Origin of the sequence: Rhodobacter sp. 24-YEA-8, assembly GCF_900105075.1 — a bacterium.
In the GTDB taxonomy this organism is placed as follows: domain Bacteria; phylum Pseudomonadota; class Alphaproteobacteria; order Rhodobacterales; family Rhodobacteraceae; genus Pseudogemmobacter.
In genome coordinates, this window is sequence record NZ_FNSK01000002.1 from 405,001 (window position 1) to 462,671 (window position 57,671).

General features: G+C 63.9%; 49 protein-coding genes, 1 pseudogene and 1 riboswitch (2 of these 51 only partly in view). Of the genes and pseudogenes, 16 read left to right on the forward strand and 34 right to left on the reverse strand.

The annotated features are described in order from the left end of the window. Together BLW25_RS18435 and BLW25_RS18440 are read right to left on the reverse strand one after the other, a co-directional pair. On the reverse strand, positions 1–547 hold the 5' end (the start) of the coding sequence (locus BLW25_RS18435) for a trimethylamine methyltransferase family protein (protein ID WP_092902842.1). The gene continues 986 nt to the left of window position 1, outside the view; only the first 547 of its 1,533 coding nucleotides appear in the window; it begins with the start codon at positions 545–547; the stop codon falls past the left edge of the window. After that, positions 544–2,658 carry an oxidoreductase gene (locus BLW25_RS18440; RefSeq protein ID WP_092903118.1) on the reverse strand — a complete coding sequence of 705 codons (2,115 nt, stop codon included), beginning with the start codon at positions 2,656–2,658 and terminating at the stop codon, positions 544–546. The genes BLW25_RS18435 and BLW25_RS18440 overlap by 4 nt, the downstream gene beginning before the upstream one ends. 184 nt (positions 2,659–2,842) lie before the next feature. Here BLW25_RS18440 and BLW25_RS18445 point away from each other — a divergent pair, with 184 nt between their 5' ends. The 7 genes from BLW25_RS18445 (at position 2,843) to BLW25_RS18475 (ending at position 11,035) form a co-directional block, all read left to right on the forward strand. Further along, positions 2,843–4,870 (forward strand): CocE/NonD family hydrolase, encoded by a 2,028-nt coding sequence (locus BLW25_RS18445; RefSeq protein WP_092902844.1) that lies wholly within the window; start codon positions 2,843–2,845, stop codon positions 4,868–4,870. Between the two features lie 102 nt (positions 4,871–4,972). Then, entirely contained in the window at positions 4,973–5,923 is a 951-nt protein-coding gene (locus BLW25_RS18450; protein ID WP_092902846.1) for an ABC transporter permease, read from the forward strand. After that, on the forward strand, positions 5,907–6,797 hold the full coding sequence (locus BLW25_RS18455; RefSeq protein ID WP_092902848.1) for an ABC transporter permease: 891 nt from the start codon (positions 5,907–5,909) through the stop codon (positions 6,795–6,797). The genes BLW25_RS18450 and BLW25_RS18455 overlap by 17 nt, the downstream gene beginning before the upstream one ends. Further along, positions 6,794–7,741, forward strand: coding sequence for an ABC transporter ATP-binding protein (locus tag BLW25_RS18460; RefSeq protein WP_092902850.1), 948 nt, complete (start codon positions 6,794–6,796; stop codon positions 7,739–7,741). Before BLW25_RS18455 ends, BLW25_RS18460 begins: the two co-directional genes overlap by 4 nt. Continuing rightward, positions 7,738–8,739, forward strand: coding sequence for an ABC transporter ATP-binding protein (locus tag BLW25_RS18465; RefSeq protein ID WP_092902852.1), 1,002 nt, complete (start codon positions 7,738–7,740; stop codon positions 8,737–8,739). The genes BLW25_RS18460 and BLW25_RS18465 overlap by 4 nt, the downstream gene beginning before the upstream one ends. 26 nt (positions 8,740–8,765) lie before the next feature. Then, on the forward strand, positions 8,766–10,319 hold the full coding sequence (locus tag BLW25_RS18470) for an ABC transporter substrate-binding protein (RefSeq protein ID WP_216279417.1): 1,554 nt from the start codon (positions 8,766–8,768) through the stop codon (positions 10,317–10,319). 56 nt (positions 10,320–10,375) lie between these two features. Beyond that, the gene (locus BLW25_RS18475; RefSeq protein WP_092902856.1) at positions 10,376–11,035 is read left to right on the forward strand and encodes a TetR family transcriptional regulator C-terminal domain-containing protein; all 660 of its coding nucleotides are present in this window, start codon (positions 10,376–10,378) and stop codon (positions 11,033–11,035) included. A 66-nt stretch (positions 11,036–11,101) separates the two neighbouring features. On the opposite strand, the gene BLW25_RS18480 is transcribed toward BLW25_RS18475, so the two are convergent. From BLW25_RS18480 to BLW25_RS18505, 6 genes are all read right to left on the reverse strand, one after another. Continuing rightward, on the reverse strand, positions 11,102–11,977 hold the full coding sequence (locus BLW25_RS18480) for an ATP-binding cassette domain-containing protein (protein ID WP_092902858.1): 876 nt from the start codon (positions 11,975–11,977) through the stop codon (positions 11,102–11,104). Beyond that, the gene (locus BLW25_RS18485) at positions 11,974–12,798 is read right to left on the reverse strand and encodes an ABC transporter ATP-binding protein (RefSeq protein WP_092902860.1); all 825 of its coding nucleotides are present in this window, start codon (positions 12,796–12,798) and stop codon (positions 11,974–11,976) included. Before BLW25_RS18485 ends, BLW25_RS18480 begins: the two co-directional genes overlap by 4 nt. Further along, positions 12,795–13,643, reverse strand: a complete 849-nt coding sequence (locus BLW25_RS18490; protein WP_092902862.1) for an ABC transporter permease — start codon at positions 13,641–13,643, stop codon at positions 12,795–12,797. Before BLW25_RS18490 ends, BLW25_RS18485 begins: the two co-directional genes overlap by 4 nt. Next, positions 13,640–14,566 carry an ABC transporter permease gene (locus BLW25_RS18495; protein WP_092902864.1) on the reverse strand — a complete coding sequence of 309 codons (927 nt, stop codon included), beginning with the start codon at positions 14,564–14,566 and terminating at the stop codon, positions 13,640–13,642. Before BLW25_RS18495 ends, BLW25_RS18490 begins: the two co-directional genes overlap by 4 nt. 94 nt (positions 14,567–14,660) lie before the next feature. Then, the gene (locus BLW25_RS18500) at positions 14,661–16,211 is read right to left on the reverse strand and encodes an ABC transporter substrate-binding protein (RefSeq protein WP_092902866.1); all 1,551 of its coding nucleotides are present in this window, start codon (positions 16,209–16,211) and stop codon (positions 14,661–14,663) included. A 28-nt stretch (positions 16,212–16,239) separates the two neighbouring features. Beyond that, entirely contained in the window at positions 16,240–17,661 is a 1,422-nt protein-coding gene (locus tag BLW25_RS18505; RefSeq protein ID WP_092902868.1) for an amidase, read from the reverse strand. Between the two features lie 145 nt (positions 17,662–17,806). Here BLW25_RS18505 and BLW25_RS18510 point away from each other — a divergent pair, with 145 nt between their 5' ends. After that, entirely contained in the window at positions 17,807–20,458 is a 2,652-nt protein-coding gene (locus BLW25_RS18510; RefSeq protein ID WP_171909638.1) for a winged helix-turn-helix domain-containing protein, read from the forward strand. A gap of 423 nt (positions 20,459–20,881) precedes the next feature. Here the strand turns inward: BLW25_RS18510 and BLW25_RS18515 are convergent, their stop codons facing one another. From BLW25_RS18515 to BLW25_RS18525, 3 genes are all read right to left on the reverse strand, one after another. Then, a complete protein-coding gene (locus tag BLW25_RS18515) occupies positions 20,882–21,133 on the reverse strand; it encodes a hypothetical protein (protein WP_092902872.1) in 252 nt (83 codons plus the stop codon). Further along, positions 21,087–22,049, reverse strand: coding sequence for a helix-turn-helix domain-containing protein (locus BLW25_RS18520; RefSeq protein ID WP_216279418.1), 963 nt, complete (start codon positions 22,047–22,049; stop codon positions 21,087–21,089). The genes BLW25_RS18515 and BLW25_RS18520 overlap by 47 nt, the downstream gene beginning before the upstream one ends. A gap of 245 nt (positions 22,050–22,294) precedes the next feature. Next, positions 22,295–22,630, reverse strand: coding sequence for an ArsR/SmtB family transcription factor (locus BLW25_RS18525; RefSeq protein ID WP_092902876.1), 336 nt, complete (start codon positions 22,628–22,630; stop codon positions 22,295–22,297). Positions 22,631–22,744: 114 nt separating this feature from the next. On the opposite strand from BLW25_RS18525, the gene BLW25_RS18530 reads away from it, so the two are divergent. Further along, positions 22,745–23,950, forward strand: a complete 1,206-nt coding sequence (locus tag BLW25_RS18530) for an MFS transporter (protein ID WP_092902878.1) — start codon at positions 22,745–22,747, stop codon at positions 23,948–23,950. Between the two features lie 84 nt (positions 23,951–24,034). Here BLW25_RS18530 and BLW25_RS18535 read toward each other — a convergent pair whose 3' ends face one another. The 3 genes from BLW25_RS18535 to BLW25_RS18545 form a co-directional block, all read right to left on the reverse strand. Next, complete coding sequence (locus BLW25_RS18535; protein WP_092902879.1) at positions 24,035–25,990, reverse strand: ABC transporter permease; 1,956 nt, start codon at positions 25,988–25,990, stop codon at positions 24,035–24,037. Next, positions 25,987–27,021 carry a quaternary amine ABC transporter ATP-binding protein gene (locus BLW25_RS18540; protein WP_092902881.1) on the reverse strand — a complete coding sequence of 345 codons (1,035 nt, stop codon included), beginning with the start codon at positions 27,019–27,021 and terminating at the stop codon, positions 25,987–25,989. The genes BLW25_RS18535 and BLW25_RS18540 overlap by 4 nt, the downstream gene beginning before the upstream one ends. An 89-nt stretch (positions 27,022–27,110) precedes the next feature. Next, the gene (locus BLW25_RS18545; RefSeq protein WP_092902883.1) at positions 27,111–28,076 is read right to left on the reverse strand and encodes an ABC transporter substrate-binding protein; all 966 of its coding nucleotides are present in this window, start codon (positions 28,074–28,076) and stop codon (positions 27,111–27,113) included. Between the two features lie 190 nt (positions 28,077–28,266). Between BLW25_RS18545 and BLW25_RS18550 the strand changes: the two genes are divergently transcribed. After that, entirely contained in the window at positions 28,267–29,004 is a 738-nt protein-coding gene (locus BLW25_RS18550) for a response regulator (protein WP_092902885.1), read from the forward strand. On the opposite strand, the gene BLW25_RS18555 is transcribed toward BLW25_RS18550, so the two are convergent. After that, entirely contained in the window at positions 28,977–31,886 is a 2,910-nt protein-coding gene (locus tag BLW25_RS18555) for an ATP-binding protein (protein ID WP_171909640.1), read from the reverse strand. The two genes, BLW25_RS18550 and BLW25_RS18555, sit on opposite strands and share 28 nt — an antisense overlap. An 81-nt stretch (positions 31,887–31,967) precedes the next feature. Here BLW25_RS18555 and torT point away from each other — a divergent pair, with 81 nt between their 5' ends. From torT to BLW25_RS18570, 3 genes are all read left to right on the forward strand, one after another. Continuing rightward, positions 31,968–33,053 carry a TMAO reductase system periplasmic protein TorT gene (gene torT, locus BLW25_RS18560; protein ID WP_253188585.1) on the forward strand — a complete coding sequence of 362 codons (1,086 nt, stop codon included), beginning with the start codon at positions 31,968–31,970 and terminating at the stop codon, positions 33,051–33,053. A 112-nt stretch (positions 33,054–33,165) separates the two neighbouring features. Further along, positions 33,166–34,470 carry an ABC transporter substrate-binding protein gene (locus BLW25_RS18565; protein ID WP_092902889.1) on the forward strand — a complete coding sequence of 435 codons (1,305 nt, stop codon included), beginning with the start codon at positions 33,166–33,168 and terminating at the stop codon, positions 34,468–34,470. A gap of 294 nt (positions 34,471–34,764) precedes the next feature. After that, entirely contained in the window at positions 34,765–35,175 is a 411-nt protein-coding gene (locus BLW25_RS18570) for a DUF983 domain-containing protein (protein ID WP_092902891.1), read from the forward strand. Positions 35,176–35,230: 55 nt separating this feature from the next. Here the strand turns inward: BLW25_RS18570 and cpsB are convergent. After that, a pseudogene (gene cpsB / locus BLW25_RS25045) lies at positions 35,231–35,430 on the reverse strand (mannose-1-phosphate guanylyltransferase/mannose-6-phosphate isomerase); the annotation flags it as partial. Positions 35,431–35,837: 407 nt separating this feature from the next. Between cpsB and nanR the strand changes: the two are divergent. Next, positions 35,838–36,617 (forward strand): transcriptional regulator NanR, encoded by a 780-nt coding sequence (gene nanR, locus BLW25_RS18585; RefSeq protein ID WP_253188586.1) that lies wholly within the window; start codon positions 35,838–35,840, stop codon positions 36,615–36,617. A gap of 11 nt (positions 36,618–36,628) precedes the next feature. On the opposite strand, the gene BLW25_RS18590 is transcribed toward nanR, so the two are convergent. From BLW25_RS18590 to BLW25_RS18650, 13 genes are all read right to left on the reverse strand, one after another. Then, entirely contained in the window at positions 36,629–37,396 is a 768-nt protein-coding gene (locus BLW25_RS18590; RefSeq protein WP_092902895.1) for a class I SAM-dependent methyltransferase, read from the reverse strand. Further along, positions 37,393–37,812: a pseudoazurin gene (locus BLW25_RS18595; protein WP_092902897.1), complete on the reverse strand. Its 420-nt coding sequence runs from the start codon at positions 37,810–37,812 to the stop codon at positions 37,393–37,395. The genes BLW25_RS18590 and BLW25_RS18595 overlap by 4 nt, the downstream gene beginning before the upstream one ends. Next, entirely contained in the window at positions 37,809–38,582 is a 774-nt protein-coding gene (locus tag BLW25_RS18600; protein WP_092902899.1) for an ABC transporter ATP-binding protein, read from the reverse strand. Before BLW25_RS18600 ends, BLW25_RS18595 begins: the two co-directional genes overlap by 4 nt. Next, the gene (locus BLW25_RS18605; protein WP_092903124.1) at positions 38,579–39,565 is read right to left on the reverse strand and encodes a FecCD family ABC transporter permease; all 987 of its coding nucleotides are present in this window, start codon (positions 39,563–39,565) and stop codon (positions 38,579–38,581) included. Before BLW25_RS18605 ends, BLW25_RS18600 begins: the two co-directional genes overlap by 4 nt. 64 nt (positions 39,566–39,629) lie before the next feature. Continuing rightward, positions 39,630–40,589, reverse strand: coding sequence for an ABC transporter substrate-binding protein (locus BLW25_RS18610; RefSeq protein WP_253188591.1), 960 nt, complete (start codon positions 40,587–40,589; stop codon positions 39,630–39,632). Between the two features lie 227 nt (positions 40,590–40,816). After that, positions 40,817–41,020: riboswitch (cobalamin riboswitch) on the reverse strand. A 59-nt stretch (positions 41,021–41,079) separates the two neighbouring features. Next, entirely contained in the window at positions 41,080–42,108 is a 1,029-nt protein-coding gene (locus BLW25_RS18615) for a trans-3-hydroxy-L-proline dehydratase (RefSeq protein ID WP_092902903.1), read from the reverse strand. 8 nt (positions 42,109–42,116) lie between these two features. Beyond that, complete coding sequence (locus tag BLW25_RS18620) at positions 42,117–43,781, reverse strand: cis-3-hydroxy-L-proline dehydratase (protein ID WP_216279419.1); 1,665 nt, start codon at positions 43,779–43,781, stop codon at positions 42,117–42,119. Next, positions 43,781–44,785 carry a 4-hydroxyproline epimerase gene (locus BLW25_RS18625; RefSeq protein ID WP_092902907.1) on the reverse strand — a complete coding sequence of 335 codons (1,005 nt, stop codon included), beginning with the start codon at positions 44,783–44,785 and terminating at the stop codon, positions 43,781–43,783. Before BLW25_RS18625 ends, BLW25_RS18620 begins: the two co-directional genes overlap by 1 nt. Before the next feature lie 8 nt (positions 44,786–44,793). Further along, positions 44,794–46,035 (reverse strand): NAD(P)/FAD-dependent oxidoreductase, encoded by a 1,242-nt coding sequence (locus BLW25_RS18630; protein WP_092902909.1) that lies wholly within the window; start codon positions 46,033–46,035, stop codon positions 44,794–44,796. A 12-nt stretch (positions 46,036–46,047) separates the two neighbouring features. Next, on the reverse strand, positions 46,048–46,770 hold the full coding sequence (locus tag BLW25_RS18635) for an amino acid ABC transporter ATP-binding protein (protein ID WP_092902911.1): 723 nt from the start codon (positions 46,768–46,770) through the stop codon (positions 46,048–46,050). Next, entirely contained in the window at positions 46,763–47,416 is a 654-nt protein-coding gene (locus tag BLW25_RS18640; protein ID WP_092902913.1) for an amino acid ABC transporter permease, read from the reverse strand. The genes BLW25_RS18635 and BLW25_RS18640 overlap by 8 nt, the downstream gene beginning before the upstream one ends. Before the next feature lie 12 nt (positions 47,417–47,428). Continuing rightward, positions 47,429–48,142: an amino acid ABC transporter permease gene (locus tag BLW25_RS18645; RefSeq protein ID WP_092902915.1), complete on the reverse strand. Its 714-nt coding sequence runs from the start codon at positions 48,140–48,142 to the stop codon at positions 47,429–47,431. Positions 48,143–48,229: 87 nt separating this feature from the next. Further along, complete coding sequence (locus BLW25_RS18650) at positions 48,230–49,039, reverse strand: transporter substrate-binding domain-containing protein (protein WP_092902917.1); 810 nt, start codon at positions 49,037–49,039, stop codon at positions 48,230–48,232. A 348-nt stretch (positions 49,040–49,387) separates the two neighbouring features. On the opposite strand from BLW25_RS18650, the gene BLW25_RS18655 reads away from it, so the two are divergent. Both BLW25_RS18655 and purU read left to right on the forward strand, forming a co-directional pair. Continuing rightward, positions 49,388–50,419 (forward strand): Ldh family oxidoreductase, encoded by a 1,032-nt coding sequence (locus BLW25_RS18655; protein WP_092902919.1) that lies wholly within the window; start codon positions 49,388–49,390, stop codon positions 50,417–50,419. 277 nt (positions 50,420–50,696) lie between these two features. After that, on the forward strand, positions 50,697–51,581 hold the full coding sequence (purU, locus tag BLW25_RS18660; protein ID WP_092902921.1) for a formyltetrahydrofolate deformylase: 885 nt from the start codon (positions 50,697–50,699) through the stop codon (positions 51,579–51,581). Between the two features lie 119 nt (positions 51,582–51,700). On the opposite strand, the gene BLW25_RS18665 is transcribed toward purU, so the two are convergent. The 5 genes from BLW25_RS18665 to BLW25_RS18685 form a co-directional block, all read right to left on the reverse strand. Next, a complete protein-coding gene (locus BLW25_RS18665; RefSeq protein WP_092902923.1) occupies positions 51,701–52,657 on the reverse strand; it encodes a dihydrodipicolinate synthase family protein in 957 nt (318 codons plus the stop codon). A gap of 147 nt (positions 52,658–52,804) precedes the next feature. Beyond that, on the reverse strand, positions 52,805–53,512 hold the full coding sequence (locus BLW25_RS18670) for a GntR family transcriptional regulator (protein ID WP_092902925.1): 708 nt from the start codon (positions 53,510–53,512) through the stop codon (positions 52,805–52,807). Positions 53,513–53,594: 82 nt separating this feature from the next. Further along, positions 53,595–55,298, reverse strand: a complete 1,704-nt coding sequence (locus BLW25_RS18675) for an ABC transporter ATP-binding protein (protein WP_092902927.1) — start codon at positions 55,296–55,298, stop codon at positions 53,595–53,597. Between the two features lie 68 nt (positions 55,299–55,366). Continuing rightward, the gene (locus BLW25_RS18680; RefSeq protein WP_092902929.1) at positions 55,367–56,380 is read right to left on the reverse strand and encodes an ABC transporter ATP-binding protein; all 1,014 of its coding nucleotides are present in this window, start codon (positions 56,378–56,380) and stop codon (positions 55,367–55,369) included. Next, positions 56,377–57,671: the 3' portion of an ABC transporter permease gene (locus BLW25_RS18685; protein WP_253188587.1), read on the reverse strand. The gene runs 235 nt beyond the window's last position; 1,295 of the gene's 1,530 nt are visible here — the last part of the coding sequence; its start codon lies beyond the right edge, outside the window — the gene reads right to left on this strand; it ends in the stop codon at positions 56,377–56,379. The genes BLW25_RS18680 and BLW25_RS18685 overlap by 4 nt, the downstream gene beginning before the upstream one ends.

Sequence of the window (57,671 nt, forward strand, 5' to 3'; positions counted from 1 at the left end):
CGAGGCAGATATCGAGGTGTCGAGTATGGGCGGGCAGGTCCAGCGGCTCGAACGGGCCGCCGCCCTCCTGGTGCAGGACATTGATCTGCTGCACGAGTTTGAGGAAATCACACATCTCGGCAAATGTGCCGTCGCGCCGGCCGCGGTCATTGTCCATCACATAGGCCGGCCCGCCGACCGAGGCGAAGATATGATCGCCGCCGCCAAGCCGCAGATTGCGCGCGGGGTTGCGGGCGCGCAGCGTGAAATGCGCGGGCACGGTTTTCAGGGTCTCTTCGATCAGGCCGGGCGGAAAGCGCACTGTCTCATCTTCGATCAGGGCACCGGCCTGGCGGAACCGCTCACGCGCGCCGGGCTCCAGCACCCGCATGCCGATATCGCGCAGGACGCTCAGCGCGGCCTCATGGATCTGTGCGACCTGGTCGTCGGATATCACCCGGACCGGATCATAGGTCCGGGGCTGCTGGCCGAAGGGCGGCTGGTCAAGCGCTCCGATCTGGCGGGCGGCGCGGCGCGTACGGCGGGGGGAGGGGGTGGCGTCCGTCATTCGGCAGCCTCCGCCAGAAAATCGCGCGGGGCAAAGGGTGCGTCGCGGCCAACATTGATCTGATGCGCCTCAAGGCCCAGCTCGCGCGCGGTGCGATGTCCCTGATATGTCGCATGGGCAATCGCGCCCGGCGCATTGGCGTCCCCGGTCAGATGCAGGCTGCGCACCCCCGCCGCTGCCAGGTCCGAGACCGCGAGCGCTTCATGCAGCGCCGATCCGCCTTCGCGCAGACCGGTGATCACCAGCGACCGCGCGGCGACCCTGCTTTTTGCCCCAGAGAAGGTCTGGGCAAGGGTCAGGGTCTCACCATCAAAGCCCGTCACCACCTCAAGCGTGCGATAGGCGATCTCGCGGCGGGCAAAGCTCTGATGCACCAGAGGCTGCTCATTCGTCATGATGCCCCAGGCCGCCGCCGCGCCGGAATTGGTGATATAGGTGACGGCATGGCCCTGATCGGCCAGCATTTCGGCAATCGCCGACCCCATATAATAGTTGTCATAATCGAACACCGCCACCGGCCCCTCGGGGCGGGCGCCTGCCGCCAGATCATCGGGGGTATAGACACGCGGGCCGTCAACCCGGCCGGCGGGCAGCTCATTCATGCCACAGGTCACCGGCAGCCAGCGCGCACCGGTCGCCACGACCACATGCTGCGCGCCGAATTCCAGCACATCCGCCGCCTGCATCGGGCTTTCAGGGAACAGGGACACATTCGGCATCTGCGACAGCCGCCCGAGCCGGTATTCCGTCACCCGGTTCCAGGCCGAAAGGCCTGGGAGCCGCGATTCAAACCGCAGGCGCCCGCCAAACTCGCGCGCCTGATCGGCAAGCGTCACCCGGTAGCCCCGGCGCCCCAGCGTCAGCGCCGCCTCCATCCCCGAGGGACCGCCGCCGATCACCAGCACGTTCTCGGCCTCACCCTGAATGGCAGGGGCGGTCACCGGCACCTTCTCGGGATGCCAGCCGCGCCGCCACTCCTCACCCGCGGTGGGGTTTTGGGTGCAGCGGACCCAGACCCCGTCATGCCAGGACGAAATGCACAGGTTGCAGCCGATACATTCGCGGATCTCGTCCTCGCGCCCGGTGCGGATCTTTTCGGGCAGGAACGGATCGGCGATTGACGGCCGCGCGCCGCCGATGAAATCCAGTACGCCCCGCCGCAGCATCGATACCATCGTATCGGGCGAGGTAAAGCGCCCTACCCCGACGACCGGCTTGTCGGTCAGCTGCTTGACGAAGGAAATCACCGCCTCATGGCTGCCTTCGGACGAATAGCGCGAGACGGAGCAGTCGGTCGAAGAATAATCCATCTTCACATCAAACAGGTCAGGCGCATCGGCCAGAAGCGAGATCACCTCATGCGCCTCGCTTTCGGCAGTGTCGGACGGGCGGGCGCGCAACTCCTGCAGCGAGATACGCAGGGCCACCGCCTGGCGGCCATGCGTCGCCTCGCGCACGGCGTCGATCAGCTCGATCAGCAGGCGCGCGCGGTTGCGGGCGCTGCCCCCATAGGCATCGGTGCGTTTGTTATAGTCGGAGAGCAGGAACTGATAGGGCAGATAGCCCATGCCGGCATAGACATAGAGGATGTCAAACCCCGCCTGTTCAGCCCGGACCGCTGCCTCCGCATGCCAGCGGATCAGATCGCGAATATCACTGCTGTCCATCACGCGGGGCCGCGCAGAGGACATAAAGCCCGGATGCCCCGCCATCCAGGGCACGCCCGAGGGCGACAGCGAGGCGAGCCGCGTGGTGCGGTTCATCGTCACCGCTCCTCCATGCCAGAGTTCGACCCCGGCCAGCGCGCCATGCGCGTGAACCGCGTCGGTCATCAGCGCATGCGCGCGGATATCGGCCTCATCCCAGAGCGTTGCCGCCGGGAAAGGGCTGTCATCCGAAGAGGGATGCACCGAGCAGGCGCCTGTCGAGATCACGCCCCAGCCGCCCTCGGCCTTCATGGCGCGGAAGGCCGCGCGCACATGCGGGGCGGCATTTGTCATGCCACTGGCATGCGGGACCTGGAAAAAGCGGTTCTTTGCGAGTTTCGGCCCGATCGCCAGCGGCTCAAACAGCACATCATAGCGCGGGTTCCTGGCGGTTGGCTGCGACATCGGACCATCCTTGTTGAACATATATACAGTAGCGGTGGAAATTTCAGCGGGTCAAGCCCGTTCGATGCAGCTATATAAGAATAATGCATGCTCAATTCAGTGAGAATATTCAGGCTTTCAGACGCAAAAAATCGTTTGCCACTAGAAATTCTTTATTGCATTGTTGTTCAACAAAGGAGCCGCTATGCACGATCACAGCCAGTTCCAGAACCCGGTTCGCATCATCGAGAACCTGTTTATCCCGCTGAATGACGGGACCAGACTGGCCGCAAAGCTCTGGCTGCCGGTCGGGCCGGACGGGGCCGATATGCCCTCGCCTGCGGTGCTCGAATATCTGCCTTACCGCAAGCATGATGGCACCCGCACCCGGGACAATGCCATGCATGAATATCTGGCAGGCCATGGCTATGCGGCGATCCGGGTCGATATTCGTGGCACCGGCGAGAGCGACGGCATCATCACTGACGAATATTCGGTGCAGGAACAGATCGACGGCTGCGAGCTGATCGCCTGGATCGCCGCTCAGGGATGGTGTGATGGCCAGGTCACCATGATCGGCATCAGCTGGGGCGGATTTAACGGATTGCAGATCGCCGCGCGCCAGCCGCCGGCGCTGAAGACCGTGATCACCGTCGGCTCGACCGATGACCGCTTCGCAACCGATATCCACCGGGTCGGCGGCTGTCTGTCAAAGGATGATTTCGACTGGTCCTCGACCATGTTCGCCAATAATGACCTGCCGCCTGATGAGGCAATTGTCGGGCCGCGCTGGCGCGAGATCTGGATGCAGCGGATCGAGGCGAACTTCCCCTGGATGCTCACCTGGCTGCGCCACCAGCGCCGCGATGACTACTGGAAACAGGGCTCGGTCTGCGAGGATTTCTCAAAAATCACCATTCCGGTCTATGCTGTCTCGGGCTGGGCCGACAATTACTCCGAAGCGGTGCCGCGTCTGCTGGCCGGGCTTTCGGGGCCACGGCTGGGGCTGGTCGGCCCCTGGGCCCATTCCTACCCCTATGATGTGTCGGTGGCGCCTGCCATCGGCTGGCTGCAGGAAGTGCTGCGCTGGTGCGATCACTGGATGAAAGGCCGCGAGACCGGTATCATGGACGAGCCGCTTTACCGCACCTGGATGCAGGAACCCGTGCCGCCGCGCACCTGCTACCTGGAGCGCCCCGGCCGCTGGATCGGCGAGCCGTCCTGGCCATCGCCACATGTCACGCCGCGCCTCCTGCATCTGAATGCGGGCCACCAGCTGGGCGAGGAAGCCGGGCCGGTGCAGGGCCTGCCGGTCTGCTCGCCCCTGTGGGTGGGCCTGACCGCCGGCGAGGTCGGGCGCTACGGCGAGAATGCCGACTGGGCCACCGATCAGCGCATGGATGATGGCGGCAGCCTCGTCTTCCTCTCGGACCCGCTGCCTGAACGGATCGAGCTGTTGGGCGCGCCACAGGTCATGTTGCGGTTTGCCTCTGACAAGCCGATGGCGCTGGTCTCGGTCAGGCTTAATGATGTGGCGCCGGACGGCTCGTCGACCCGGATCGGCATCGGCATCCTGAACCTCACGCATCGCAAAAGCCATGAATTCCCCGAGGCTCTGGTGCCCGGTGTCTTCACCGATGCGACCGTCGAGATGGAGGATATTGCGGTTGCGGTTCCTGCCGGTCACCGGCTGGCAATCTCAATTTCCACCACTTACTGGCCGATTGCCTGGCCCTCGCCCGAGCCTGCCACGCTGACCATTCAGACCGGCGAGAGCCGTCTGATGCTGCCTGTGCGGGCACCGCAGGCGAGCGATGGCACCCTGCGCGCGTTTGACCCGCCGGCTTCTGCGGAAAACACACCGCAAATCTCGCATCCGGTGGAGGCTGCGGCCCGGCGCGAAGTGCGTCACGATCTGTTGACCGGCCGCATGACCGTCGATTTTCCGCGCTGGACCGGCATCAGCGAGATGCCCGATATCGGGCATATCCACCGCGCCGAATGCCTGTCGCGCTATGAAATCACCGACGGAGACCCGCTTTCAGCCACCACCCTCACCAAATTCCGGGTGGAGATCGAGCGCAAGGGCCTGACCGCCAGCCATGAAAGCGAAGGGCGGCTGACCTGCGACGCCACCCATTTCCGTGTTGAGATGACGGTGACCATCCGCGAGAATGGCACGGTGATCTTTACGCGCAACTGGGATGAGAGGATCGCTCGTGACCATCTCTGACCCCGAAGCTGATCCTCCGCTTAGCGCGCCTCTGCGCCGGGTATGGCGCGCAAAGGACGTCCGGCCCGAACCTGACGGGTCGTTGTGCCAGAGGTGCCGCAGATGCTGAGCTATGCCATCCGGCGCATCGGGCTTGCGATACTGATACTCGTGATCGTTATGCTTGCGATGTATGCGATGGTGTTTCTGGTGCCGGGCGATCCGGCATCCCTGGCGCTCGGACCAAGGGCCACGCCCGAGCTGAAGGCCGAACTCAACGCCAGAATGGGCCTTGATCAGCCGTTGCAGACCCAGATCTGGAACTTCTTCTCGAACGCGCTGCGGGGTGATCTGGGCTATGACGTCTGGTCAAAGCGGCCGGTGCTGGATCAGATCCTCGAAGTGTTTCCCAATACGCTGATCCTCGGACTGGTCGCGCTTGGCCTGGCGCTGGTGTTCGGGGTGGCGCTTGGCTGTGTCGCGGTGGTCTGGCGCGACACCTGGATTGACCGGCTTCTGGGGGTGCTGTCGGTCTCGATGATCGCCGTGCCCTCTTTCGTCATCGCGCTTTACTCGCTGCTGATTTTCGCGGTCTGGCTGAACTGGTTGCCCGCCATCGGTGCGGGTCAGGCCGGGGATCTCGGCAGCCAGATCCGCGCGGTGATCCTGCCGGCTTTCGCCATCGGCATCACCTGGGTCGGCTATCTGGCCCGGCTGGTGCGCGCCTCGATGCTGGAGGTGATGGGCGCCAGCCATATCCGCACCGCCCGCGCCTTTGGCCTGTCCGAGACCAAGATCGTTACCCGCTACGCGCTGCGCCTCGCGATCATCCCGACCATTGCGATCCTTGCAGTCGGGTTCGGCTCCATCCTGTCATCGGCGGTCTTTGTCGAGACGGTGTTTTCGCGGCCAGGGATCGGCTCTCTGATCACCTCGGCGGTGGCGAAACGGAATTACCCGCTGGTGATGGGCACGGTGCTTTTCATGACCGCCTTTTACCTCTTCATCGTCACTGCTGCCGATCTGCTGATCGCGCGGCTTGATCCGAGGGTTCGCGATGTCTTCCGCAGCTGAGCCGGCGCCCGCCGATCCCCTCTCTCGGGTGCGCCCGCAAGGCGCTTTCTCCAGGCTGATGTCGGATCCGATGGGCGCGACCGGCGCGGTCCTGGTGGGCAGCTTCCTGCTGATTGCGATCCTGGCGCCCTGGATCACCCCCTTTGACCCGCTGAAAATCGACGTGAAGTCAAAGCTCCTCGGCCCGAGCCTCACTCATCTGGCGGGAACCGACCAGCTGGGCCGCGATACCTTCTCGCGGCTGATCATGGGAACCCGCAACGCGCTGGCCATCGCCCTTGGCGCCACCGGAATCGCCGGGGCCATCGGCCTTATCCTCGGGCTGATCGCGGGCTATGGGCCGCGCTGGCTGGACGGGCTTCTGGTGCTGGTACTGGATTCCCTCTCTTCCCTGCCGATGATCCTCTTCGCGCTGGCCGTGATCACCGTCATGGGACCGGGCACCCAGACGCTGCTGCTGGTGATCGTGCTGGTCTCGATCCCGGGCTATGCAAGGCTGATCCGGGCGCAGGTGCTGGGCCTGAAAAACGCCGATTTCATCGAGGCTGAACGCACGATGGGCGCCTCGACTGCGCGCATTCTGTTGCGCCATCTCCTGCCCAATGTGGTCGGGCCGCTGGTGATCGTGCTGTCAATGGATGTGCCGGTGGTCATCATGCTTGAGGCAGGGCTCTCCTACCTCAACCTTGGTGTCAAACCGCCGACGCCCTCCTGGGGGAACATCCTCTATGACGGCTATACCTCGCTCCGGCAGCAGCCGACGCTGGTGATCGCAGGCGGTATTCCCCTGGTGCTGGCGACCATCGGCTTCACCTTCCTGGGCGAGGGCCTGCGCGATGCGCTTGATCCGAAACTGAAGCGGAGGCAGGCATGACTGCTCTTCTGGAAGTCACAGAGTTGCGGCTGTCTTATGGCCCGGTCCAGGCCCTGCGCGGCGCCAGCCTGACGGCGCGGGCCGGCGAGGTGATCGGCATCGTCGGCGAAAGCGGCTGCGGCAAATCCACACTTGCCTCGGCCCTGATCGGCCTGCCGGCCCCTGGCGCCACCCTATCGGGTGAGTTGCGGATCAGGGGGGAGGACATGATCACCACCACCGAAGCGCGGCGACGGGAGCTGCGCGGCGACAGGGTGGCGATGATTTTCCAGGACCCGATGAGCGCCTTCAACCCGGTGCTGACTCTGGGCCAGCAACTGGTCGACTTCCAGCATCGCGCAAATGTGTCGCGCGCGGAAAAGCTCGCCCGTGCGCGTGCTATGCTGGCAAGCGTCGGCATCCCCGACCCGGAGCTCGTGCTCAGGCGCTACATGCATGAACTGTCGGGCGGCATGCGCCAGCGCGCGGCGATTGCGGCGGCCCTGATGATGCAGCCGGATCTGCTGATTGCCGATGAGCCGACCACCGCGCTGGATGTGACGATGGAGGCGCAGATCATCCACCTGTTTCGCGAATTGCGCCAGCAGTATCAGGGCTCCATCGTCATCGTCACCCATCATCTGGGTGTGGTGGGCGAACTGTGTGACCGTGTCTATGTCATGTATGCCGGCGAGGTGGTCGAAGAGGGCACCACCGATGAAATCTACCACAATGCCCGCCACCCCTATGCCCGTGCACTGATCGCCTGTGATCCGGCCCATATTCAGGGCCCGGTCGCGCGCCTGCCCACGATACCGGGCCGCCTGCCCGATCTGACGGCACCGCCCGCCGGCTGCGCCTTTGCCAGCCGATGCCCACAGGCAGCCCCCGGCTGTGCCCACCCCGTCCCGCGCGTGCGGCTGAGCGAAAGCCACGCGGTCCTGTGTCATCAGGTGACGCCATGAACGTGCTTTACGAGGTCAGCGATCTGCGCGTCGATATGGCATTGCCGGGCGATCTCTTGTCGGCCCTGCTGCCCTTTCGCCGTCCGGTGATCAACATCCTCAACGGCATCACACTGACCCTGAACCGGGGCGAGACGCTGGGGATCGTCGGCGAAAGCGGCTCTGGCAAGACCACCCTTGCGCGCACCATGCTTGGCCTTGTGCCCGCAAGCGGCGGCCAGTTGCGCTTTGACGGCGAGACTGTCGGCCCCGCGCAGATACGCCGGCTGCGGCGCGAGACCGCGATGATGTTTCAGGACGCTGTCGCCTCGCTCTCACCCCGGATGCGGGTCGGTGACCTGATCACCGAACCTTTCGTGATCCATGGCCCGGCCCCCGCCAACCGGCAGGCACGCGCGGGGGAGATGCTGGCGCGGGTCGGCCTGCCGCCCGCTATGGCCGACCGCTATCCGCATGAGCTGTCGGGCGGCCAGGCCCGGCGGGTCAGTGTGGCGCGCGCGCTGGCGCTTGATCCGGCTCTGGTCATCGCGGATGAGCCGACGGCGGGTCTTGATGTCTCGATCCAGGGAGAGATCCTCAACCTGCTCTCAGATCTCAAGGAAAGCCGCGGCGTCAGCTTTCTGATCATCACCCATAATCTGGCGGTGGTGCGCAATACCGCCGACCGCATCGCCATTCTCTATCTCGGGCGGCTGGTCGAGACCGGGCCCGCCGCAGAGGTCTTCGCAAGGCCCGCGCATCCCTATACGGCCAGCCTGATCGCCTCAGAGCCGGATCCCGATCCGCGCCGCCGCCGCGCCGATCTGGCGATCAAAGGAGAGATCCCCGGCCTCCTGCGTCGTCCGAAAGGCTGCGAGTTCCACAGCCGTTGCCCGCGGGCGATGAGCCTGTGCCGCGAGACGCGCCCCGCTTTGCGTGAGATCGCCCCCGGGCGGTCTGTCAGCTGCCATCTCGCCGTCCCTGATTTCCCTGACTTGCCCATAAACCGGGCCAATTAAACAAAAACCGACAGTGGAGAGACATCATGACCTGGAGCACCGATCGCCGCAGCCTTCTGAAAGCCGGTGGCGCCTTTCTGGCAACCCTGACGGCAGGAATCCCGAACCTCGCCTGGTCACAATCCGGCAATATATTGCGCCTGCGGGTTGCCGGCGATTTTCAGGCCATCGATCCCTATAACATGGTCGGCGCTATAGACGACATCCTGCAACGCTGCTGCACGGTCACCCTGGTGCGGCTGCCCGACATGCGCGAGGATCAGACCGTCTCTCCCTATGCCGCCAGCCGTTACGAATGGACCAGCCCGACCACGCTGGAATTCACCCTGCATGACGGGCTGAAATGGACCGGCGATTTCGGGCCCGTCACCGCAGAGGATGTGAAATATTCCTTTGAGCGCCTGGCTGCCTCTGACAGCGCCTGGGCCTATCAGTTTGAAAAACTCGACCACGTTGAGGTGACGGGGGAAAAGACCGGCATCATCCACCTGACAGACGCCTTCCGGCCCTTTGAAGTGATCGCCCTGCCCTATTACGGCGGTCATCTGGTCTGCAAAGCCGCGACCGAGGCGGCGGGCGGCACTTTCACCACCGAATTTCCCGCGCAATGCGGCCCCTATCTGTTCGACACATGGGAGCAGAACGCAAAGATCACCCTGCGCCGCAACCCGGACTGGCCGCTTGAGGCGCCGGCCTTCGAAACGGTGGAATTCTATATCGTCACCGATGACCAGGCGGCGCTGCTGGCCTATGAGGCCGATGCGTTCGATTTCTCGGCCCTCGCGGTCAGCGGGTTTGCCGGCCTCAAGGCGGCGCCGCCCGCAGGTGCCAGCCTGATCGAGTCGCCCTCGACCCGCTATGCCTGGCTGACGATCAATATGAATGCGACCCAGCTGCAGGATGAGCGGGTGCGGCGCGCGATCCAGCTGGCCTATGATGGCGAGGCAGTGATCGAGGGCGTCTATGACGGGCTGACCAGCCGCGCCACCGGCGTCGTGCAATCGGGCGGCCAATATGGGCGCGAGAAGAACATCTATGATCCGCGCGATACCGATCAGGCGCGCGCCCTGCTGGCCGAGGCCGGCGCCGAAGGGATCACGCTGCAGCTTTACTGCCTGACAGACCAGACCTCGCTTTCGACCGCGCAGATCATCCAGGCCAGCCTTTCCGAGGTCGGCATCAATATCGAGATCCAGCCCAGTGAGGACGCGGCCTACTGGGCGCTTGGCGACAGGACCGCCGGCGAAGGGTATAAGGAAATCGAGCTTGTCCTGATGAATTTCGCCGGCGGAATCGAGCCTACCGAAAATCTGGTCTGGTTCCGCCCCGATCAGATCGGCATATATAACTGGTCTTTCTTCAACAGCCCGGAGTATGAAACGCTTTACCAGGCCTCGCTGACCGAACAGGACATTGCGAAGCGCAAAGAGATCTTCAACAAAATGGAGGATCTGATGGAACTGTCGGGCGGCTTTATCTTCATCTGTTTCGAGCCTTATCTTGCGATTCACGACACCGGGCTGAAGCCGGTCATTCTGGCGGACGGGCACCCGGACCCAACCCGCTTCACCGCCGGCTGAATGTCCGGACCGATCCATAGCTGAAAGGACGGGGGCGGCTGCCGCCCCCGGCAGGCATGACCCAGAGCACCGAAGGCCCCCGTTTTCGACGCTATTCCAGTGAGACCCGCGCCGCCATGCTGGTTGAAGCCGGGCTGGCCTGCCTTGCACGCGGCGGCATCACGGCCTTCACGATTGACAACATCTGTGCCGAGGCCGCGGTCTCACGCGGCCTGATCAACCATCATTTCGGCTCGAAAGACGGGCTGCTCGCGGCCTGCTATGCCACGATGTATGACAGGTTTACCAGCGCGGTAGCGCCTGGCGGCGCCGCCCTTCGCGGTGAGACTTCCGGCCTGGTACATCTGGTTGAGGCCAATTTCGCGCCCGCAGTGTTCAACCCCGACAGCCTGCGGATCTGGCTCGCTCTCTGGGGGGAAATCGCCAACAACCCTGCCCTGCGCAATGTCCACCGCGCCCGCTATCAGGACTTTCTGTTCCAGGTCGCCCGCGCCGTCACTGAAACCGCCAGCAGCCGCGGCCTCACCGTCAATGCCCATTCCGTCGCGGTTCTGTTCATCGCGCTGAGTGACGGGCTCTGGCTGGAACAGGGCATCGATCCCACCATGCTTTCGCGCGATGCGGCCCGCCGGGCGTGCTATCATTTCCTTGAAAGCTTCCTCGGGCCGCTTGATCCGATGAACCTGGCGAAGCCGCCGGGAGAAGCCCCGGCCTGACCTCACGCTGCAGGCAGCGTCATTCCAGACTACGATGAAGCGGCGCGCACAGGGGCCGGGCGCGCTTCAGCGAGCGCGCCTTACCAGGTGACCGGGCGCCACTTCCTCAAACTGATCGTCGTCCCCATGTTCTGGCAGAATATGAGGCACCGATTTCGCGCCGGTCCGCCGATGATCAAGCCTTGGGACCGCTTCCAGCAGATTGCGGGTATAGGGATGTCCCGCCATACGGATGACGGACGCTGCCGGCCCCTGTTCGACGATGCGCCCGCGATACATCACCGCCACCCGGTCACAAAGCCGCGCCACCACTGAAATGTCATGCGAGATGAACAGCCATGACAGCCCGCGCCGTGCCTGTGTGCGGATCATCAGGTCAATGATCTGGGCCTGAACCGTCAGATCCAGCGCCGAGACGGGTTCATCCGCAACAATCATGCGGGGTTCGGGGGCAAGAGCGCGGGCGATGGCGACCCTCTGGCGCTGACCGCCGGAAAACTCATGCGGATAGCGGTCGATATGGCCCGGCTCCAGCCCGGCATCGACGAAAAGCTCTGAAAGACGCTGGCGCAGGGCATCGCGCCCCAGGCTCTTGCGGTCGGCCAGCCCCTCGGCCACCTGCATCCCCACCGTCAGCCGCGGATTAAGCGAGGAATAGGGATCCTGAAAGATCATCTGCACCTTGCGCAGGACGGCCCGCTGCGCGCGCCCCCGCAGCCGGGCAGGATCCGCACCATCGATCAGCACCCTGCCTGCATCGGCAGTTTCAAGCCCGGTCGCGATGCGCCCGATGGTGGATTTCCCGGAACCGCTTTCACCAACAATGCCCAGCGTTTCACCTGCCGCCAGATGCAGGGAGACGCCACCAGCTGCTGTGACCACACGCGATCCGCTGCGGAAGGTGCGGCGTATGTTTTCAAGTCGCAGCAATGGTTCGGTCATGGACAGGTCTTCCGCTCTTCGGCACGCATGGCAAGCGCCTCATTCACATCCAGATGGGCCGCCAGCAGTTTGCGCGTATAGTCGTGTCGCGGTGCAAACAGCACCTGATCCACCGGGCCGGTCTCGACGATGCGGCCGCGCTGCATCACCGCAACCCGGTCTGCGGTTTCCGCCACCACTCCGATATCATGCGTGATCAGAAGAATACCCGAACCGCTGCGATGCTTCAGGGCAACCAGCAGATCCAGCACCTGCCCCTGCACGGTGACATCAAGTGCGGTGGTCGGCTCATCCGCGATCAGCAGGGCCGGTTTCAGCGCCAGCACCGAAGCGATCATCACCCGCTGCCGCATGCCGCCCGAAAGCTGGTGGGGATATTGCCCCATCACGGCCACAGGATCGGGAATGCCAACCTCGGCCAGCGCGGCACAGGCCAGTTTTTCGGCCTCGGCCCGCCCAAGTCCGAGATGGCGGCGCGGACCTTCGGTCATCTGACGGCGGATGGTCAGCACCGGATTAAGCGAGGTCATCGGCTCCTGAAAAACCATGCCCATCTGCCGGCCCCGCAGATCCTCAAGCGCCCGGCGTCCAAGTCCGCTTACCGCGGCACCGCCAACGGTAATCCGGCCTTCGACCCGCGCCGCCGGCGGCAACAGACCCATAACCGCAAGCGAGGTCATGCTTTTGCCACTGCCGGATTCTCCGACAAGGGCCAGGATTTCACCGGGAGCGACCGTCAGGCTCACGGCATCTACAACCGTCAGCGCATCTTTGCTGCCGCCGAACGTGACCGTCAGGTCGCGGATCTCCAGCGCGTTCATGTCCGCCCCCGCTGGCGCGGATCGATCAGATCGCGCAGATTGTCGCCGATCAGGTTCAGCGCCATGACCGTCAGAACGATGGCGAGCCCCGGAAAAATGAGGATCCAGGGGGCTTTGCTGATATAGTTGCGCCCCGAGGACAGGATCGCGCCCCATTCCGGCGAGGGCGGCTGCACGCCAAGCCCGAGGAAGGAGAGGCCCGCCGCCGAAAGAATGGCGGATGAAAAGCCAAGGCTGCCCATCACGATCAGGCTTTGGGCGATATTGGGCATGACATGCACCCGCACCAGCCTCGTGTGACCAATCCCGCCCAGCCGGGCTGCCTCTATATAGGGGCGTGCGGCCTCGGCTGCGGCCAGGCCATAGCTCACACGGGCATAGAAGGGGACGAGAGAGATCGCGATGGCCAGTGTCGCATTGCCGATGCCCGGCCCGAGAAAAGCCACGAGCGACAGTGCGATCAGCGTGTCGGGGAAAGAGTAGAGCACATCCACCACCCGCAGCAGCGCCGCGCGGAGCCAGCCAGGCGCAAAGGCTGCGACAAGGCCGATCGTGCCACCGATCACCAGCCCGGACAGCACCGCCACCGCGCCAATGCCAAGCGAGAGCCGCGCGCCGGCGAGAACACGGCTGAACAGATCGCGGCCAAATTCATCCGTTCCAAACAGAAAGCTGGCATTCGGTGCGAGCAGCCGCTTTCCGACGCCCATCTTCGTCGGATCATAGGGCGCGACCCAGGGGGCCAGCAGCGCTGCCGCAACCAGCAGCAGCAACAGCGCTCCGCCCAGCCAAAGCCCGGGAGGAACCCTGCGCCTCATGCGTTTTGGTGCCGGAATGGCGGTCATGTCCGTCTCCGCATTCTGGGATCAAGCAGGGTGTAAAGAATGTCGATCAGCGCGGTGATCACCACGACCGAGGTGGCAAAAACCACGATGAAGCCCTGTATCATCGGGTAATCGCGTTCCAGCATCGCCTGCACCGCCAGCCGCCCTATCCCATTCCAGGAGAAAACATTCTCGATCACCACCTGGCCGCCCATCAGATAGGCAAAGACAAGCCCAACCACGGTAACGATACTGATCAGTGCCGGTTTCAGCGCATGGACCAGCAGCACCTGCCAGCCGCGCAGGCCTCTGGCACGGGCGGTGCGGATATAATCTTCCGACAGGATCTCGACCAGTGCCGAGCGGGTCATTCGCGCGATCAGCGCAGCATAACACAGCCCCAGCGTCAGCGCGGGCAGAAGGATGCCGCGCAGCCCCGATCCGGCGACCGGCAGCCAGCCAAGCTTCAGTGCAAAGACCTGGATCAGCACCAGCCCCATCCAGAAGCCGGGCACCGAGACCCCGAGCACAGCAATCATCATGATCGCCATATCGGCAAAACGTCCACGGTTCAGCGCGGCGATAAAGCCCAGCGGCACGCCGATCAGCAGGGCGGTGAACAGCCCGGCCGCCGCAAGTGCAAAAGTATTCGGCAGCCGAAGCAGCAGCAGTTCTGCCACCGGCTCGCCACCCCGGATCGTGGTGCCCAGATCACCTTGCAGCACATTGCCGACATAGTGCAGCACCTGTTGCCAGACCGGCAGATCCAGTCCCAGACGGCTGCGCATATCGGCCATCGCCTCGGGAGTTGCAGAGACCGACTGTGCCATCATCGCCGTCACCGGATCGCCGGGCACGATATGGATCAGCACACCCGACAATGCGATCACCACAAGGATGGTCGCAAAGGCAATCAGCAGCCGTCGGAGCACAAGAAACAGCATCGGTCACTTTCGTCGCGGAAGGGGTGAGGGAAGCCTGAGAATACAACTGTCGCGCCGCCCGAAAGGCGACGCGCAGGGGCAGATCGCCTGTCCGTCAGTCGGCCAGAGTCACATCGTTGAAGACAAGCGACACCATATGACCAAGCCTGAAACCCTCAACCCTGGCCGAAGAAGCCATCAGCCAGTTCCAGCCGGGCGAAACCAGCGGCACGGCATAGCCATTGCTCAGCAGGTATTCTTCGGCTTCCTGCACTTTCGCCGCACGGGCCTCGCCGGTCAGCCTGCGCTGCTCAACCAGGATTGCATCCAGCGTGTCATTGACACCCATGCTGACAAAGCCGGGCTGTTTCCACAGGAAATACATGTAATCGGGATCGACGCCGGACATGCCCATGGTCCAGATCGTCGGTTTGATATCCGTCTTCAGGTTTTCCTGGGTCATGAAGTCGAAGAAAGCTGCGACCTCACGCGTCTGGATCTCGGCCTCGACATAGATTTCTGCCAGGTCCTGCTGCATGATCTGGTGCATCTGGTCAAAGCCCGGCAGCTTATGGACCTGCAGGTTTACTTTCAGCGGATTGGCGGCGGAATAACCCGCAGCCTCCATCACCGCACGGGCCGCATCAGGATCATAGGAAACGCCCCATTCGGCACATTTTTCCTGATCCACCGCAAAGAGATTGGGGGCGACGGTGCAATTCGTGGCCGATACCAGCCCTTCATAGGCGATTTCGGCATAGGCCTCTTTGTTCAGGGCCATGCCGATGGCGCGCCGGATCTCTGCATTGTCCAGCGGGGCGACCCGCCAGGTAAAGGCCGCCAGCACCTGCTGGCCGGAATACTCCGCCGCATAGACGCGGAAATCGGGATCATCTTTCAGATCGACCGCCTCCTCCAGCGAGGGTTCGACGATATCCACCTCGCCCGAGCGCAGCGCTGCCATCCGGGCCACAGCCTCGGGGATCACCCGCAGGGTTACCCGGTCGAGATGCGGGCGGCCCGGGTTTTCCACCAGCGGGTGCACATTGCTATAGGCGTCATTGGCCGTCAGCACGATGGCATCGTTGCGCACCCATTTTTCCAGCCTGAACGGGCCGGTACCAATCGGGGTGAACTCGCCCCCGGAGAGCGCCGAGGGGCAGAGGAAGCCCGCCTGAATGCTGGTCAGGAACGAGGCGAAAGGACCGTAAGGCTCGCTCAGCGTCACCACCAGGCTGTCGTCTTCCACCGCCGTTGCCACCACCGGACCCCAGGCCGAGAGATTGGGGTTCAGTGTCTCGGGGTTGATCGCCCGGTCAAAGCTGATTTTCGCGGCGGCCGCGTCGAACGGGCTGCCATCGTGGCAAGCGACACCGTCCCGGATCGCAAAGCGATAGGTCAGCCCGTCTTCCGAGACCTCATACCCCTTGGCCAGCCCCGGATGGATGGATCCATCCGCCGCCATGGTCAGCAAAGTGTCATAGATCATGCTGGTCACTTGCAGTGACTGGGTGGTGCTGGCGCGATGCGGATCAAGGCTGTCGGCATCGACACCACGCGCCAGCGTGATCTCATCCGCGAGTGAAGGTGCGGCAGCAAGGATGGCAGAGAGGCTCAGTGCCGACGAAAGCGTCAGCAGGCGCTTACGGCTGTTAGGATGTGACATCGGGGTTCCCTGTTGGCGTTTCTTGATTTCAGGCGGCAAAGACGGCCGGACGGCGGTTCCACCACGGGCGGGCGGTTTCCAGCTGGCTGCCAAGGCGGATCAGCAGATCCTCACGCGCCGGGGCGGCAGCAAATTGCACACCGACCGGCAGCCCGGCGGCGTTCCAGTGCAGCGGGACCGAGATCGCCGGCGAACCGCTGATATTGTAGATATGGGTATAGGGCATCCAGGACAGGTAAAAGCGGTAGTGCTCGCGCATGTCCACATCATGGGGGAATTCATCATGGCGCAATGGCGGGCGGGCCAGCGTCGGCGACAGGATGACGTCGAAACCGTCAAACATCCGGTTCACCGCTTGCGCGACACCATGCACCGCCGCGGTTGCCATGCGCTGATCGACGGCAGAGAGCGCATTTCCGGCCGCGATCATCTCGTTCAGGGTTGCAGGGAAATCCGCCTCGGTCAGCGCGCGTCCGAGCTGGGCTGCCTCAACCCGCATATCTGCCGCATATTCCGTCAGGATATAGGCTTCAAATCCCGGCCAGCCGTTTTCGGGCAGCCACAGGCTGGCCGGAGCACAGTCATGGCCCAGGCTGTTCAGCAACCGGGTGGCGTCCTCAACGGCAGCGAGGCAATCCCCGTCGGTCGGTGCGCCATAGGGCGCGTCGGTCAGCACGCCGATCCGCAACCGGCCCGGATCGCGGCGCAGTTCAGAGACGAAATTGCCGCCCGATGGGCTGTTGTAGAACTGGCCCGCCGTTGGCCCCGCAGTTGCATCGAGGATCGCGGCGCTGTCGCGAACCGAGCGGGTCAGCACATGCTCGACCAGCATCCCATCCCATGTCTCGCCGGCCGGTGCGGCCGGATTGCGCCCGCGCGACGGTTTCAGCCCGAAGACGCCGCAGCAGGATGCCGGCACCCGGATCGAGCCGCCGCCATCATTGCCATGCGCCGCCGGGACGATCCCTGCTGCCACAGCCGCCGCTGTACCGCCGCTGGAGGTGCCGGCAGTATGTGCGGTATTCCACGGATTGTTCGTCTCGCCATGAAGCCGCGAGCGGGTGGTCCAGTCCATTGCCAGTTCCGGCACGGCCGTTTTGCCAAAAGTCACAAAGCCGGCGCTCTTGTAGCGACGCACCAGCTCGGTGTCCTCTGCGGGCTTGTGACCATTGCGCAAAGGCGTTCCGGCACCGGTCGGTTGTCCGGCATAGTTTTGCGTCAGATCCTTGAGGAGGAACGGCACCCCGCGAAATGGCCCGGCCCTCAGATCCTCATCGATGAAGCGGCGGGCTTCCTCAGGGAAAGTATGAACCACCGCATTCAGCGCGGGGTTCACCTGTTCGACGGCCGTGAGTGCCAGATCAAGAAGCTCCACGGGTGAGACATCCCCACGGGCGACCAGCTCGGCCAGCCCGGTCGCATCATATCCGACATATTCCGCAAGTTTCACTTCAGTCGCCTCACTTGATCTTTCGCGTCACAGCATGGCTGACAGCCTAGCCAGGCCTGGTCTGCGGCACATGATCCCAAAGGGTGGCCTTGCAAAAAATCTTCTCTCACCCGAAAGTGTGAGACGACAGGGAGGCAGCCATTCCGTGACACCTACAGGGCTCAGCGACAGAAACAGCACCGCGCCCCGGCTGCATGCCGGGCTGCTGGATCGGCCGCGCCTGAGCAATCATGCCCGTGACCTTGGTCGCTATCGGCTGGTGGTCGTACATGCGCCGGCGGGTTCCGGCAAGACAAGCCTGCTGAGCCAGTGGGCCCATGCGCTGCGCGCTGATGGCCAGCCGGTTGCCTGGTATGCCGCCTCGGACAGGCATCGCGAGCATCTGCCGCTGGCTGATTGCCTGATGCATTCGCTGAACCGGCTGGATCAGCCCGACGAGACGACGTCTTCGACGCGCGATGAGGGGGCGGATGCTGATATGCGCCTGCTGGCCCGATTGCGGGATGCAGCCGGACCAGCAGGCGGACAGATCCGGCTGACAATCATCCTCGATGACTTCCATCTGATCGAGGGAGATGCCGAAACCCGGACATTGACCCGCATTCTTGCGGCAGGGTTCGAGCGCCTGACGCTGGTCGTTGCCGGGCGCAACCGCCCTGCCCTTCCGCTGGGGCGCTACCGGCTCGCCGGAGAATTGCTGGAACTGTCTTCGCGCGAGCTGCAATTCTCGGAAGACGAAGTGCAGTCCTTCTTCCGCTCTGGCATCGGACAGGATCTGTCGCATGAAGAAGCAAGGATCCTGCAGCAGTCAACCGAGGGCTGGGCTGCGGGATTGCGGCTGACCTCGCTGATTGAAAACGCGCCGAACAGCAGTTTCCTGCGCAGCGCACCCGCCGGCAGTCAGCGCGAATATGCTGAGTATTTTCTCGACGAGGTGATCGCCGGTCTGCCAGAGCAACTGTGCCAGTTTCTGGAACTGACCTCGGTGCTGGAGGCGCTGACACCGGAGCTTTGTGATGCGGTGACCGGGCTGGAAGGCTCTGCTGCGCTCCTTGCACAAATTGAAAGCGATCAGCTTTTCCTGACCGAAATGGCCGGGTCGCATCGGTGGTACAAGTATCATCAGCTGTTTCGCGAATTCCTGCAGGCCCGCTTGCGGGCCCGCGCGCCCACCGAGCTGCCGGCCCTGCATCTGCGCGCCTCGGAATGGTTCATCCGCGCCAATATGCCTTTTGACGCCGTGCATCATGCCTTCCGGGCCAACCGACCCGAACAGGCGGCAGCGCTGATTGAAGGGTATTGCACCTTCGACTATCTCAGCTACGGGCGGTTTGACACCTATTCGCACTGGATGGCTCAGCTGCCGCGCGAAAGCCGCGAAGCCCGGCCGCTGCTCATGTTCCTGATGGTCTGGCGCTACATCAATCTGCGCCAGTTCCTGAAGGCAGAGCAGATATTGCAGACGCTGGCCCAGGGCCAACATGACCGCGGGCCCCTGGGCCAAGCTCCTGAAAAAACGCGCATGAATATCTCGGGCCGGATCGATCTGATGCGGGCCCTGATCGGAGCCTATGGCGGTGATATGGTGGCCGCGCGCCGACATATAGATGCTATCCCGGATGATGGGCTTGATGCACTTCCTTTTGGCCAGGTCGATCTGTTGTCGATCCATGCCTATGTGGCTTTGCATGAGGGGGATCTTGACCGTGCCGAACGCCTGACCTGGCGCGCACATACCATATATGATGAACTCGGCTGCCATTGGGGCCATGTGCATTCTCTTTGCATCGCTGGCATTTCCTATCTCGACAGATGCCGGCTGGCAGATGCTGAAAGGGTGCTTGCAATGGCGATGACCATCGCAAGGCAGCATTTCAGTGATACCTCTTATATGGTCGCACTCCCGTCCGCGCTGCAGGGGCAGCTCGCGCAGATGATGGGTGAGGCCGCCAAGGCCGAAGCATTGTGGCTGGCCGCCTTGCAAAGTGAGAACACCCAGGTTCCGGGTCTTTGGGAACGAAAGCTCATACCTGTGGTCGGCCTGGTCCGGCTTTATGATCAGCAGGGCCGTGACTATGAGGCAACAACGCTTCTCCGCCGCTTCCACCGTGCCGCGATCGAGGAAGAGGATCTGCGCATGGAGTTCCGCCTCAGTATTGAAGCTGCAGACCGGGCCTTGCGGGGTGGCGATATCTCTGCGGCCCAGGATGGGCTTGGCAGGGTGCTGCGACAGGAAAGCGATGCACGTCTGCGGTTTGGCCCCGATATCTGGCAGATCTGGGAACCCTTTGGTGTCTTACTGGCGCGGGCGGCCCGGGCCGGATTGCTCGGGGGAGATCCAGAGGTGATGCTGACCACTTTATCTGAAACGGCAAAGAGCCAGGGCCGCACCGCATCAGAACTCTTTTGCCGGTCGGTGCTGGCCGGTCTGGTCGCGCAGCCCGACCATGAGCTTGACCGGCTGCGGCATGACATCAGGTCGGTCGGGCTGAAAGAGGCGGTGCCACTGCCCTGCGCGCGCCCCGCCGTCCCGGCAGCCGTCACTGGCGCCGCTGAGACAGGGCTTCCCTGGCGGCTGCGCGCGGCAGGGATAACCCCGCGCGAGATGGAGGTGCTGATGCTGATGCGGTCAGGGGCGCCCAATCACGAAATCGGACTGACGCTCGGGATCAACATCAATACGGTGAAGACCCATACCAAAAGCATTTTCGCCAAGCTGAATGTGCGCAACCGGACTGAGGCAGTGGTGTTGATTACGCCCCTGCTGAAGGATGCCGGCGCCCTGGACCTGAGATAGACCCTGCCAGAACAGCCTTCCGGATCTTTGCCCGGTGATCCGGCCAGGAGCTGCGCGCCTTTCTTCGCAATGAAAGGGCGCGCGCTCGTCCCACCAGCGCCCGGGCAGGTTCTCAGGCGTGACAGGTCCAGAAGAGGGGCAAACGCACCGCGCCGCCGCTTATCCCCGGATAATATCGGCGGCAGCTTCAACCGATCGTCGCAACAGCCTGTCCCTGCCCCCCCGTCCGCAGGTCCCGCGTCAGCCGTCAGACGCCCCAGCTCGTGGCCATGAACCAGGCACCGAGAACGGCCGCTGTCAGAAGCAGGATAATCCCCTGAGTCCTCATTCTCCGGGCCCTTCTCTGGGTTGAGGCGATATCAGCAAGAAACTGGTTTATGTGTCGATGGATCATTTTGCTGAGCTGGGGATTGCCTGTGTCCGTCACACGGCGAAACCATGGCGAAACTGAGTCCGCGCGGGAATCTGCCGGATCCTGCGCAACGGATGCCGCAGCGGAATACGCGCCTCAAGATCGGCGCAACCGATCAGCGCACCGCTCGTCATGTCCGCCGCGCGCTTCTTCAGCTCTGCTTTTGCGCGGCCCAGGGCGAAAAATGTTCCGAAACCCGGGACGGGGCGAGCCTCGTCATCGGCCTGACGGGAGGCGTCGGCCTGTCTGCGCTGCAGCGGCACGGGTGACCGAGGGCAATTCGCCGAACATCTGCCGGTAATCGCGCGAAAAATACCCGAGATGCCAGAAGCCGAACTGCGTCGCGGCTTCGGTCACCGGGCGGTCTGTTTGCAGCATCCGCCGCGCCTCAGACAGCCGCAGCGCGCGCAGATACTGCACCGGGCTGAGGCCGACCACCTCCTGGCAGGCATTCTGCAAGGTGCGGCGCGACAGCCCCAGCTCGACCGTCAGCTCTGCGACCGAGACCGGGCAGGTCTGGCCATCGGCGACCAGCTCGCGGATCGCATTGATCGTATCCCAGTGCCGGATGGTGCTGCGTCCTGCCTCAGCGGTGCCGGCGGGCTGCAACATGTCAAGGATCCAGCCCACAAGGCCACGACTGAAGGCAGCGGCGGCGGCGGGCAACTCCTCAAGCCTGAGATCGAGCCCCTCTTCATGCAAGATCCCGTGCAGAAGCCGCCCGAGCTTGGCGGCCCGCGCGCCTGCTATCGGCAGGCTGCGGCGCCCGGAGGACAGGACCGTATCAAGCTGACGCAACATCGCCTCGAACACCGGATCGGCAAAACCGTTCACATCGATCTCGATGCCCATAAATTCGAATATATCGGGCGACAGGAATTCAAACCCCGACCGTCCGGAAAAAACGAGAAGACTGTTCGCGCCGACCTCTTCGCCGCAGATGCAGCTGCGCCCCCCTGCCCTGACCGGCAGGCCAAAGGCCAGCCGCCCCGCCGGCAGCGCACCTGTCTGCAAGACCGAGCGGTTCATCCGTTCCGAAAACAGCCGCGCCGCGCCCAGCCGGAAGGTGCTGAGCGAGCCGGTAAAGGCCCCGGCATGCAGCTGGATGTAATCCTGTTCCCAGGCCTGCAGCAGCGTGGCCTGGTGGTGAACATCCTCGCTGTGCCTGACGGATTGCACATTGCTACTCACAGCACCGGGCCCTTTCGATGGCGGCGGCCGCGCAGGCAGAAAATCCAGGGCAAAGCGAACCTGCCCTCCGATGGTTTCCGTGCGATTGTTTCTCCCGGCCCGTCCTGGATCCGGGACCATGGACTCACGATAGGCGCAGGCTCTGGCTGTGGTCAATCTTTGTGACTGTCGAAGCCTGACCTGCCTGTCTTTAAAAAGACATTCAGACGCCGGAAGACCCGTAAGCCGCGGGATCAGCCCGGATCTTCGGCAAGAACCGCCCGCATCAGCCCGGGAAACCGCCGGTCGAGATCTTCAAGCCTGAGGCTCAGAAGCCGCCCGCGCCCTGCCGGTTCGTTGCGCATGACCCCCGCTTCGCGCAGCACTTTCATATGATGCGATTTGGTCGATTTAGGCGCATCCGGGTTCTGGAGATGGCATTGCGCCATTTCCAGCGCGCCGCTGGCGATCTGGCGCACGATCTCGAGGCGCGCCGGGTCGCTGAGCGCGAAAAGGATATCGGTCAGAACCAGATCCTCGCCGGGCGGGTGGTAAAGACTGAGCGGTGTGAAATTGTCTTGATCGGCCATGGTTCGAATATAGTTGAACAGTCTCGGGTTTGTCAGTAGAAATCTGTTCGAAGAATATCGAACCATCACGGCCCGCCCGGCCATTCCCCCTGAAGACCTCCACGAAAGCCTCCCATGACCATTTCCGCCCAGCCGGGCTCTGCCAGCTCCTCCCGCCGCCGCGCGGGGTTTATCATTGCGGCACTGGCGGGAGGGGTGATGATGGCCAGCTCCAGCGCGCCATCGCCCTTTTATCCGGTGCTGCAACGCGAGATGGGGTTCTCGGCCACGACGCTGACCGCGATTTTCGCCGTCTATGCGATTGTGCTGCTGGCGACGCTGCTGACCGGCGGTTCCGCCTCGGACCATATCGGGCGGCGGCCTGTGCTGAGCTTTGGCTTCGTACTGCTGGCAGGCTCGATGCTCGGCTTTGCTTTGGCCACCGGGCCGGCGGGTCTCTTCATCGCCCGCGCGGTCCAGGGGATTGGCTGTGCGCTGTTGCTGACTTCGGCCTCAGCCGCCGTCACCGACCTTGAACCCGCGAGCCGCCCCGGCCTTGCCCAGGTCTGCAACTCGGTCATCCCGCTGGCCGGTATGGCAGCAGGCGCGCCGCTGGCCGGCGTGGTGATGGAACATGCCATCGACGCACGCCTTGATGTCTTTCTTGCGATCACGCTGATCTGTCTGGGATTTGCGGCGCTTGTGTGGAAAATGCCCGAGACCTCGCCGCGCCATGCCGGGCTTTTACAGTCTTTGCGTCCGCAGGTGGGCATTCCGGTGCCAACGCGCGCGGCCTTCTGGCAGAGCACACCCGCCATCATTGCCGGCTGGGCGACCGGAGGGCTCTATCTCTCACTGGGGGCGCCGGTGATTTCGGTTTTTTTCGGGATCACCAGCTTTGTGACCCAGGCGCTGGTTGTGACGCTGTTGTCGGGCATGGGCGCAATGGCCTGTTTCATTGCCCGCCGCTACACGCCGCGCCAGGTGATGCTTTACGGAACCTTCGCCCTGGCGCTTGGCACAGCGCTGACGCTGACCGGGATCTGGCTTCGGGTGCTGCCGCTTTACCTGATCGCGCTGACGCTTGCAGGCACCGGGTTCGGTACCTGCTTCTACGCCTCTTTGCGCACCATCGTGCCGCTTTGCCCGCCAGATGAGCGCGGCAAGCTCTTTGCCGCCCTGTTCACGCTGAGCTACCTGGCCTTTGGTCTGCCAGTGGTCGCTGCCGGCTTTGCCATCCCCCGGATCGGGCTGGATGCGACAGTGCTGACCTATGGGGTGATCATCACCGTGATGGCGGCGCTGGCCTGGGCCTGGCGCCGGTTCGGCAGCCAGAGCTGACCCCCTGCCCGCTTCGCAAACATCCGATCTTTCCGGCGCGCCGGCTGACATCCGCCGGCGCAGCAGGCGGAAAGCGGGTCGGCGTCAGGCGCCGGCCCCCTTCCCCATCCGCTGAGCCTGCCGGCTGATCAGGTGATCGACCGCCAGCCCAAGGAAGGCAACCGCCAGCCCCAGCACCATCCCCTTGCCGACATCGCTGGCCGAAAGCGCGCGTTGCAGTTCTTGGCCCAGATCCTGGGTGCCGATAAAGGCCGCGATGATCACCATGAACAGCGAGAACATCACCGACTGGTTCACCCCCACCAGCATCACCGGCGCCGCCATCGGCAATTGCACATGCCAGAGCATCTGCCGCCTTGTCGTGCCGCTCATATGCGCCGCCTCGATCAGTTCCGGTGCAACACCGCGCAGCCCCTCGATCGTATAGCGCACCAGGGGCACAGCTGCGAAAGTCACCACTGCCATCACCACGGCCACGTCATTGACGCCGAACAGCATCACGACCGGGATCAGATAGATGAAGCTCGGGAAGGTCTGGAGCGAGTCGCAGACCAGCAGCACCCGGTTCGCGCGGGTCTCGGAGGCCGATGCCCAGATCCCCAGCGGAAATCCGATCAGCGCCGCCAGGAAGACCGAGAACCCGACCATATAGACGGTGATCATGGCCCGGTCCCACCAGCCCGAAAGGGCAATGGCGCCAATGAAACCCAGCATGACCAGCGCCGATCTCCAGCCGCCGACCGCCCAGCCTGCCGCCGCGACCGCCAGCAGCACCGCGCTGAAGGGCAGCCACAGGATCGCATCGCGCAGCGGGATCAGCACCCAGGTGATCAGGAACCACCTCAGCCAGGTCGTCACCGGATCGACCAGCCGGATCAGCCAGTCGACCAACGCATCGACCGGGGCCGCAATGCTCAGCGCGTCGCGGCGCGGCACCTGGGCCAGCAGCGGAAAGACCAGCGACAGGGCAAAGGCCAGGGCAATCGCAACCGCCCAGACCAGCAGAACCGGGTGACGCCGCGCCCAGGACAGGCCCTCTGCGTGATGCAGCGGCTGGCGTTTCGCCCAGGCCCGGCTCAGCCGGTCAAGCACCACCGCGATCAGCACGATGGTGATGCCGATCTCGACCGAAAGCCCGATCTTCAGCGCCTGCAACAGTTGCAGCAGCTTTTGCCCCAGCCCCGGCATGCCGATAAAGCTTGCGAGCACCACCATGGCCAGGCATTGCATAATCACCTGGTTGACGCCGATCAGGATGTCACTGCGCGCCGTCGGGATCCGCACCCGGGTCAAAAGCTGCCAGGGCGTAGAACCGGACATACGACCGGCCTCGATCACCTCTTCTGGCACTTTGCGCAGGCCCAGTTCGGTCATCCGGATCATCGGCGGCACCGAAAAGATGATGGTGACAATCGCCCCTGCTTTCGGCCCGACCCCGATGAAAACAACAACCGGGATCATATAGGCGAAATGCGGCAGGCTTTGCGCGACATTGAGGATCGGGTTCAGCACCCGCTGCACCCCCGTCCAGCGCCAGGCGGCGATGCCAAGCAGCATCCCGGCAAGCACCGAAAACGGCGCCGCAACCACGATGACCGAAAGCGTCTCCATCGCCCATTGCCACTGGCCCATGACCGCGATCCAGACGAATGTCCCCCCCGCAAGCGCGGCAAGCTTCCACCCTCCGAGCCACCAGCCAAGCGCCGCCATCGAGATCGCCACCACCGACCAGGGCAGCGGGCCAAGCCTCGGCCAGCGGTTCTTGCCGTAAAGGATATTCGCGGTCACATCGAGCAGCCATTCCAGCATGGCGGCAAAGGCGCGGGTGACCTGCATCAGCCCCAGATCATCGCGCAGAAAGGCAAAAGCCGCATTGATCCAATGCGCGAAGGGCAGCACCAGCCAGTCCGGCAGCCGAAGCAGCTCTGCGGGCAGAAGGTCGCGGCCAAGGATCAGCACGGCTGCAAGGCCCAGCATCAGCCAGACGGCATGCGGCCGGGGCGAAGACGACGAAAGATCGATCCGGTCCACCATGCTCATGCCGCTTCGCCCAGCAAAATATCAAGGGCGTGGCGGCGTTCCAGCATACCGGTGACACGGCCGGTGCCATCCGCCACCGGAATCCAGTCGCGGCTGTCATTGACCAGCCGGCGCGCCAGATCACGCAGCGTATGGCCCCCGGGCAGTGCCGGCCCCTCGATGGCGCGACCCGCCACCGGGCCGGCGAGGCCCGAGACATGCAAAACCCGCGCGCGGTCGATCTCGGCGGTGAAGCGCGCGACATAGTCTGTCGCGGGCTGCAGCACGATCCGGTCCGGCGTGTCGATCTGTTCGACCCGCCCGTCCTTCATGATCGCGATACGATCGGCAAGGCGCAGCGCCTCGTCGAAATCATGGGTGATGAAGATGATGGTCTTTTTCAGCATCCCCTTGAGGCGCAGGAACTCATCCTGCATCTCGCGCCGGATCAGCGGATCAAGCGCCGAAAACGGCTCGTCGAGGAACCAGATATCCGGCTCGACCGCAAGCGAGCGCGCAATCCCGACCCGCTGCTGCTGGCCCCCGGACAGTTCGCGCGGGAAATAGCCCTCGCGACCCTTAAGCCCCACCAGCGCCAGCATTTCGCGTGCGCGTTCAATCCGCGCCGCCCGGGGCTGCCCGCGCATCTCCAACGGAAAAGCCACGTTTTCCAGCGCATTGCGGTTCGGCAGCAGACCAAAGCTCTGAAACACCATACCCATTTTGCGCCGCCTGAGATCGATCAGCGCCGCCTCGTTCAGCTTGCCGATATCCTGGCCCTCGATCAGGATCTCGCCCGCCGTGATTTCATTGAGGCGTGACAGGCACCTGACCAGTGTAGATTTCCCGGACCCCGACAGCCCCATCACCACCAGCATCTCGCCTGGCATGATATCGAGTGAGACATCATGCACCGCTGTCACATGCCCTTCAGGGCGCGCGCCAGGATCCGCGCGCAAAGCCGCCAGCGCGGCCTCGGGGCGGGGTCCGAACACTTTCCAGACATTGCGGCAGGAGATGACAGGTTGCGGGCGGTGCGGGAAGTCAGTCATACGGGTCTCCGGGCTGAAGCAGCCCGCCCCTGAACGCCAGAACGGGGGCGGGCCTGAGAGGCTATCCTTGGGTCACAAAGACTGCGGGCTTATTCCAGCCAGGGTTTCCAGATGGCCTCGTTCGCGCTCAGCCATTCGGCCGCCGCATCTTCCGGCTCCATCCCGTCGACATCGACCAGCTTGGCCATTTCCGCGATCTGCGGATTGGTGAAGCTGACCTTTTGCAGGACGGCATAGGCGGCCGGCCATTTTTCGGGCATCCCATCCCAGGCGGCGATCTTCAGATAGCCGTCTGCGGGGTTGCCGCAATCATAGACCTTGTCCGGATGCAGACCGACCGCCGGATCGGTGTCGCAGCCCGGTTCCCATTTCGGGAATTCGACGAATTCACCCGGCCAGACGGCTTCGGCGAAATTCGGGGTCCAGTTGAAGAGCACGATCGGCGTCTTGTCTTTTTCCGCTGCGGCGAGTTCCGCCCAGAGCGCCGCTGCCGAGCCGGCATTGACAACGGTGAAATTCATCGACAGCGCATCGACCTTTTCGGCGTCATGTTTCAGCCAGTCGACCGGGCCGCCCAGGAAACGTCCCTTCTCGCCGGTCTCAGGTGTGGCGAAAACGGCGGCGCAGGCATTCAGCGCCTCCCAGTCGGGCAGGCCCGGGCAGGCTTCTTTGGTCCAGAGCGGATACCACCAGTCTTCGCGCGTCACTGCATTATGGTTGCCGGCCTCATGGATGCCGCCCTTCGCCACCGCTGCATCAAAAGAGGCGCCGAATGCACCCTCCCAGACCTCGACTTCCAGCGCGGCATCGCCCAGCCGGATCGCTTCATAGACTGCCTGGCTGTCGGTCGAGACATATTCGACGGAATTGCCCATGCCTTCGAAGATCTGGCCCACGGCATGGCTCATGACGATCTGGCTGGACCAGTTATGGATCGGGATGGTGATCGGGTCTGAGGAATCCTCGGCTTGTGCCGCGCCTGCAAGGCTGGCGGCGACAAAGATCGGTGCAAGGGCAAGCCTTGCCGACCGCGACAGGCGGCTGGTTCTGGTCATGTGGTTTTCCCTGTTGTGAGGCCCGCGCGGGTTTTCCCGCTGCGGCGGTGGTCGGGAGGTTCGGCCTCTCCTGACCCTCAGGCTAGCCAGAGGTTGTTACCGGGTAAGCCCTTTAGGATGAACAGGCTGGATTAAATTGTGAAAGATTGTTAACAGAAAGAAATATCCCCTTATTCCGGCCAGGAGCGAGATGACCGCCAGCCCCCGATCAGCGTCGCAAGGCCCGCGCCCCCGGCCCGCGCATATCCTGATCGTCGAGGATGAGCCGGTCACCCGCAAAACACTGGCCAGCTATCTCGAAGGATTCGGCTACCGGATCTCGGAATGCGATACCGCCGAAGAGGCGGAATATCTGCTCGCGAGCGATACGCCCGATCTTCTGCTGGTCGATATCAACCTCTCGGGCCGCGACGGGCTGGAGATCACCCGCGACCTTCGCGCGCGCTCAGAGATCGGCATCATCCTGATCTCGGGCCGCACCGATGAGGTCGACCGCATCATCGGGCTGGAACTTGGCGCCGATGACTATGTCTGCAAGCCCTTCAACCGGCGCGAGTTGCTGGCGCGGATCAAGAACCTTCTGCGCCGGACCCAGGCATTGCGGCTTCTGGAGCGGAAATCGCTGCGGTTTGAAGGCTTTACCTTTGACCTTGCGACCCGCGCGCTGACCGGGCCGGAGGGCGCCGTGATCCCCCTGACCCGTGCGGAATATGAACTCCTCAGGGTTTTCGTCACCGCGCCGGGCCTGGTGCTGGACCGTGACCGGCTGGCCAGCGCCATTTCGCCCCGCCGCAGCGGGGTGAATATCCGCAGCGTTGATGTGCTGGTGCAAAGGCTTCGGGTCAAGCTTGGTGATGACCCGCGCAGCCCCCGCATCCTCGCCACCGCGCATGGCGAAGGCTATTTGTTCACCGCCGCGCTGGATTGAGCCGACAAGGCCGCCAGATCCGCCCGTATCGCGGTTTTCGCCCGGGCCACAAGCGCGCCAAGCCGCGCCAGCGCCGGTCCCGGGTCACCCCCCTCCCGCGCTGCACGCTCGGTCTCCTGAAGACAGCCCATCAGGGCGGCGAGATCAAAATTCGCCGCAGCGCCCGCCAGCTGATGCGCCTCGCGCGCGAGGGTGGCCATATCGCCGCGCGCAGCCGCCGCGCGGATCAGGGGCAGCGCAAGATCAAGCCGGCTGAGAAACAGCCGCGCCAGCTCTGCCACCACATCGGGCGGCAGATCGGCCAGCGCGCCCTGCAAAACCGGATCATCCTGACGACAAATATCCGCCAGCGCCGCCATAAGCCGCTGCGGTGAAAGCGGTTTCGCCAGCATCAGCGCCATGCCTGCAGCAAGGCTCGCCTCGGTTTCGCGGCCCGCAATATGGGCCGAGATCCCGATCACCGGCACGTCAGCCCGGGCGGGATCAGGCAGCGCGCGAATGCGCCTGAGCGCCTCGGTGCCGGAAATATCGGGCAGATCGACATCCATCAGCACGGCGTCATAATCACCCGCCGCCGCCAGATCGACCGCCGCCAGCCCGGTCTCGGCCATCTGCAACCGATGGCCGAGCGGCGTCAGGATCGCCGCCACCACCATGCGGTTGACCGGGTGATCCTCGACCACCAGCAGGGAAAGCGGCCGCAGATCAACCGGGGCCACCACGGGCGCCGGCGCCGGCGCGGCTGCGACCGGCAACTCCAGTTCCAGCACGAAAACCGCGCCGGGAGGGGTCGCATCTTCCAGCCAGAGCCGCCCGCCCATCTGCGCGGCAAAGCGCCGGCAGATCGCAAGCCCCAGCCCGGTGCCACCGAATTGCCGCGCAGCGGGCGTCTCGCCACGCTCGAATGGCTCGAAAATCCGTTCGCGTGCCTCAGGCGCGATGCCGGGGCCGGTATCGCTGACCCGAAACCGCAGCATCACCCGGCCAGGCCCGGCCGGGGTCGCGGTCACGGCCAGCGCCACATGGCCCCCCGGCGTGTAGCGGATCGCATTTGAGAGAAGGTTCACAAGAATCTGCCGCAACCGCCCGCGATCCCCGGTCACATGGCCGGGCAGATCCGGCGCCAGGGTGATTTGCAGCGCGAGCCCCTTTTCCCCGGCCACCGGTCTGAGCAGCCATTCCGCATCCGCGACCAGTTCACACAGCGAGAAATCGGCGCTGGCCGCCCGCGCCTCATCGCGGTCGGGCCGGATGAAGTCGAGAATATCGCCGAGGATCCCCATCATCCGCTCGCCCGACAGCTCCAGCGCCGAAAGCTGATCAAGCTGCTGCGGCGTCAGCCCGTCGCGCGGCAGCGAGCGGATCATCCCCTGCATCCCGTTCATCGGCGTGCGGATCTCATGGCTCATCATCGCGAGGAATTCGGATTTCGCGCGATCCGCAGCTTCGGCTTTTTCCCGGGCGATGTCATGCGCCGCGACCTCTTCGCGCAGGGCATGGGTCCGCTCATCGACCAGATCGCGCAATTCGTTGCGGTGCCGGTGCAATTCATCGAGGTGGCGCGCCCGCTCTTCCTCCAGCGCGTCATTATGGATCGCCTGGGCGCGGAACACCGCCACCGCACGCTCCATCCCCGCAATCTCATCCTGGCCCCGGGGCTGGATTTCCTCGCCGATCGCCCCCCCCGCCAGCCGCGTCATCGACAAAGACAACCGGTCGAGCCGGCGCGAGATATTGCCGCGCACATAGAACCAGAACACCGCAAGCGAGGTGATCAGCGCCGTCACCGCCCCCCAGGCCTGCAGGCTTTGCGCATAGCGGATCGCCGACAGGACGCCCGTCCCGGCCTCGGTCGCCCGTGCGCTCACAGAGGCTGCCAGCACCCCGGTGCTCTTGTCGATCCGGCCCACCGCCTCGATCACATTATCCCCGGCCGAGGCGATGCGGCCCTCCAGCGTCAGAACCGCAGCTGTCGCATCCAGTATATCCGGCGCGCCGCGCGCCCTGGCGCCGGGCGTACGCGGCGCCCCGGCGCGGATCACCGTCAAAAGCGCCAGCGCCCGGTTGGCGCGTACCGGATCGGCAATCGTCTGCACCCGGCGCGAGACGATGGCGAGGCGTTCCTCCATCGCCCGGCGCAGCCCCGCAAGCTCTTCGGTCGCGCCTGAAGGCCGGTCCGGCACGGTGGCGAGGCGGTTGAGCAACAGCCCCAGTTCAGAAGCATGGGCGCGCATCTCGAACATCAGGCTCAGCTGGAAAAGATCGACCTCGATCAGCTTGTCGAGCGCGGCAAACCCCGCTTCCCCGCTGGTGGGGCCGATCTCGTAAAGGCTGGAAATCGTCGCGGATGCGGCGGCTTCGGCATTGGCGACCATCGTATCGGCAATGCCGCCAAGCTCGGCAGCGGCGGCAATGCCCTCGCCGATATGCTGACGCAGCGTGAGCCGCGCGAGAATGCGGCGTTGCACCACCAGATCCAGCACGCCAATCGCACCGCGCAGATCGCGGATCGCGATCTCAAGCCCCGCGATCGCTTCGCGGTCGCTGTTTCTGTAGGGCGCCAGCCGCCTGTTCAGCACATCCACCTGGTCAAAGAGCCAGGCGGTACGCTCGCGCCGCTCGGCCTCGGTCTGCACCAGGGCCAGTTCAGGGGCCAGCGCCACGATCCGCGCGCTGGATTCGGCAAATCCGCGCAGCCCGGCCAAAGCCGGAATCGTGCGCTCGCTCGCCTCTTCCTGGGCACGGATGGTGCCGCTGAGTTCAAGCCAGCCGATCAGCGCCGCCGCCAGCGGCAGGCCGGTGATGACAAGAAAGGCCGTCAGAAGCCGGGAGCCCAGCCCCCTGCCTCCTTTGCTCCCCCTTGTCGCCAGATCGCCCTGCATCACCTGAATCGCCTCTTTCCCTGTCCGGGATTTCCGCCGAAACTGGCACGTAACCGCCGCGAGGCCATCCGAAAAATGCATATGACCCGTCCGACCGCCGCCCTCATTGCCGTGACAGGCGTGATTTTTGCCCTCAGCGGGTCTTTCGGCGGTCTTCGCGCCGAGCCGGCCGGAGCGCCCTGGTCCCTTCTGGTCCATGACCGCCCGATGGATGACGCAAGCCCGACCCATCCGCTCAGCTATCAGCCGCTGGATCACGCCGCGCAGCCCTGGCAGCTTTGCATCCTCTACCCGCATCTCAAGGATTCTTACTGGCTCAGCGTCAATCACGGCATGGCAGAAGAGGCGCGCCGCCTCGGCGTCGGCTTCACGCTGTATGAGGCCGGCGGCTACCCCAATCTCGCGCGCCAGATCGAACAGGCCGAGGCCTGCGTGGCCGCCGGGGCAGATGCGCTGATCATCGGCACAGTGTCTTATGACGGGATGACGCCGGTGCTCACCCGGATCGCCCGGACCATGCCGGTGATCGCTGCGGTGAATGACATCGCGCCCGAAGGGATCAGCGCCAAGGCCTCTGTGCCCTGGCGCGAGATGGGCGCCGCCGCCGGAAAAGCGCTGGCCGCGCGTCACCCGAAAGGCAGCGCCCCGGTCTCGGTCGCCTGGTTTCCCGGGCCGGAAGGCGCAGGCTGGGTACGTTTCGTCGATGAGGGGTTCCGCGCCGCGCTTGCAGACAGTTCTGCCCGGATCACTGAGGTGCGGCACGGCGATACAGGGCGCGAAGAGCAGGTGCTTCTGATCGAGGATGTGCTGGAGGCCACGCCCTGGCCCGATTACCTCGTCGGCTCCGGCCCGATGGCCGAGGCGGCGGTGTCGATCCTGCGCGCGCGCGGGCGCGACGATGTCGGCATCGTCTCGGATTACATGACCCATGCCGTGCATCGCGGCATCCTGCGTGGCAAGATCCTGGCGGCCCCTTCGGATTTCCCGGTTTTACAGGGGCGGCTGGCGGTGGAAATGGCGGTCCGCGCGATTGAGGGGAAGCTTGACATCCGCCATGCCGGCCCGGCCATCGTCACCGTGACGCCAGAGACAATCCGCAGCTATGATGCTGATGCGACCCTCGCCCCTGCCGATTTCGCACCGGTGTTTTCGTCTGAGCCGGAATAGGCCCTGCAAGGCAATTCAGCGGCATAACCGGCGCTCAGTTTCCTGAGCGTGAAATTACTTGACTTAAGACCGGGCGTTGGCCCTGATACCGGCAGCCCCGAAACGGACAGCCATGCTGAAAAGCCCCCGCCCTGGCGGCGCAAACCGCCGCAACATCCTCACCGCCACCCTGGGCGCTGCCGTCAGCGCGCTGACGACCGGGTTCTGGCCGCGCGCCGCCGCGGCCGCTGAGGACCGGGTAAAGGTCGGATTTCTTGGCCCCCTGAGCGGCCCGGTCGCCGCCTGGGGGCAACCGGGTCTGGATGGCAGCCGGCTCTGGGCAGAATGGATCAACGCGGCGGGCGGGATCCGCATTGGCGGGCGCCAGCTGCCGGTCGAAATCCTGGCTTTCGATGATGAATATGACCCGGCCCGCGCCAGAATCGGCGCACAAAAGCTGATCCGGCGCGATGGCGTCAGCTTTCTCATGATGCTGGGCGGCGACACCTGGCCCGGTGCGGCGCCCCTGGTGCAGGAGACTGGGATGCTCGCCTCGACCCTGCTGCCCTCGGATCTCAGCCCCGAGACGACAACGCTCATCGCCCCGGCCGAGGTCCACCCGATCTATAATGTCACCGGCGTCGACTGGCTGGCGCGCAACCGCCCCTGGCTTCGCTCTGCCGCAATCTGCGCCCAGGATGATGTGTTCGGCCTGCCCTCAATCGCAACATACCTGGCCGCCTTTGCCGCCGCCGGGATCCGCATGACCGATGAGCCGTTCTTTTTCGACCCCGCCACCAGCGATTTTGAGCCCCTGGTGCGCCGGATGCTGTCAGGAAAGCCAGAGATCGTCTGCCTCGACACCTGTTATCCCGATTACATTTTGCCGATCTGCGAACAGCTTTACCGCCAGGGGTTTCGCGGCCAGATCCTCTCCTGCACGCTGGATTTCCACGACCGCATCATCGCCCATACCTCGCCCGAATTCCTGGAAGGCGCGATCTTCCAGTTTCCCGATTTCGACGACCCCGCCCTTGCAGCCCCCGAGGTGAATTTTCGCGACCCGGCGCGGTTTCATGCCGAATATGAGGCCCGATTTCCAGGCCAGTGGAGTTCGGTCTCCTGGCAATATGCCGCTATTCTGGATCTGTGGAAGGCGGCGGCCGAGGCCGCCGACAGCACCGCGCCGGATGCCGTGCTTTCGGCAATGAAATCCGGCCGGGGGCTGCGTCATGTCTTCGGCCCCGCGCGCTGGTGGGGCGACGACCTGTTCGGCATTTCCAATGCCCTGGTCGGAAACTGGCCTGTGGTCGAAATATCCGGCGGCAAGGCGCATATTCGTGAATTCACCTCGGTGACCGACTGGTATGATCGGCACGGCGCCCTTTTGCATCGGGAGATGGAGCGTTATGGCCAGCTCTGGAGCCAGCGTGTCTGAGCTTTTGCGCCGCCTCTGGCGCGCCTGGCGGCGCCTTCCCGGTCTCAGGCGCCCTTCCCCTGCCCCCGCGCCCGCGCGCAGTTCGCTCTTCCATCTCAGGATGGAGACCAGACATCGTGACACTTATCAGCGGCTCTCAAAGCGCCGCAGCCCGCACAATCCGGATTAAATATATGGGTCATTCCGTCGCAGACCCATACATTGCGGACATCTTGTCTTTATGATGAAACTGCCCTACATCATTGGCAACGGGCCAATAGCAGCGCCCGCAGGCTTCCGTGACCCGAGGACAGCATGACCGATACGTCGCATTCCGCCGCAGAGCTTCCTGAACGCCCGCTGAAACAGGCGATCCGCCGTGGCCTGATGTGCCGCTGCCCGGCCTGCGGCGAGGGCGCGATTTTCTCGTCATACCTCAAGGTGGTACGGCAATGCCCGGCCTGTGGCGAAGAGCTCTGGCATCAAAGGGCCGATGACGGCCCCGCCTATATCACCATGCTGATCATCTGCCATATCGCCGGGTTCATGATCCATGGTCTGTTCAGCTATACCGACCTGACGCCCGGCATTGTCGGCCTGATCGTGACGATGACGGTGATTCCCCTGGCGCTGGTGATGTTGCCTTCGACCAAGGGCTTTATGGTGGCCATGCAATGGTCGCGGCGTATGCATGGCTTTGGCGAAAGCAGCGCATCGCAACACTGATGTCAGGCGCCGCGCCGCTGCCGACCTTCCGTTCGATCAACACCATCGGCACCTTGCCCGGATGGACATGGATGCGCCTGACCTGGAACCGGTCGCCAACGACAAGGCTTTCATTCCAGCCCCGGGGCCGGAAATCAGCCGGCAGCATTTCGTCCTGACGCGCGCCGTTGGCTTTTAACGCCGCCACGGCCTTTTCACATCCACTGACTGGTCGGCGCCCGCCACCAGTACAACGTCGGGCATTGCCGCCACGATAAACCCGCTACGCCCGCCTGTGATGCGCTCGCCGGTTCCAGACAGTCAGAAGCGGTTTCGGCATGGTCCGGGGTAAAGCCCATATCCCGCGCGGCGCAGAGCGGTCGGGCTTGTTAGGCCGTCTGCCGCCAGCGCTGCTGCGATGGGCGAATAGCCCTGCATTGACCAGATCCGCCGGGATTGCCGAGAGATCAACTGCGGCGACGCCATGACGGCGCGCCAGCAAGACGGCGTCGGACAGCCCGACATTGCCAGGCACGGCGACGGCGAATGCCATTTCGCTGTTCTCAGCTCCGGCACGCGTCGCGAAACCGCTTCTGACATGCATCGGGCAGCAGGTTTTGTCACCCGTGTTGCGCGGCCTGACCAGGCTGTGCTTTCCCTGCCGCCCGGATCATTATATCATCATGCCACTGCGTCGGAACATCCGGCCGCCAAAGCGCCATGTAAGGGCCGAGATGAAGCCAGAACCGCGATCTTCCGATCTTTCACTCGCGCCGGTCGCACGGCGCAAGCTGTCGGATTCGGTGGTCGAGCAACTGCGCGCCATGATCGCCTCGGGTCAGTTGCGCCCCGGCGACGCCCTGCCCTCCGAGCGTGACATGATGGCGCGGATGGGTGTCGGCCGCCCAGCCGTACGCGAGGCTTTGCAGCAGCTGCACACCCAGGGGCTGATCACGATCTCCCATGGCGAACGCAGCCGCGTCAATCCGCTGAACCCGGATCTGGCATTGCATCAGATCAATGATATCGCGAGCCTTCTGATCGCGGCAGAGCCGGGCAATCTCGGGCATCTGCGCGATGCGCGAAAACTGTTCGAGACCGGGCTGGTACGGATGACCGCCACAAAGGCGACGCCCGCAGATGTGGAACGCCTGCGCGGGCTGGTCGGCCTGCAGCGTGCGGCACTTGGCGATACGGCGGCTTTCATGCGCGCCGATATCGATTTTCACACGGCTCTGGCGGCGATCCTTGGCAATCCGGTGATCACCGCGCTGTCCCATGCCATGCTGGGCTGGCTCTTCAAACATCACGACACGCTTCTGCACTGGTCGGGCCATGAGACGGTGACGCTTGCGGAACATGAGGCGATCACCGATGCGATCGCGACCCAGGACCCCGATCTCGCGGCGGAGCGGATGCAAAAGCATCTCGACCGGTCGGAACGGCTTTACCTCCAGGGCTGACCCTGCCGCTCTCAGCCGGGCTTTTGCGCCGTCAGGATAAAGCGGTCATAAACCCGGGTTCTGAGCCGGTTGCGCAGCCCGTTGACCCGCCGTTGCGCCCGGGCAATCGGCTCATGCGAATGGCGCATGATGGCGGTGAACCCCGCCTTTTCCAGCAGTGGTACCAGCATTTCAAAGCGCAGGCCGGTGCCGAAAGGCAGCCCCGCCATGATCGCGGCATGGCGCGCGCCCATCGCGCCGTCATAAAACGGATCGGGCGAGATCCGGTCCCACAGCGCCAGCAACCGCGCCGGCCAGCGGCCCGAACGCGCGGGCTGTGCCCAGTCACCATCATAGACCAGAAGCCGCCCGCCGGGTTTCAGTACCCGAAACCAATCCGCAAAACCCTCTTCCGGCCGGGTCAGCGTCCAGACCAGGTGCCGGCACAGGATCGCATCCTGACTGGCATCGGGCTCCATCGTAACCTGCGCATCGGCCAGCACAAAGCGCAGCCGCGGCTTGCCCGCATGTTTCGCGCGCGCAACCGCGAGCATCGCCTCGGAAAAATCCAGCGCCGTGACCTCATGGCCCAGATCATGGATCAGCCGCGTCACCTCGCCGGTGCCGCAGGCCAGTTCCATAACCCGCGCCGGCGCGGGCGGCAGGTGATCGCGCATCGGCTGCGCCCAGGCGGCGGCCTCGGCCCCTGGCGCTATCGCATGGCCGAAGGCCTGGTCAAATGTCTCGGACCGGCGCGACCAGTAGTCACGGATGTCTTCGGCGAGATCGTGATTGATCACTCCGCAATCCCGGACAGGATCAGGTCAAACCGTTCACGCGCCCGTGTGGGCAGGGTCTCGGGCAATACGGTTTCCGCCACATCGCCGACATGGATCAGCATCACCATCCCCATCGCCACATGCGGCGAACATTTGATCCCGTAAGCGCCCGGCACGTCGAAGGTGACGGTGAAATCCTCATTGATCTTCGATCTGAACGGCGTGGCGCCTTCGGGGATCATATCATCAATGGTCGCGGCATTATGGCTCGGCTGGGTCGGGATAAAGCGCACTGAATCGCCCGGGGCGATTTTCAGATAGGATGGCTCATAGATCATCGGGCCGTTTTCCGACCGGTTATACATCTCCACCTCATGCGTTTCGGCCAGCGCGGGCGCGGCGATCATCAGAAAAAGGGCGGCAAGAGCGGATTTCATGGCTGATCCTCAAGGCAGTGGAAACGGAATTGCGTGACACCGTCGGTCGGGTCGGTCAGCGTCCTGGCACCGACGCGGAAAATGCGGGCAAGGCGGTCGGCGCTGAGCACTTCGCGCGGCGGGCCAAGGGCGGCAAGCCTGCCCCCCTCCAGCACCGCCAGCCGGTCGCAGCCAAGCGCCTGGTTCAGATCATGCAGCGCGATCACCACCGTCACCGGCAGGTCGGAGACCAGTCGCAACAGGGAAAGCTGATGATGGATATCAAGATGGTTGGTCGGCTCGTCCAGCAGCATGACCTGCGGGCGCTGCGCGAGGGCCCGGGCGATATGGACACGCTGACGCTCGCCGCCCGAAAGCGTGGTCCAGGACCGCGCCGCCATTTCAGCCATACCTACGCGCGCCAGCGCCTCGGCACAGATCGCAGCATCCTGCGCGCCGAAAGGCGCCAGCGGCGAGAGCCAGGGCGTGCGGCCCAGCTCCACCGCGTCACGCACGCTCAGCGCCTCGGTCGTCTGGGCCTGCTGTTCGACAAAGGCGATGCGCCGCGCGATATCGCGCCGGTTCATGCGCGACAGGGCCGTGCCGTCCAGGCTGACCGTGCCGCGCGGTCGCGCCGCGATCCCGGCGAAGAGCTTGAGCAGCGTCGATTTCCCGGATCCGTTCGGCCCGATCAGCCCGAGCGTCTCGCCACTGGCAACCTCAAGCGTGATGCCCTCGACGATGTTGCGCCCGCGCGCGGCCCAGCCAAGTTCATGCGCCGCGATCTTCATCCGCGCACCCTCCCCCGGATCAGGATCAGCGCGAAGCCGGGCGCGCCGACCAGCGCCGTGACCACACCGATCGGCACCACCTGGCCCGGGATCAGCATGCGCGAGACCACGTCGGCCGCGATCAGGAACACGGCCCCGGTCAGGGCCGCCGCCGGGATCAGCCGCCCGTGACGCGGCCCCACAAGGAACCGCGCCGCATGGGGGATCACCAGACCGACAAAACCGATGGAGCCAACAAGGCTGACCATCGTTGCGGTCATCAGGGTCACCGCACCGATCAGCACGATCTGCACGCGGCGCACCGCGATCCCCAGCGATGAAGCGGCGTCCGAGCCAAAGGAAAACGCATCCAGCGCACGCGCATGCCAGAGACAGGCAAGGAACCCGGCGACCGCGACCGGCAAAGCCAGTGTGACATCGGGCCAGCGCACGCCGGAAAGATTGCCCAAAAGCCAGAACATGATGCCGCGCGCCTGTTCGGCATTGGCGGATTTCGCGATGAAGAAAGAGGTCAGCGCGTTGAAAAGCTGCGATCCGGCAATGCCCGCAAGCACCATCTGTGCAGGGCCGCCGCCCGCCGCGCGGGCCAGGGCCGCAACAAGCCCAAAGGCCAGAGCCGCCCCCAGAAAGGCACCCCCCGAGATCCCGATGGCCCCGGCACCGACGCCCATGATCGTCACCGCCACCGCCCCGGTCGAGGCCCCTGCCGAGACGCCCAGCAGATAAGGATCGGCCAACGCGTTTCTGACCAGCGCCTGCAACACCACACCTGCCAGCGCCAGCCCCGCGCCGCATCCGGCGGCAACCAGCGTCCTTGGGACGCGGTAGGCCCAGATGATGCCCTGATCAATCGGATCGACCGGCAGCCCCGCCGCCCAGAGATTATTCGCCAACGCCGCCCAGACCGTCGACCAGGGCAGCGGCGTCTCGCCAAGGATCACGCCCGTCAGAATGGCAAGCGCAAGAACAGCCACCCCCGCCATGGCGCGCAGAGCGACATGGGCGGCAAGCGCAACAGGGGTGGCCGGTCGTTTCATTTCCGGCGGATCATTTCAGATCAAAGGCCGGCAGCGCCGCCGCCAGCTCTTCCAGCGCCGCGATATTGCGGATCGACGGGTCCATTGCATGGGCGTCGATGATCACGATGCGGCCATTCTTCACGGCCTCCATCTGGCTTACCACCGGATCGGATTTCAGGAATTCCAGTTTCTTTTCATGATCATCCGCTTCGAACCGGCGGCGGTCCATACGGGCGATCACGATCACATCGGGATTGGCCCGGGCGATGGTTTCCCAGGACACAACCGGCCATTCCTCGGGGCTTTCGACCACATTCTTCAGCCCCAGAGAAGACATCATCCAGGCCGGGGCCCCACCGTTTCCGGCAACATAGGGGTCGATATCCATTTCGGCCGACGAGAACCAGAACACCGCCGAGGCCTCTTTCAGATCAAGCGCCTTCGCCGCCGCGACCGCCGCTGCCTCGCGCGCTTTCAGGTCAGCGACCACCTCTGCGCCCTTGTCGGTGATGTTGAAAATCGTCCCCAGCTCTTCGATGCCGAGATAGATCCCCTCCATCGTATAGGGCTCCAGCCGCGTGCCGTCCGAGCCTGCAGTATTGTCCTTCCCGATGCAGTCGGACGGCAGGACATAGGCCGGAATGCCGAGATCGGCGAATTGCTCGCGCGTTGCCACGATGCCTTGCGGGCCGACATGCCATTCATATTGCACGGTCACGATACCCGGGCGTTTGGCGACGACGCTTTCGAATGAAGGGTCATTATCGGCCAGCCGCTCGATGCCGTCGTTCAGATCTTTGAACTCCGGCAGGACTTCGGTGAACCAGACCGAAGTGCCCGCGACCTTGTCGCCAAGCCCCAGCGTGTAAAGGATCTCGGTCGTCGCCTGACCGACGGTCACTGCACTTTCCGGCGCCTTGTCAAAGCTCAGCTCAAGCCCGCAATTCTGCAGCTTGAGCGGATAGCCGGTCTCGGCCAGGGCAGGCATGCCAAAGCAGAGCGCGGCCAGTGAGACGGTCAGTGAGAAACGGGTATTGGGAAAATATCGCATCCGGGATCTCCGAGTGGAATGGGGGATGGAGCGGATGGAGAGCGTGAAAACCGCGACGCACAAAGCTGGCCCGGCGCGACTGGCGCAGGCTGGCTGCACGGGATGCGATGGCGCATCTGCGGGTCAAAATCATATCTCGCCTCCCCGGACGCCCCGTCCGGGTCAAGTTGGTTACAGGAGTCGGCAGGTCTCCTGACTGGCGGGTCACAGGGTCTGCGCAGCCTTCCCATGGGCTCTCCCACAGTGGCTTTGTCGCGCGGATCCTCGCCGCCTACAGTTGCGGGGGCAGTTCCGGTTCATCCCCCCGGGCGGGGGGATAACGGATTCCCTTTCAATTCCTTGCGGAAACCGACATTGCCTGATTATGGGCAAACCCTGCACGTTTCAATGACAAAGCGCCCCAGAGGCTCGTGCCCGGGCTGCGGGATCAGCGCGCACCCCAGGTGTCGGAAAGCCGGTAGCCGCCGGGCCAGGGATCGGTCGGGTCCAGCATATGCTGATGGATGCCGGTAACCCAGCCGCGCCCCGAGATTTCCGGGCGGATCGCCGGCGTCCCCGCCAGATCGGTGGTGCCGAGGATGCGACCCTGAAATTCCGACCCGATCAGCGAGACAGTGGTCAGACGGTCGGCCTCTGACATCTGGCCGCGCGCATGCAGCACTGCCATCCGCGCGGAAAGCGCGGTCCCGGTCGGCGAGCGGTCAACCTTGCCGGGCCGGATCGCCACGGCAGCACCGGCGCGGAGTTCATTCCCCTGCCGCGTCACCTCGCCCGCGAAGAGGCAGAAGGAATAATGCGTCCAGTCCGGATTGGTCGGGTGGCGGAAGCCCAGCTGCTCGGTGCCGGCCTCCGAGATCCTTACCCCGAGCCTCGCGATATCATGCGCCTCGTCGGGCGTCAGGCTGAAACCTAGCGCTTTGGGATCAACAAAGACGAAACTGTCGCCGCCCCAGGCGGTATCGACCGTCAATGTGCCAAGGCCCTCGACCTCAAGCTTCGCATCCAGCCGTTCTGCGAAAGAGGGCAGGTTTTCGACAAAGATCCGCTCCGCCTTGCCATTGCGGCATTCGGCGCGGACATGGACGAGGCCGCCCGGCGCCTCCAGCACCATGCGCGTTTCCGGCTCGACCATCGGGATGATGCCGCCATCAAGCAGCACGGTCGAAACGCAGATCGAATTGGAGCCGGACATCGGCGGCGTGTCCTCGGGCTCCATGATGATAAAGGCGGCATCGGCGCGCGGGTCTTTTGGCGGCACAAGCAGGTTCACATGGCGGAAGACGCCGCCGCGCGGCTCGTTCAGCACGAAATTCCTGAGCGTCTCATCTTCGGCGATCCAGCGTGACTGAGCCCAGATCGTGTCTCCCGGCGGCGGGCGGACCCCGCCCACGATGACATCGCCCACCTCGCCCTCGGCATGAGCGGAAATCACATGGATGGTCTTGATCGAGCGCATGGGGAACCTCAGGAAAGCCAGGAGGGAAGGGTTTTGGCGGCATGGCCGGTAAGGGCGGCAGCGGCACAGGTTCTGAGACTGTCAAACCGGATCTGCCGGCCCGAAAGCCCCGGCCCATAATGGGCATATTTGCCGGAATTGGTCATCAGCGTGCGGGTCGCGGGCGGGAAGACCGGCTCGGAGATCGAGCACCAGCAGAGGTCAGGAATCACCTGCACACCGGCGGCTTCGAGGGTCGCGAGCGTGCCCTCGCCCTGCAGATCGGCAATAATACTGCGCCCGGCAGTGATGATGGTCGGCACCTGCACCCGCCCACCGTTCAGCGCGCTTGCGAAGGCGCGGCATTCCTCGCGCGAGGCATGCGGGCTGCCGATGGCGACAAGGTCGATCTCTTCACCGCCCTGGTTCAGCTCCTCCCAGGCGCGGGTGAAATCAGTGCGGCTGATCCGGGCCGCGTCGGCATCGGGTGCGACAAGATGCGCTTCGGGCGTGACCCCTTCGACATGCAGCATCGGCGCGGCCGAGGTGGTGCCAAAGGCCGCGCACAGCGCCTGTAACTGCTCGCGCGATGCCGCGCCCACACCTCTGAGCAGGGGGATCCGGTCTGGCGAGGCGCGGCCCGCAAGCCAGCCCAGCAAAGGCCAGAAGAGATCATCCGCGCCAGAGATCGCCGCCACGTCGATGACGCGCTGCGCCGCCCGGTTCTCGTCAAGACAAACGCCCGCCAGCGGTGCGCGCCCGGTCATCGCAATGAAAAGATCAAGGAAATCCGGGTGTTTCGCCGTTCGCGCCCCCAGCACGGAATTGGCAAAGATCACCGCATTGCTTTCCGACCAGCCAATAGATTCTCCTTCGGCCGGAGCGCTTTCCAGCAGATAGGGGGCGCAGGTGAAGCTTGGCCGGCAGCCCATCGCCACATAGGCATCGGCCAGCCGCTGCGCCGGGGTGCCGAACAGATCCGGCACGCCCTGGGCACGCCAGTTCTCGCGGTCGACCGAAATCGCATTCATCGTTGTTGGCACCCGCACCCGTGCCCCCATATCCGCCATTTTTGCCGCGAAAGTCAGATTGGCCGGGCTCGCATAGATGCAGCCATCGATATGGCCCTGGGTCACATCGATCAGTCGGGTCGCGCCCTGATTTGCCGCCATCGCAACAAGGATGCGCATCGCCTGCGACACGGCCTCGCCTTCCGCACCTGAAAGCATCGCCAGATCTGCCGCCGTCAGGGCCAGCGCCGATCCCGCGGCAGAGGCGACCGGCAGGGTCATTCCCGGGGCCTCGATGGCCCCGGGAATGACGGCCACCTCCTCCAGATGCGAGACTATGTCGAAGGCCGCGCGCTCCAGCCGCAGGACAGGCAGCGCCACGCCGAACATCTCGGCCGCAATCATCGCGCCCAGCGTCACCACATCTTCCGGCTCGCGAAACACCAGCGCTGCAGGCGCAAGCCCGTTCAGCGCCATATCCAGAAGCACCCCTGACCCGGTGCAGGAGCCCCGTGTCCCCGGCATCACCAGCACCCGCCCGGCAAGCGTCTCGCCATGCAGCGGGTGATGCGCATCGATCACCTTTGAGGTCGCGGGATCGACCCCGCCCCAGAAGCTCAGCGGCTCATCGGATGCCAGAACGCGACCCTTCGCCGTGCCCTCAAGAATGAACCGCGAGCCCATCATTTCACCACAAACCCATGGGCATAGGGATCACGCTCATCAATGAAGATCGTGTTGATCCCGGTCTGCCGCGCCCAGCCGCCAATCGACGGGATGATCGCCGATTTTCCCGGTACCGCGTCAGAGGTCGCCTCGACCCGACCCTTGAAGATCGAGCCGATGATGCTCTCATGCCAGAATTCATCGCCGACGCTCAGGCGGCCCTTTGCCGCCAGCTGCGCCATCCGGGCCGACGTCCCGGTGCCACAGGGCGAGCGGTCAATCGCCTTGTCGCCATAGAATACGGCATTGCGGGCATGTGCGCCCTCGACCGTCGGAACCCCGGTCCAGAGGATATGCGACAGCCCGCTGATCCGCGCGTCGCCGGGATGCACGAATTCATATTTCGCGTTCAGCGCAGCGCGCAGCTTCGGCGAGAAGCCGATCAGCTCTCCGGCGGTGAAATCGGCCATATCGCGGAAATTCTTCTGCGGCTCGACAATGGCGTAGAAATTGCCGCCATAGGCCACATCGACCACGATCTCGCCCAGTCCCTCGACCTCTGCCGTCAGACCCTCGGCATAAAGGAAGCCCGGCACATTGGTCAGCCGCACCTCTTCAACGAAACGGCCCTCCTGGCGGTAAGAGATATCAACCTTGCCCGCCGGCGCATCGATCGACAGCTGACCAGGCGAGCGCGGCTGGATCAACCCGTTCTCGATCCCCATGGTGATCGTGCCGATCGTGCCATGGCCGCACATCGGCAGACAGCCCGAGGTCTCGATAAACAGGACCGCCACATCGCAATCATCACGGGTCGGCGGATAAAGGATCGAGCCCGACATCATGTCATGGCCCCGCGGCTCGAACATCAGGCCGGTGCGGATCCAGTCGAATTCGCGCAGAAAATGCGCGCGCTTCTCAAGCATGTCCTTGCCGATCAGACGCGGGCCGCCGCCCGAGACCAGACGCACCGGATTGCCACAGGTATGACCATCCAGGCAGGAGAAAGTATGAACACTCATCATGAGCCTCAGAAGCGTTGGGGAGAGAAGGCAGATATGTCGAGGGCGGGTGCGTTTCCAGTCACAAGGTCGGCAACCAGCCGGGCGGTGCCGGCCGATTGCGTCAGCCCGAGATGGCCATGACCGAATGCGTGAATAACGCGGGCAGAATTCTTCGAGCGACCAATCGCCGGCAGGCTGTCCGGCAGGGACGGGCGAAAGCCCATCCATTGCACGCCGCCCTCGGGCTTCAGCCCGGGCAGGAAGGCCTGGGCTTTTTTAAGCATCGCCTCTGATCGTCTGAAATTCGGCGGCCGGTGCAACCCGCCCAGTTCCACCGCACCGCCGACACGAATGCCAGTGGAAAGGCGCGAGACCACGAAACCATGACCGCCAAAGGTCACCTGGGTCTTCAGATCGAACGCCCCGCGCGGCAGGGTGGTGTTATAGCCGCGCTCGGTTTCCAGCGGGATATGGTCGCCCACCGAACGCGCGATCAGATGCGAATGCGCCCCTGCCGCCAGCACGACATGCCCGGCATGGCGTATCTTCCCGTGCGAAAGCACTTCGGCGCCTTCGGTCAGGGGCCTGATCCCGGTGACCTCGTCGCGCTCCAGCACACCGCCATTGGCGCGAAACCGGTCGGCCAGCGCCAGGGTGTAAAGCTTCGGATCCGAGATGGAATACCAGCCCGGCGTAAAGGTGCCATGGGTGAAACGGGGTGCGAGACCGGGCTGAACTACCGCCATCTCGCCCGCATCCATATGGCGGAATTCGATCCCGTGTTCTTCGCGCGCGCGCCAGCCGGGCAGGCTCGCATCAAGCTCGGACCGGCTTTCATAGACCTGAAGATTGCCCTTCTTCTCCAGCATCGACAGCGTGCCGGAAAGGGTCAGAAACGGCTCGAGCTCGGCCTTTGACAGATCCATCAGCGCGGTCTGTGCGACCGTCGACTGTTTCACCCGCGCGGGCGAACAGGCACGCCAGAACCGGAACATCCAGGGCGCGATCTTCAGCGCATAAGACGGCGGCACCGACAAAGGCCCCAAAGGGTCGAGCAGCCATTTCGGCGCCTTCTTCAGGATCCCGGGGCTTGCCAGCGGCAGGATATCGGTAAAGGCGAAAGCCCCGGCATTCCCGGCCGATGCCCCCGCCGCCGGACCTTCGCGATCAATGACCGTGACGCGCAGGCCCCGCGCCTGAATGGCCAGCGCCGCGGAAAGACCCACGACGCCCGCCCCGATGACAATCACATCGGTCTCGTTCTGCATTTTACGTCTGCCTTAATGAGTGGCGGCGAGGAACTTCTGCAACTCGGTGGTTTTGGGCGCCCCGAACAGCTCTTCGGGCGGCGCGATCTCGGCCATGATCCCCTGATGGAAGAAGGCCACGCGGTCAGAGACCTCGCGCGCGAATTTCATCTCATGGGTGACACAGATCATCGTCATGCCTTCGGAAGCCAGCATCCGCAGCGTATCGAGCACCTCGCCCACCAGCATCGGATCCAGCGCCGAAGTGACCTCATCGAACAGCATATAGGACGGCCCCATCGCCAGCGCCCGGGCAATCGCCATGCGCTGCTGCTGCCCGCCCGAAAGCCGCGCCGGATAGACCGAGAGCTTTTCGCCAAGACCCACATGTTTCAGCTGCTTTTCCGCCTCGGCCTCGGCCTCGGCTTTGGAACGGCCCAGCACCTTGCGCGGCGCCAGCATGACGTTTTCCAGCACGGTCAGATGCGGAAAGGCATTCCATTGCTGGAACACGATGCCGATCTTCTGGCGCAGCTTGTTGAGATTCGTGGATTTTGCGTGAACCTCGACACCGTCCACGAGGATACGCCCGGAATCAATCGGCTCCAGCCCGTTGATACAGGTCAGCAGCGTCGATTTCCCCGACCCCGACCCGCCGATTACGGTCAGAACCTCGCCTTTGGCCACCGTCAGGTCGATGCCCTTGAGCACTTCCAGCGGACCAAAGCTTTTGCGGACTTTTTCAATCTCAATCATTGGACCACCGTTTTTCAAGATAGCTGCCGAAGCGGGCGACGGGGAAGCTGATCACAAAGTAGAACACTCCGCAGAGCAGCAGCAGGAAAAGCGGCTCCTGCAGGCGGGTGATCAGATCTTTGGTGCTTTTCATCAGTTCGGACACATTGACCACATAGATCAGCGCCGAGTCTTTCATAACGCCAAGCGAAAGCCCGATCCAGGACGGAAGGGCGACCCGGCTGGCCAGCGGAAGCGCGATATAGCGCATGTCCTGCAGCCAGCTCATCCCGAGCGAGCGCCCGGCGCGCCGCGTATTCGGCGGCACCGACTCCAGTGCGCCGCGCACGATTTCCGAACAATAGGCGGCGGTATAAAGCGACAGAACTCCGCAGGCGACCGAGAAGCCAGAGACCCGCAGTTTCAGCACCGCCGTGACAAAGGCAAAGGCCAGCGAGAGCTGGATCAGAAGCGGCACCGAACGGCACACATCCAGCACGAAGGTCACCGGGATGGCCCACCAGGGCCCGACCTGAAAGCGGAAGATGCCGCAGATCACCCCGACCACGGTCCCGATCGCGACCGAGATGGCGGTGACAAGCAGTGTCATCCCGGCGCCCTGGACCAGCATCCAGAAGTCTTTGGCGGTCATTGCTGTTTCAAACATGTCCCGCGCCCCTCAATATCTGAACAGCCGGGCTGCAATCAGCCGGGCGGAGAGCGTGACGATCTTGGTCATCACATAGAAAATGACCGCAGCAATGGCGAACATCTCGAAGGTGCGGAAATTGATCTTCACCAGGTTGTCGGTGACGCCAAAGAGATCCGAATTCATCGAGATCACCGCGCCCAGCGAGGTCATCAGGATGGCCCAGACAAACTGGTTCGTCATCGGCAGGAAAGAAATCCTGAGCATCTGCGGCATCACCACATAGCCAAAGGCCTGCGGCGCGCTCATGCCCAGCGACCGCGCCGAACGGGTCTGGGTGTCCGGGATCGCCTTCAGCGCGCCACGGAAATTCTCATGCAGGTAGCCGGCATTGTTGAACGTGATCCCGGCGAGCAGCGCAATATAGGGCGAGAGCCGCAGATCGACGGCAAAGCCCAGCTGCGGCTGCGTCCAGCCCGTGATCGCGATGCCAAGCCCCGCAAGGCCGAAAAAGGCCATATAGATCTGGAAAAGTGCAGGCGTATTGCGCGCCACTTCGACCCAGGTGGTCGTGATGCCGCGCAGCACCCGGTTGCCCGAGAGCCGGAAGGCGGTGAGAAGAATTGCAAAGAGGATCCCGAGGATCATCGAAAGCACCGCGACTTCCAGAGTCACCAGCGCCCCTTGCAACATATCAGGCAGCGATTGGAACGCCTGATTCCAGCGAAAGCTGTAATTGAACATATCCGCCTCCCAGTTTCTGAACGGGATCTTTGAACGGAGAAGCGGCGCGGAGGGTTTTCCCTCCGCGCCGCCGCATCAGCGGATAGATCAGCGATAGACGCCGTTGATCGTCAGATTGGCGGGCTCACCCTCGCCAACCCATTTCTTGTAAAGCTCGGCGTAACGGCCGGTGCGGACCTGCTGGTTGATGAAGAGGTTCATGTAGTTGATCAGGCCATATTCTTCGCGCAGCGTGACCAGCGCGACATAGTCCGGCACCATCGGCGCCTTGTCGACGACCTTGATGTCACCGAAATTGCCCGAAGCGACGTTGGCATTGGCGACTTCCATCGTGCCGACCGTCGCATCCAGCTGGCCCTGGCTCAGCGCAAGGAAGACGTCAGCCTGGTTCTGGAACGGACGGAACTCGCCCTCGCCCCATGCCTTGACCTGACCTTCCAGCCAGATCGCCTCATAGGTGCCGGCGGTGGCGCCGACGACTTTGCCCTTCATATCTTCCCAGGATGCCATTTCCAGACCCGGGCGGGCCACAACGGCATTCTCGAACGCGTAATATGGAACCGAGACGCCAACGGTCTTGGCGCGCTCCAGCGTGTCCGAGGTCGAGGCAACGGCCACATCAACGCGGCCCGACATCAGAGCAGGGATACGCTCGGGGAAGGTGGTTTCGACAACCTCGGCGGTGACGCCAAGCGCGGCTGCAAGGTCATTACAGTAATCGACGTCAAAACCGATCGGATTGTTGTCAGCATCTTTCGACCCCATCGGCGGGAAGTCGAGGACAACTGCGCAGCGAAGCGTGCCCGATGCGATGATGTCGTCAAGCTTGTCGGCCATGGCCGGGCCGGCGAAAGCAGTGGCCGCCGTAAGGCCAAAGGCGAGGACTTTGGATTTCATGCAGGCTCTCCCTGAGTTGTTCTTGCTGTTGATTCACGTCGTGACACTATCATGTGTCATTGGTCTCGACGCAAATCAAAAATACAATTAGTATACAAGAGACCTGTCAGAGCAGGGATTGGAAGGCGATCCGGCTGCGTTTTGGGCCGATTCAGGCATTATTCCTGAAAACCAATGCGCCTGACCGGGCTTTTGACATGAAACAAGGGCCAGGGGGAGCCGGAATGCCTGCCCGCGGGGATGGCGATTCTCGCAAAAGGCGCCCAGAATGACCATCGGCATGACTATCACCACAGCCAGAAGCTGTCCCGCGATCCCTGAGATCACGGCCCGAAACGGAGAGCAGAGATGACCACCACCCCCCTTTCGATCGAGGAACTCGGCACCCGAATCGAGCAGGTCTTTGCCCATGCCGGCATGAATCCGGCGCAGGCCGGCGCCATGGCGCGGGTGCTGACGGCGGGCGAGCGCGACCATTGCAAATCGCATGGCATCTACCGGATCGAAGGTACGCTGCGCACGGTGAAGGCGGGCAAGGTGAACCCGCAGGCCGTGCCGGTGCTGGCGCCCGATGATGGCACCGCGCTTGTGCGGGTAGATGCGCAGGGCGGCTTTGCCAATGCCGCCTTTGAACTCGCCTTGCCGGAACTTGCCGCCCGGGCCAAAAAGCTCGGCATGGCGGCGATGGTGATCAATGACTGCACCCATCTCGCCGCGCTCTGGCCCGAGGTTGAGGCGGTCACCGCCCATGGCCTTGCCGCGATGGTGATGTGCCCGAGCTATGCGACCGTCGCACCTACCGGCGGCACCGATCCGCTTCTGGGCACCAACCCCTTTGCCTTTGGCTGGCCGCGCCCTGCAGGCGATCCCTATATCTTTGACTTCGCCACTTCGGTCGCAGCGCGGGGCGAGGTCGAACTCCACCGCCGCGCCGGCAAAGCCCTGCCCGAGGGCTGGGCGCTGGACAAAGACGGCAATCCGACCACCGATCCCGAAGCGGCGCTTGCCGGCGCCATGCTGCCCTTTGGTGGCCATAAGGGTTCTGCGATCTCGACGATGATCGAGCTTCTGGCCGGGATCATGATCGGCGACCTGACCAGCCCCGAAGTTCTCGACTACCTCGGTTCGACCACGCTGGCACCGCGCCATGGCGAACTGATCCTTGCCTTCTCGCCCGAGGCCTTTGCAAAGGGCCGCCCCGGCGACCCCTTTGCCCGCGCAGAGACGCTGTTTGATGCGATCATCGGCCAGGGCGCCCGCCTGCCCTCGCAGCGCCGCTTCCGCGCAAGGGCGGAATCGGCAGCGGAAGGCATCACGCTCAGCGCCGATGAGATTGCCCAGCTGGAGCGATTCCAGCGGCTTGGCCTCGACGCGGTCTGAATCCTGCGGGCCCCGGCCCAGCCGGGGCTTTGCCCTGCACATATTCAGGTGAAACTAATTTTACCTATATGGTTTCTTTCAACATTTTTTCCGACCGATTTTTGGGCATTTCGCTTTTCTGATACAGGAAAGCGGAATGTTCGCATGACATTCCTCCCCTCCCGGGGCATAGGCTGACCCCATTCCCGGCGCCTTCCAGGAGACCTGTCGCCGCCCCTCCTTCACCCACCGGCCTGCCGCCGTCCCTCCTCCCATATTTCAGGCATGAAGATCGACAATGTCCAAACTCGCCCTCCGCGTCACCTGTTCCTCGACCCGCGGCATCGTCGCCGCCATCTCGTCCTTCCTCGCCGGTCAGGGCTGCAATATCACCGATTCCAGCCAGTTCGATGATGCCCATACCGGTCGCTTCTTCATGCGTGTGAGCTTTCGCAGCGAAGAGGGCAAAACGCTGAAAGACCTGCGCGAGGCCTTTGCCGCGGTTGCGAGACCCTTCGATATGGAAGCGGATTTCTTCGACGAATCCGCCAAGCGCAAGGTCATCGTCATGGTCTCGCGCTTTGGCCATTGCCTGAATGACCTCTTGTACCGCTCGAAGATCGGCGCGCTGCCGATCGAGATCGTGGCCGTCATCTCGAACCATATGGATTACCAGAAGGTCGTGGTGAACCAGGACATCCCCTATTACTGCATCAGGGTCACCAAAGAGAACAAACCCCAGGCCGAAGCCGAGCAGATGCGGGTGGTGCGCGAAACCGGGGCCGAGCTGATCGTGCTGGCGCGCTATATGCAGGTGCTCTCAGACGAGATGTGCCGCGAGATGTCGGGGCGGATCATCAATATCCACCATTCCTTCCTGCCCTCCTTCAAAGGCGCCAATCCTTACAAGCAGGCCTTTGAACGCGGCGTGAAGCTGATCGGGGCGACCTCGCATTACGTCACCGCCGATCTGGATGAGGGTCCGATCATCGAACAGGACATCGTGCGGATCACCCATGCCCAGTCGGGCGAGGATTATGTCAGCCTTGGCCGCGATGTCGAGGCCTCGGTCCTGAGCCGTGCCATTCATGCCCATGTCCATGGGCGGGTCTTCATCAATGGCGAGAAGACGGTCGTGTTCCCGGCCTCGCCCGGATCCTATGCCTCGGAGCGGATGGGCTGAGGGCAGCTGGTCCGGCCATCACTGGCCGGAGGCCTCCGGCGGGGATATTTAAGGACAGATGAAAACGGCGAGGGCGCTCCTTTCAGGGAGCGCCCTTTGTTTTGTGAAGCCGGGCCGGATCAGGCCAGCCAGGGTCTGACTTCGTCGAGTTTCGACCACCCGGCATACCAGGTGTCGAACAGGGCCAGCTGCTTTTCGATGAAACCGGCCTGGCTCGGCGAGAGCGTGTCATCGGCGTTGAAGTGGAGCGCGTATTCCGGGTTCCCCTTCAGCACCATCATATGCTTGAAGAAGAGGACCAGATCGGGGCCGCCATCGACGCGGGCCAGTTCGTAAAAGGCAGTGTCGAGTTCTTTGGCCAGGCGGCGGGCTTTGACATCGCCGGTGGCGGCGGCTTTGCACAGATTGCCCAGCGTCAGGATCTCGCGCGGCAGCACACAGCCGATGCCGGTGATCGCGCCGGTCGCGCCCGCATTGACATAGCCATGGAAGACCGACGTATCGATGCCGATCATCAGGGTCACGTCGTCATCGGCCGAAGTGATGTGTTCGGCGGCATAGGTCATCGCGGCATCGCCGCCGAATTCCTTGAAGCCGATCAGGTTCGGATGTTCCGCGCGCAGGGCGAAGAAGAGATCGGCTTTGGTCTCGAACCCGTAATAGGGGCTGTTATAGATCACGGCCGGCAGCTTCGGAGCGGCCGCGAGGATCGCCTTGAAATGCGCCTTTTGCGCCGCCGGGACCGCGCCGCGCGACAGAACACGCGGGATCACCATAAGGCCATGCGCGCCGACCTTTGCGGCATGTTCTGCAAGCGCCACGGCCGAGGCCGTATTGATCGCACCGGTTCCGACGATCACTTTGACGCCGGCCTGCACCAGGCGCTCGACGCCTTCCATCCGCTGCGCGTCGGTCAGGAGCGGCCAGTCTCCCATCGAGCCGCAATAGACCACAGAGGACATGCCAAGGCTGACGAGCTCTTTCGCCTTTTTGACCAGAGCGTCGAAATCGGGGCTGCGATCGGCTTTGCAGGGCGTCATCAGGGCGGGGATGGTGCCGGTGAAGATATCGCTCATCTGGCTGGTTCCTCTGTTGGGGCCGCGCGAAAGGTCTGGCGGCACGATTCCGTGGTTCAGCCTTGAGTATAGAGTTTGTATTTTATTTGTCGACATAAATTCCGCTCAGACGGAGAACCGCGCGCAGCCTGGCCTCCCCCGGAAAGATCAGATGGAAATGTCCTGACGGCGGTCGCGGGTGATCGCTTTCTGGATCTGCCGGATGATCTGATCGGCATGGGCGCGCGCAACCTGATCGGCGGCGGCAATATCGCGGGCGGCAATCGCCGCGACCATCTGCTCATGTTCGCGCAGCCAGAGCGCCGGCATATCGCCTTCGAAACTGCTGTAATAGTAAAGCCGCAACAGGCGGCGCCCCTCATCCAGCAAACGGCTGAAGAGCGAGAGGTAATAGCGGTTGCGCCCGGCCTCGGCGATGGTCTGGTGGAACTGGCGATTGGTCGCGATCATGCCGATCTCATCGCCTGCCGCACAGCGGTCCTCATAGGCGCGCTGATAGGCGCGAATGCGGTCGAGATCTTCCGCCGTGTGATATTCCGCCGCGAGCCTTGTGGTGACGCGATACATCAGGGTCAGCGCGTCGAAGAAGGTGTGGAGATTGGCGAAATCGATCTGCGACACCATGGTCGAGCGGTTCGGCAGCGTGTCGATCAGCCCTTCGGCCGCAAGCCGCACCAGCGCCTCGCGGATCGGTGTGCGCGACATGCCAAAGCGGTCGGCCAGCTGGATCTCATCGACGATGGAGCCTGGCGGAAGTTCCAGATCAAGGATCTGGTCGCGCAAAAGTTCATAGACCATCCGCACGCCGGAGCCGCGTTTACGGTCCTGCCCCGCAGGCGTTTCGCTGGCTGTCATCGGCGCGGATCCCCTTCATGTCGACAAAAGGAATACGCCACTGTTTTTCCGCGATCAACAGCGACAAGGCACCGGGGCGGGGTCAGGCCGCCGAAAGCCGCGCATAGCGCCCGCCACTGACCGACAATTCGGCATGTGTGCCCATTTCGGTGATGCGGCCCTCTTCCATCACGATGATCCGGTCGGCATCGCGAATCGTGGCCAGCCGATGCGCGATCACCAGCGTGGTGCGGCCCTCGGCCAGACGTTCCAGCGCGGACTGGATCTCGCGTTCGGTTTCGGTATCCAGGGCCGAGGTCGCCTCGTCGAGGATCAGGATCGGCGGGTTTTTCAGGAAGACCCGCGCGATGGCGACGCGCTGCTTCTGGCCGCCCGACAGCATGACACCGCGTTCGCCCACGATGGTATCCAGACCCTGCGGCAGCCGCGCGATCATCTCGGAAAGCTGCGCATGTTCTGCCGCCGCGATGATCTCGGCCTCGCTCGCATCGAGCCGGCCATAGGCGATATTCTCGCGCAGCGTGCCGCCGAACAGATAAACGTCCTGGCTCACGATCCCGATCTGGCGGCGCAGGCTGTCGAGAGTAAAGCCGGTGATATCATGCCCATCAAGCGTGATCGCCCCCGAGGCCGGTTCGTAGAACCGGGGCAAAAGCGCCAGCAGCGAGGTCTTCCCCGCCCCGGACGGGCCGACAAAAGCCAGGGTCTCGCCGGGATGCACGTCAAAGGTGATGTCGCGCAGCACCGGGCGCGCCGGGTCATAACCGAAATTCACCGCTTCAAACCGCAGCGCCCCGCTCAGCGCAGGTGCCAGGCGGGCATCGGGCAGATCGGCTATATCGGGTTCGGTTGCGAGCAATTCCTGATAGCGGCGGAAACCGGCGATGCCTTTGGGATAGGTTTCGAGCACGGCGGCGATCTTTTCCAGCGGCCGGAAGAACACCGATGACAGCAAAAGGAAGCCGACGAACCCACCCGCGGTCAGGCTGCCTTCCAGCACATAGCCTGCGCCCGCGACCATGATCAGCACCTGGACGCCGCGCATCCCGATGTAATTCAGCGCCTGGCTTGCCGCCATGATCTTATAGGCGTCGAGTTTCGTGCGCCGGTACATGGCATTGTCATGCGCAAAGCGCGCTTTCTCATGTTCCTCATTGCCGAAGGCCTGAACGACGCGGATACCGCCGACATTCTCTTCCATCCGGACGTTGAAATTCGCCACCCGGGAATAGATCGCGCGCCAGGTCGCGGTCATCCGCCCGCCAAAGACCGAGACGATCAGCACCGCCACCGGCACGATCACCACCGTCATGATCGCCAGCGGCACATGCAGCCAGAGCATCAGCGCGAATGCCCCGATAAAGGTCATGATCGCGATGAACAGATCTTCCGGCCCGTGATGCGCGACCTCGCCGATCTCTTCCAGATCGCGGGTCACGCGGGACACCAGATGCCCGGTGCGCGATTTGTCGAAATAGCTCCAGGAGAGTTTCTGGATATGGTCAAAGGCGCGCCTGCGCATCTCGGTCTCGATATTGATCCCGAGCATATGGCCCCAATAGGTCACAATCGCCATCAGCCCGGTATTGACCAGGTAGACCGCCATCAGCACCGCCGCCGCCATCAGCGTCAGGGACCAGTTCCCCGCCGGCAAAAGCACGTCGATAAAGCCCCGGACCGCGAGCGGGAACGCCAGCTCCAGCAGGCCCGACAGGACAGCACAGCCGAAATCGACCCAGAACAGGGTCTTCCAGGGCCGGTAATAGGTAAGGAAATCGCGCAGCATGGCTCACTCTGTCAGCCTTCGGGGCAAAGATAAGGCCTGGACCCGAAGAGCCGGATGGTCAAGACCTCTCAGCCGAAAGCCGCCACCCTGCCTGTGACCGAAAGCACCACTTCTGCGCCTTCGCTCAGCCTCGGGCCGCCCATCTGATCGACCTGGATCTCGGTGCCGTTGCAATCGACCCAATAGGTCAGATCATGCCCCTTGAACTCGACCGAGGTGACGCGGCCCCGGGCCGGCTCATCTGCCCCGGCCTCGCGAATGGCGATCCGTTCCGGGCGCAACGAGAACCCGATCGGGCCACTGGCCGGGCGCTCCAGCGCGATGGGGCCCAGCACGGTATCGCAGCTTTCGCCCCGGGCCTCGCCGGTGATCAGATTGGTGCGGCCCAGAAAGCCCGCGACAAATGGGTCGGAGGGGCGGTCATAGACCTCGGCCGCCGGGCCATACTGCAACAGACGCCCGTCTTTCATCACCGCCACGCGGTCGGCGAAACTGAGCGCTTCTTCCTGGTCATGGGTGACGAACAGGATACCGATGCCACTCGCCTTCAGGAGCGCCCGGATCTCGCGTCTTGTGCGGGCGCGCAGCCCGGCATCAAGGTTCGAGAACGGCTCATCCAGCAAGATCACCGCCGGGGCGGCGGCAAAGCTGCGCGCCAGCGCCACGCGCTGCTGCTGGCCACCGGAAAGCTCATCGGGAAAGCGGGCGCCGTAACCCGCAAGGCCAACCATCTCCAGATAGCGCGCAGCAGTTGCGGGCGCACGGTCAGCCGCGCCGAACAACACATTCTGCGCCACGGTCATATGCGGGAAAAGCGCATAGTCCTGGAACACCATACCGATGCCGCGCTTTTCCGGCGCAATACCGGTGACATCGCGGCCCGCCAGCCGGATCTGGCCCCGGTCCGGGGTCTCGAACCCCGCGACCATCCGGAGCGTCGTGGTCTTGCCACAGCCCGAAGGCCCGATCAGCGCAAGGATCTCTCCCGCCGCCAGATCCAGTGACAGATCATCGACCACGGCCTGGCCTGCGCCAAAAGACCGGCTCAGATGTGAAAGCGACAGCAGCGGCTCAACCGTCATCTTCTTCCCAATTCCTTGCGACCGGCGCCTTCATATTTCAGGATCAGCCCGACGAAAAACGCCGAAAACAGGATGATCGCAAGCGCGAATGGCGCGGCTTCGGTCATCATGCCCTCGACCGTGCGGCCAAAGACCGTGGTTGAAAGACTGCGCCAGCCGGTGGGCGCCAGCATCCAGTTCAGCGGCAATTCCTTGACCACTGCGATAAAGACCAGGAGGCCCGCCGCCACCATCGGCCCTTTCAGGCGCGGCAGCGTCACACGCGCAAAGGCGCGGCCCGGCCCGGCCCCAAGCGCGCGCGCCGCCTCTTCCGGCCTGGTCCCGATCTGCATCAGCGCCAGCCGCAAGGGCCCGAGCGCCAGCGCGAGGAAGGTCATCACCCAGGCGAAGATCAGGACGCCATGGCTCTGATAGGCAAAGGGAATGAGCGCCAGGGTGAAAAACACCATCGCGAGGCCAAAGGCCAGGGGCGGCGTCGCATAGCCCATCCAGGCCAGCCGGTCGGTCAGGCTCGCAAACCAGCCGGGCCAGCGCAGCGTCAGCAAAACCACCGGCAGCGCCAGCGCGACCGTCAGCACTGCGACCACCGCCGCCGCCAGGCCCGAATTCAGCGCCGCCTGGCCCAGCTGGCCCCAGTCGATCTCGCCAATGCCACGCCGCATCCAGTGGCCCAGCACCGCCAGGGGCAATCCGAGCGCAGCGAGGCTTACCAGAATGACCCAGCCCCAGGCGAGCACCGCCCAGCCGCCAAGCCGGACCGGCCGCCCGCGCCGCTGCACCCCGGTCCCGACCCGGGCAAAGCGGCGGCTCCGCGTCAGCCGCGCCTGCGCGAACAGCGCAAGCGCCGCCACGCCCAAAAGCATCAGCGAAAGCCAGGCGGCATAGGTGCGGTCAAAGGCACCGGCATATTGCGTATAGATCGCGTAGGAAAACACCTCATAGCGCATCAGCGCGATGGCCCCGAAATCGCCGATCACATAAAGCCCCACGACCAGCCAGGCCGAAACCAGCGCCGGCCAGAGCTGTGGCAACACAACATGGCGCATGATTTCCACCCGCCCGCGTCCCAGCGAGGCGGCGCTTTCCTCAAGCCCCGGATCCATCCCCAGAAACGCGGCGCGCAAATTCAGGAACATATAGGGGAAAGTGTAAAGCGACAGCGAAAGCCCCGCCCCCAAGAGCCCGTGCAACGGCGGCAGTGAGACCCCGAACCATTCCCGCGCGAAGCCGTAATAGCCCGAGAGGCCCAAAAGCGCATAGGCCATCACATAGCCCGGCACCGCCAGCGGCA

Excerpts from the sequence above, each read along its gene's own strand:
- BLW25_RS18450 (WP_092902846.1), top strand. The coding sequence starts at position 4,973 with ATGCTGAGCTATGCCATCCGGCGCATCGGGCTTGCGATACTGATACTC.
- BLW25_RS18610 (WP_253188591.1), bottom strand. The coding sequence starts at position 40,589 with ATGCCTGCCCTGGCCGAGACCGGCTATCCGCTCAAGCTGCAGAATTGC.
- BLW25_RS18495 (WP_092902864.1), bottom strand. The coding sequence starts at position 14,566 with ATGCTGTTTCTTGTGCTCCGACGGCTGCTGATTGCCTTTGCGACCATC.
- BLW25_RS18570 (WP_092902891.1), top strand. The coding sequence starts at position 34,765 with ATGACCGATACGTCGCATTCCGCCGCAGAGCTTCCTGAACGCCCGCTG.
- BLW25_RS18485 (WP_092902860.1), bottom strand. The coding sequence starts at position 12,798 with ATGAACGCGCTGGAGATCCGCGACCTGACGGTCACGTTCGGCGGCAGC.
- BLW25_RS18675 (WP_092902927.1), bottom strand. The coding sequence starts at position 55,298 with ATGCTGCGCGATTTCCTTACCTATTACCGGCCCTGGAAGACCCTGTTC.
- BLW25_RS18480 (WP_092902858.1), bottom strand. The coding sequence starts at position 11,977 with ATGACCGAACCATTGCTGCGACTTGAAAACATACGCCGCACCTTCCGC.
- BLW25_RS18595 (WP_092902897.1), bottom strand. The coding sequence starts at position 37,812 with ATGAAATCCGCTCTTGCCGCCCTTTTTCTGATGATCGCCGCGCCCGCG.
- BLW25_RS18475 (WP_092902856.1), top strand. The coding sequence starts at position 10,376 with ATGACCCAGAGCACCGAAGGCCCCCGTTTTCGACGCTATTCCAGTGAG.
- BLW25_RS18640 (WP_092902913.1), bottom strand. The coding sequence starts at position 47,416 with ATGTTTGAAACAGCAATGACCGCCAAAGACTTCTGGATGCTGGTCCAG.
- BLW25_RS18665 (WP_092902923.1), bottom strand. The coding sequence starts at position 52,657 with ATGAGCGATATCTTCACCGGCACCATCCCCGCCCTGATGACGCCCTGC.
- BLW25_RS18530 (WP_092902878.1), top strand. The coding sequence starts at position 22,745 with ATGACCATTTCCGCCCAGCCGGGCTCTGCCAGCTCCTCCCGCCGCCGC.
- BLW25_RS18635 (WP_092902911.1), bottom strand. The coding sequence starts at position 46,770 with ATGATTGAGATTGAAAAAGTCCGCAAAAGCTTTGGTCCGCTGGAAGTG.
- BLW25_RS18525 (WP_092902876.1), bottom strand. The coding sequence starts at position 22,630 with ATGGCCGATCAAGACAATTTCACACCGCTCAGTCTTTACCACCCGCCC.
- BLW25_RS18650 (WP_092902917.1), bottom strand. The coding sequence starts at position 49,039 with ATGAAATCCAAAGTCCTCGCCTTTGGCCTTACGGCGGCCACTGCTTTC.
- purU (WP_092902921.1), top strand. The coding sequence starts at position 50,697 with ATGTCCAAACTCGCCCTCCGCGTCACCTGTTCCTCGACCCGCGGCATC.
- BLW25_RS18645 (WP_092902915.1), bottom strand. The coding sequence starts at position 48,142 with ATGTTCAATTACAGCTTTCGCTGGAATCAGGCGTTCCAATCGCTGCCT.
- BLW25_RS18565 (WP_092902889.1), top strand. The coding sequence starts at position 33,166 with ATGCTGAAAAGCCCCCGCCCTGGCGGCGCAAACCGCCGCAACATCCTC.
- BLW25_RS18545 (WP_092902883.1), bottom strand. The coding sequence starts at position 28,076 with ATGACCAGAACCAGCCGCCTGTCGCGGTCGGCAAGGCTTGCCCTTGCA.
- BLW25_RS18600 (WP_092902899.1), bottom strand. The coding sequence starts at position 38,582 with ATGAAGATCGCGGCGCATGAACTTGGCTGGGCCGCGCGCGGGCGCAAC.
- nanR (WP_253188586.1), top strand. The coding sequence starts at position 35,838 with ATGCCACTGCGTCGGAACATCCGGCCGCCAAAGCGCCATGTAAGGGCC.
- BLW25_RS18465 (WP_092902852.1), top strand. The coding sequence starts at position 7,738 with ATGAACGTGCTTTACGAGGTCAGCGATCTGCGCGTCGATATGGCATTG.
- BLW25_RS18555 (WP_171909640.1), bottom strand. The coding sequence starts at position 31,886 with ATGCAGGGCGATCTGGCGACAAGGGGGAGCAAAGGAGGCAGGGGGCTG.
- BLW25_RS18550 (WP_092902885.1), top strand. The coding sequence starts at position 28,267 with ATGACCGCCAGCCCCCGATCAGCGTCGCAAGGCCCGCGCCCCCGGCCC.
- BLW25_RS18680 (WP_092902929.1), bottom strand. The coding sequence starts at position 56,380 with ATGACGGTTGAGCCGCTGCTGTCGCTTTCACATCTGAGCCGGTCTTTT.
- BLW25_RS18440 (WP_092903118.1), bottom strand. The coding sequence starts at position 2,658 with ATGTCGCAGCCAACCGCCAGGAACCCGCGCTATGATGTGCTGTTTGAG.
- BLW25_RS18670 (WP_092902925.1), bottom strand. The coding sequence starts at position 53,512 with ATGACAGCCAGCGAAACGCCTGCGGGGCAGGACCGTAAACGCGGCTCC.
- BLW25_RS18535 (WP_092902879.1), bottom strand. The coding sequence starts at position 25,990 with ATGAGCATGGTGGACCGGATCGATCTTTCGTCGTCTTCGCCCCGGCCG.
- BLW25_RS18500 (WP_092902866.1), bottom strand. The coding sequence starts at position 16,211 with ATGTCACATCCTAACAGCCGTAAGCGCCTGCTGACGCTTTCGTCGGCA.
- BLW25_RS18455 (WP_092902848.1), top strand. The coding sequence starts at position 5,907 with ATGTCTTCCGCAGCTGAGCCGGCGCCCGCCGATCCCCTCTCTCGGGTG.
- BLW25_RS18620 (WP_216279419.1), bottom strand. The coding sequence starts at position 43,781 with ATGGGCTCGCGGTTCATTCTTGAGGGCACGGCGAAGGGTCGCGTTCTG.
- torT (WP_253188585.1), top strand. The coding sequence starts at position 31,968 with ATGACCCGTCCGACCGCCGCCCTCATTGCCGTGACAGGCGTGATTTTT.
- BLW25_RS18470 (WP_216279417.1), top strand. The coding sequence starts at position 8,766 with ATGACCTGGAGCACCGATCGCCGCAGCCTTCTGAAAGCCGGTGGCGCC.
- BLW25_RS18630 (WP_092902909.1), bottom strand. The coding sequence starts at position 46,035 with ATGCAGAACGAGACCGATGTGATTGTCATCGGGGCGGGCGTCGTGGGT.
- BLW25_RS18655 (WP_092902919.1), top strand. The coding sequence starts at position 49,388 with ATGACCACCACCCCCCTTTCGATCGAGGAACTCGGCACCCGAATCGAG.
- BLW25_RS18460 (WP_092902850.1), top strand. The coding sequence starts at position 6,794 with ATGACTGCTCTTCTGGAAGTCACAGAGTTGCGGCTGTCTTATGGCCCG.
- BLW25_RS18445 (WP_092902844.1), top strand. The coding sequence starts at position 2,843 with ATGCACGATCACAGCCAGTTCCAGAACCCGGTTCGCATCATCGAGAAC.
- BLW25_RS18490 (WP_092902862.1), bottom strand. The coding sequence starts at position 13,643 with ATGACCGCCATTCCGGCACCAAAACGCATGAGGCGCAGGGTTCCTCCC.
- BLW25_RS18625 (WP_092902907.1), bottom strand. The coding sequence starts at position 44,785 with ATGAGTGTTCATACTTTCTCCTGCCTGGATGGTCATACCTGTGGCAAT.
- BLW25_RS18615 (WP_092902903.1), bottom strand. The coding sequence starts at position 42,108 with ATGCGCTCGATCAAGACCATCCATGTGATTTCCGCTCATGCCGAGGGC.
- BLW25_RS18605 (WP_092903124.1), bottom strand. The coding sequence starts at position 39,565 with ATGGCGGGGGTGGCTGTTCTTGCGCTTGCCATTCTGACGGGCGTGATC.
- BLW25_RS18540 (WP_092902881.1), bottom strand. The coding sequence starts at position 27,021 with ATGACTGACTTCCCGCACCGCCCGCAACCTGTCATCTCCTGCCGCAAT.